Here is a 57,671-nt window from a genome sequence, read left to right on the forward strand (position 1 = left end):
CTTCGCGCCCCAGTCCGACAACAGACCGCCGAGCGGACGCGCAAAGATCGCGAGCAGACCGAAGCTGCCAGCCGCGAGACCGGCGTCGCGCAGCGACAGCTGGAAATGATCGACGTAATAGATGGCCGCGACGTTGTGGATGAACACCTCGACGCCGAAGCACGCGGCGTACGTGACGAACAGCATCCACACGCGATAGTTACGCGAGGCCGTGAGCAGGCTCGCCCAGCCGCCTTTCTTGCCGCTATCGACGGCGATGCCACGTGCGCGCAGTTCCGTGAAATTGCCTTGCGGGCAGTCCTGCGTGAAGCGCCAGTAGAGCGCGGCCATGATGGGCATCGCGATGCCCGGCAGCACGAGCGTCAGACGCCATGCGTCGCCGTTGCTCGCACCCAGCGCGACGGCGCCGGCGAGCATCAGCGGCACGAGCATCTGCGCGGCGCCTGCACCTGCATTGCCCCAGCCTGCACTCGTCGCGTTCGCCGTGCCGACCACGTTGGGCGCGAACATCACCGACGTGTGATATTGCGTGATCACGAAGCTCGCGCCGACCGCGCCGATGCCGAGCCGGCACAACAGGAACGTTGTGTAGCTGTGCGCGAGCGCCGCGCCGAGCACGGGCAGCGCGCCGACCATCATCAACGCGACGTAGACCTTGCGCGGACCGAAGCGGTCGCACATCGGACCGACGATCAGACGCACGAGAATCGTGATCGAGACGGCGGCGATGTTGATGTTCGCGACCTGATCCGCTGTGAGGTGGAACTCCTGCTTGATGAGCGGCATCAGCGGCGCGCACGCGAACCACGCGAAGAAGCAGACGAAGAACGCCATCCACGCGAAGTGGAAGGCGCGCATGGCGGGCGTGCGCCAGTTCAGCAGATCGATCGATGTGGCTTTGTCGGTCATGTTCCAGGCCTGTAAACGACTACGGCGTCCCGCGAATCGGGTGCGAGACCAGATTCAGGGGACGCCGTTGTCCAAAATTCGTCGGTGCGTGGGGATGCTGCTTTGCGGCTCGTCGTTGAGCCGCGATGTGGGGTTTATCGCAAGGTGTGTGCCATGTGGGCTATTCGTGGCGCGGAGGCTTTGCTGGATTGGGTTTGCGAGCGGTTTGCGGGTTTGACTGCGAGGTTGTCCGCTGATTCATGGTGAGGCTTGCCGGCACTTTGCTGGTGCAGCGCAGCACTGTGGGCGTGCGTGGAGGTAGCGCGGATGTGGTGCGGATTTCGTCGGTTGCGGGACAAGGGAGTGTCGCGTTGTTTGCGCTCCGCGAGCGTCGCGCGAGCCTTTGCACTGCTTGACAGATGCGTCAGCCACTGCTGCCAGTTTTCGTGTTCTGCAAACGAGGAGCACGCTATGAGCAAGGAACGAAGCGAAGAAAATCTTTCGCCGCGCGATAAGGAGATCGATGCGCAGGTCGCGGCACTGAAAGCCCGCCTGGAAATCGCCCAATCGATGCTTGAACTGCACCAGGACCGGCTGCGTGAGTAGGACAAGCTAATAAGGGCGATGAGGTAACTGGATAGTATGTGAATATCTTCAATAGAAACTCGCCAATTGTGGCAAGCCTCCAACCCCGAGTCTTGATATCACTAGTCATTGACACGTTCGGCTAGTCGAATTCAAGGACCGACATCTTGATCGGGGAGCGTCGGCTGCTCCAGCTTTACCGTTACCAGCGACTTTAACGCTGGATGATAAATCGCGAGAACGTTGAGCGCTGTGATCCCTAGCCGACGAGCTACCTCTTCGCCCAACTCGTCTCCGATGGAGGATAGTGGCCAGTCTGCAACGACTGTCGACTCTTTGAACGACTGAATGTCGGAATCCTTGACGACGAAGACGGATAGTTTTTTTTCCGCATCGTCGTAAGACACAACGAAAGAACTTTTAGGGAGTGGATGTTGCATCAATGCCCTCGACACTGGTTATAAATCCCGAATGCATTCGCCTTGCAAGATACATATGTGTATGGATCACCCGTCATTGCCGCATAAAGTTTGCACTGCTCCAGACGCGCTTCGTATTCGGCAAAACATTCCGCCTCCTGCACTTCGCTTACACCGCGCCCGGCCATCGTCAATACGTTATCACTCTCAGGCAATACATCGAGTTTGAAGGACCGCGCATCGCTGAATCGAGTCGAACCATCCGAGCCTTCTTCGTCAACGGCGAAATGGTCTGCCACGTTGTTGGCGTGTATTGGCATGCCCTCGGCGTCACTATTCTTCGAGCAAATGCCGGCTGTGAGCGCCGCCAACTCCGCCCACGCCGCCTTCAACTGCGCTTCCCGCGTAGCAGGATCGTATGGGCCTCTCAATACCGGCTCGCCGTTCAACACCAGCGGACCGGGACCGGCATTCTCGAAAGCGGCCCATTTTCCCCGGCCGAATCCGCCAGCGCTGCTGAACCCACTACCATTCGACGACCATCGCTCCGGCGCACAATCCGGGCGCATCACTCGCGGCAGAGCACGCCATTCCCGGTTGATAATGGGCACGAGTCGCCCCGTAGCAACCGCTTCCCGCAGCGCTTTTTCGATACCTTTGTTATCGATCGGCAGGTTCCAATGCGCGACATCCAGCAGATCGCGCAGAAACGAACGTACGACATCAAGTTCACGGTTACCGGTCGCCGTTCGCAGGTCCGAGCACGGCCGAAAGTAAAGATCGAAGTCGCGCTTATCCCGTTCGCGCTGTTTGCGCGCCTCTTCTTCCGCTTCGCCTCCGGCGTCGATCCGGAATGAGGACGACCCGTCGCGCGTCCAGCTATCCCGTCCGCCTAATGACGGCGACCTTCGCAGTTCCCGCGAGAGCCGCCGATACTGCCACGCGGGATGCAGCGTACATTTCCACCCATTCTCCAGCGGTACATCGAGCGTATTCCATTGCATAGATATCCGAATCAATCTCTGCAGAAAGAGACGGTATATCTAGCATGAAACTCAAGCCACTCTGTAAAACAAGGTAAAGGCGCAACGGACGCGCCGCCGCTCAATACCCCTCCCGCGCCTCCCTCAACTCCCCCGCAATGAAATCGACAAACGTCCGGATCCGCGCCGACATCTGATGCCTCTGCGAATACACCGCAAAAATATCGGCACCCGGCGTCTCATACCCGGGTAGCACCTGCACGAGCCGCCCATCCGCGAGATACTCATTGATATCCCACTCCGCGCGCATCAGAATGCCGTGCCCTTCCACTGCCCACTTCACCGCGATCTCGCCGTCATTCGTCGTCAGATTGCCGTTGATGCGCACCGCCTCTGTCTTGCGCGCGGCGCCGCGCCCTGTCGCGAGCCGCCACACGCCATACGCTTCGTCGCCCTGCCGTATGCCGATGCAGTTGTGCCTCACCAGCTCATGCGGCGTGAGCGGCATCCCATACTCGGCGATATACGAAGGCGCCGCGCATAACAACCTGCGATTCGCCGCAAGCCGTCGCGCGACGACGCGGGTATCGGGCGGCTCGCCGAAGCGGATGCAGACGTCGAAGGCGTCGTCGGTGAGCGGCGGAGGCGTAACGGACAGCTGCAACTGCACCGCGACCTGCGGATAACGGTTCACGAAACGCGAGATCGCCGGCGCAACATGGCTGCGCCCGAACCCAAGCGTCGCGTTCACCCTCAACAAACCCTTCGGGCTCTTCTTCGCGCTGCCCAGCAGTTCGGACAGCGCGTCGATCTCATCGAGTATCCGCCGCGCGTGCTCCAGGTACACCTCGCCTTCGGGCGTCAGCATCATCCGGCGCGTCGTCCGGTTCACGAGCGGCACGCCCGCGCGCTGCTCCATCTGCGTCAGACGCTTGCTCACGGCCGCGGGCGTCAAACCCAGTTCGCGCGCCGCCGCGCTCAGGCTGCCTGACGCGGCGAGCGTCGAGAAAAAGCTCAGGTCGGTCGCTTGAACGGTCTCGGTCACGGCTCGATTTGTGAATTGAAGTTAAAGATGCTTTGAGTTTAGCACCGGTTACTGCGCTCCCAGTTAGGTACAGTCAGCTCCATTCCAAATCAATTGAAGGAGCGAGACATGAACACCTATCGCATTGCGACGATCCCCGGCGACGGCATCGGCAAGGAAGTCGTGCCGGCGGGCAAGGAAGTGCTGGAAGCGCTGGCGCGTACCAGCAACAGCTTCAAATTCGAGTTCGAAAACTTCGACTGGGGCGCCGACTACTACCGCGAGCACGGCGTGATGGTGCCCGCCGACGGCCTCGACGCAATCCGCAACAAGGACGCCATCCTGTTCGGCTCGGCAGGCGACCCCGACGTGCCCGATCACGTGACGCTGTGGGGCCTGCGCCTGAAGATCTGCCAGGGCTTCGATCAATACGCGAACGTGCGGCCGACGCGCATTCTCCCCGGCATCGACGCGCCGCTGAAGCGCTGCACGCCCGAAGACCTGAACTGGGTGATCGTCCGCGAAAACTCCGAGGGCGAATATTCGGGCGTCGGTGGCCGCGTGCATCAGGGTCATCCGATCGAAGCCGCCACCGACGTCTCCATCATGACGCGCGCCGGCGTCGAACGCATCATGCGCTTCGCGTTCCGTCTCGCGCAGTCGCGCCCCCGCAAGCTGCTCACCGTCATCACGAAGAGCAACGCGCAGCGCCACGCGATGGTGATGTGGGATGAAATCGCGCTGCAGATTTCGAAGGAGTTCCCCGACGTCAAATGGGACAAGGAACTCGTCGATGCATCGACGGCACGCATGATCAACCGCCCGGCATCGCTCGACACCATCGTCGCCACCAACCTGCACGCCGACATCCTGAGCGACCTCGCGGCTGCACTGGCGGGCAGCCTCGGCATCGCGCCGACGGGCAACATCGACCCGGAGCGCCGCTATCCGTCGATGTTCGAACCGATCCACGGCTCGGCATTCGACATCATGGGCAAAGGCCTCGCGAATCCGATCGGGACGTTCTGGTCCGTCGTGATGCTGCTCGAGCATCTCGGCGAATTCGAAGCGGCGAAGCGTGTGATGAGCGCAGTCGAAACCGTCACCGCGGACCCGTCGCTGCATACGGGCGATCTCGGCGGCAAGGCGACGACGGCGCAAGTGACGGCAGCCGTCTGCGCGCTCGTCGAAAAAGTACCCGTAGCCGCATAACGCGCATGCAAATCCGTTGTCGCGCGGCTTTCGCCGCCGCGACGACGGGCGCAGCGAAAGGCGCGCCCAAAGGCTTCACGCACACAACAACAACTGACCCGCAAACGGCAGACAACGCGTGAAGCCTGAATTGTCCGGCACAGCCGGCTCAACCTCCAAGGAGGAGACACATGCAACCCGAACTCGAATCGCGAGTATCGCGCAAGCTCATGCTACGGATCATTCCGTTCGTGATGCTGCTCTACTTCGTCAGCTTTCTCGATCGTGTCAACGTCGGCTTCGCCGCCATGACGATGAACAAGGCAATCGGTCTTTCGCCGACGGCATTCGGCTTCGGCGGCGGGCTGTTCTTCATCGGCTACTTTCTGTTCGAAGTGCCGTCGAATCTCATCCTGCATCGCGTCGGCGCAAGGCTCTGGATCGCGCGCGTGATGGTGACGTGGGGCATTGTGTCGGCGGCTTCGGCATTCGTCACGGGACCGACCAGCTTCTACGTGTTGCGCTTCGTGCTGGGCGTCGCGGAAGCGGGCTTCTTTCCCGGCATCATCCTGTATCTGAGCCTGTGGTTTCCGGGCAAGCAGCGCGCGGCAGCCGCCGCATGGTTCATGGCCGCTGCGCCGATCTCGACGGCCATCGGCTCGCCGATCTCCGGCGCGATCATGCAGTTGCCGCCGATGTTCGGCCTCGCCGACTGGCAATTGCTTTACATCATCGAGGCCGTGCCCGCCGTCGTGCTCGGCTTCGTCGTGTTGAAGTTTTTGACCGACACGCCATCGAAGGCGCACTGGCTGAAGGACGACGAGCGCGAATGGTTGATCGCGAAGCTCAAGGCCGAAGCCGACGAGCGCAAAGGTCACTCGGGACATACGGCGGGCGCGCTGAGTGCGTTGCGCGATCCGCGTGTGCTGGCGCTCGCGCTGATCTACTTCGGCACGTCGGCGGGTTTGTATACGCTTGGTTTGTGGGCACCGCTCATCATCCGGCAGTACGGCTTCAGCGCGCTGCAAACCGGCCTGCTGACGGGCATTCCGAGCGTGCTGGCAGTGATCGCGATGGTGTTGTGGGCGCGGCACTCCGACCGGACTGAAGAACGCACGTGGCACGTGGTGATTCCTTGCGCGCTGGCGTGTGTCGGTTTTATCTTCGCGGGTCAGGCAGGTACTGCGCTCTTGATCGTGCTCGCACTGGTGGTCGTCAATGTCGGCATCAGCGCGGCGAAGGCGCCGCTGTGGGCGATGCCGAGCATGTTCCTCTCAGGTGCAGGCGCCGCAGCGGGGATCGCGATGATCAATTCGGTCGGCAATCTGGGCGGCTTTGTCGGTCCGTTTGCGATCGGCTGGCTCAAGAACGTGACGGGCGGATATGCAGCGGGTCTGTACGTGGTCGGCGCGACGCTGGCCGTGTCAGCGGCCGTCACGCTGATGCTGAGCCGCAAGGCCGCGCAGCAACCTGCCACGGCCTGCATGCGGCACGATCATTGATCGTTCTTAAATGAACACGGGCCGGTCCGACGGATCAACGTCACCGGCCCAGCCTTCTGATCTTCTCCTTCCCGTCGCCGAACGCCTTGCGGGCCGTCCCCGTAGCCTGTTGCAAATCGCCCTTCAGTTGCTGCGTGCGATTGCCCGTTACCTTGCCGACCACTTCGTTGACCTTGCCCTTCACCTGTTGCGCAACACCTTTGATCTGATCGCGGTTCATGTCGCTCTCCCTGTCGATTAGCGCATAGGCGCCATCGGGGTTAGTGACATGCAATTCACGCGCCAACGCTTGCTGTAGCCGTGTAGCGCGTTTCAAGCCCGGCGTGAAAGCGTTTTCATGACAACGCGCCGGTAACTTATACCAACGCATCATTCGACATCCGCCGCAACCCGCTGCGCGGCCCACGTCTCCAGTTCTTCAGCCGATATCGCCGGCGAATACAGGAATCCCTGCAACTCATCACAACCGATGCTACGCAGCGTGTTCGCTTCGTCCTCGTTTTCGACGCCCTCCGCGACCACGCGCAGACCCAGCTCATGCCCAAGCTCGATGATCGCCTTGATGACGGCCAGATCGGCCGGCGCATCGAGCATGTCGCGAACGAACGCCCTGTCGATCTTCAATCGGTCCAGCGGGAAGCGATTCAGATAACTAAGGCTCGAATAGCCCGTGCCGAAATCGTCGAGCGATAGCTTCACGCCAAGCGCGCGTATCGCGCGAATCGCTTCGAGATAGTTCTCCGCGCTATCCATCAACACCGTTTCGGTGATTTCGAGTTCCAGCCGCTGCGGCGCGACGCCATGCATCGCGAGACTGCGCCGCAACGTGTCGACGATATCCGCGTCGCGCAACTGGATCGCCGACAGATTGATCGACATGCGCAACCCGCCCATCTCGTCGTCGCGCCAGCGCGCGAGTTGCCGGCACGCTTCGTCTATCACCCATGCGCCGATCGGAATGATCAGCCGCGTCTCTTCGGCGATGGGAATGAACTGCGCGGGCGTCACCGCGCCGAGTTGAGGATGGGTCCAGCGCAGCAAACCTTCGACGCTGACAAGCGCGCCCGTTTGCGCATCGAGACACGGCTGAAAAGCCAGCCGCAGTTCGTGCCGTTCGATAGCTGTGCGCATGCAGGCTTCGAGCGCGAGCCGCTGGCGCGCGCGCTCGGCCATATCCGGCGAGAAGAACTTCACGAGGTTGCGCCCCGCTGCCTTCGCCTGATACATCGCGGCATCGGCGTTCTGCATCAGCGTTTCGATGTCCGTGCCGTCGTCGGGATAGAGCGCGACGCCCGCGCTGCACGCGACCTGCAGCGTGACGCCTCCGATCGCATGCGGCTCGCGCACGAGCGGCAGCAGACGTTCGTCGATGGTGCGCGCAACATCGGCCGCGCTGCCCGCATCCGCGAGAATCATTGTGAACTCGTCGCCGCCGAGGCGGCTCACGGTATCGCTGCTGCGCACAGCCTGCACGAGACGCCGCGAAACGGAACGCAGCAAGCCATCGCCGATATGATGGCCGAGCGAATCGTTGATGTCCTTGAAGCGGTCGAGGTCGATGAAGAGCACGGCCACGCGTTGTTGAGCCTGCTTCGCGTGTTCGAGCGCCACTCCCAGCCGTTTCGTGAAGAGCGCGCGGTTCGGCAATTCGGTCAACACGTCGTGCTCGGCGAGAAACTCGATGCGCGCCTCGCTTTTCTTACGGTCGGTGATGTCGATCAGTGTGCAGATGTAGTGCGACACGCTGCCGCGTTTGTCGCGCACCGCGCTGATCATCAGCCACGCGGGATAATCGCCGCCTTGACGCCGTCTGATCTGTGCTTCGCCGTTCCATGAACTGGAGCGGTCGACGAGCGTCGCGAGCGCCGTGATCACCGCGCCGCCATTCGCGCCAGCGACGATGAACGCGGGCGGCTGGCCCGCGATATCTTCTGCACGGTAGCCCGTCGCGCGATAGAACGACGCGTTGGCCGTCAGGAGACGCCGTTCCTGATCGAGAATCAGGATCGCTTCGGAAGAAGCCTCGAATACCTTCGCCCACAGTTCGAGCCGCTGCTCCATCAGCTTGATCTGGTTGATCGGAGTGAACGCCGTCAGCACGGCGTCGCGGCCCTGGAAGTTCAGACGCCGCGCGGACAGCATCGCCCACGTCGGTTCGGTGCTCGCTTTCCAGCGCACTTCGAATTCGTCGACGGCATCGCGATCGGACAACTGCTGGAAAAAGCGCGCGCGCACCGACGAATCGAGGCCGTACGCCCACGGGTCGGTCGTGACGCCGTTGAGCCAGTACAGCGCGGGCTGGTTCGCGTGCAGCACTTCATGACCGGGCACGGCCGTCACCATCATCGGCACGGGCGTCGATTCGACAAGCGCATGCTGCGCGGCGGCCGCGCGCGCCGTCGCCGCGAGCTCCTTCTGTACGTCGCGCTCGCGGTCGAGCTGTTCGAGCATTTCGTTGAAGCCGCGCACCAGCTGGCCGATTTCATCCTGGCTGTGCCAGCTCGCGCGCACGGTGTGATCGCCCGTTCTGCGCACCGTGTCCATCACGCGCGCAAGCTGGCGCAGTGGCCGCGAAATCTGCTGCGCGACGAAATACACCATGCCGAGAATGCTGCACAACAGAAAGAGCGCCGTGCCCAGATGCAGCCACATGCGCGAGAAGAGTCCGCGCACGCGTGCGTGCAACAGATCGTCGAGCTGATCCGCCGTGCTGCGCCACGTATCCTGCACGCTGGCTACGAGCGTCTGCTGCTGCACGTCGACGATCGACAGCAGCGTGGGATCGACCTCGCCGTTGCTGTCGACGATGATGCGCGCCGCGTGCCGGTACGATTCGACGGCCGTGAGCATGCGCGCCATCGACGGCCCGAGCGTCGAATCGAGCGCGTGATTGGCCGCGCCCGCTTCGGAAAAGTCAGAGCGCAGACCTTGCAGCACGGCATCGAGTTGCCCTTCCAGCACGAGATAGCGCGTGCGCAGTTCGTCGTGCGAGCGCACGGCGTGCACGCCTTCGTGCCCTTCGTGCCCTTCGTGCAATTGCCGGCCAATCCGGTTCACGGATTCGAGTAACGCCGGATAACGCAAGATCGACAGCGACATCGCGTAGTAGCTGTCGAGGTCAGGATCCAGAATCAGGTTCGACTGATTGCCGACGCGCGTCACGAGTTCGCGGCATGCTTCGAGCGCTTCGTTGATTTGCGCGGCAGTGGGTTGCGCTTCGTGCGCCAGCACGTCCAGCGCGGCGCGCACGCGCGTGTTCAGCCCAGCGCTTTCCAGATGCGCGCCGTAGCGCGCTTCCGTGCTGGCGAGATCCGTTTGCGCACTCTTCAGGCGCGCAACAGGCGGACGCTGTCCCGCGCCCGCCATCGCTACGTCGATCAAGGCATCACGCACTGTGCCGATATACGCGTTGCCGACGATCTCCTTGTTCGAGAAGTCGATCGAAATGTATTTCTCGTGAATCAGAATGCCGCTGATGTACACCACAGCCGTCAAATCGAGCAGATAGATCAGCAGCAGCTTGCGGCCCACGCGCAGACGCGCAAGCAGACGGAAGAATGGATTGCGCTTCATGGCATGCGCGCCACCGCGTACGACATCGAACGAGTCACACCGCACTCCCGGTCATTGGAAGGTGAATAAGAGGCCCGCGCGCCTCGATCAAGCCGCTCGCCACTACGGCATATCGGCGCATCGTATCGCGACTTTAGCGTTTGCTGAATAATCCCTTCGACGGTGCGCGAATGCTGCGCGCAGGTGCAGAAAACAAGGGGGTTTGAATTAGTTCGCACCAAGGTATCTCACGCCTCGCGCGTGTTGCCCAAGCCGCGTCGAGCATATGCAAAACGCGGTCCGTGCACTCGACGGCAGAGGTCTTCGTCAACACATGAACCGCTAAGCGCAACGCGGGATAGATATGCATCAGCCGTTCATATTCGACCATTGCATTCGCGAGTTCATGACGGCACAACGACTTTCGCGCGAACGTGAAAACGGTTTTGGCGGCATGATATGTGTTCGCATGTGAGCAGATGCACCCGGCTGCGACAAGGAGACATCATGAACGAAGCGACGCACGCGCCGCGCGACTTCATCGTTCGCACGATGAACGCCGAAGAAGTGAATCTCGCCATCGAATGGGCCGCGCATGAAGGATGGAACCCAGGCTTCCACGATGCGCACGTCTTCCGTGCCGCCGACCCGGACGGGTTCTTCATCGGTGAATTGCAAGGCGAACCGGTCGGCTCGATTTCGGCCGTCGCCTATGACGCGCATTTCGGCTTCATAGGCCTGTATATCGTGAGGCCGGAGTTTCGCGGCAAGGGACTCGGCTTGCGCATCTGGCAGCATGGCATTGCGTATCTCGGCAAGCGCAACGTTGGACTCGATGGCGTGGTCGCGCAGCAACCGAACTACAGGAAGTCGGGATTTGAGCTCGCGTACCGGAACATACGCTTTCAGGGTGTGGCCGAGGCCGACGTGACGAACCATCCTTCACTCGTCGATGCGCACCAGTTGCCTTTCGACAAGCTGGCCTCGTATGACCAGCGGTTCTTTCCCGCGCCGCGCGAAGCCTTTCTGCGCGTGTGGATCGATCAACCGGATGCCGTCGCGCTCGCAAGCGTCAGCGAAGGCCACATCAGCGGCTACGGCGTGCTTCGCCGCTGCCGCGAAGGACGCAAGATCGGACCGCTATTCGCCGACGACCCGCAAACAGCCGAAGCCCTGTTCACTGCGCTTGTCGCGCATTGCCCCGGCGAGACCGTCGCGCTCGACGTGCCCGAACTCAACACGGCCGCCATCGCGCTCGCCGAACGGCATTGCCTGACGAGCGTGTTCGAAACGGCGCGCATGTACACGAAGCGCGCGCCGGACATACCGCTTGCGCGGCTCTATGGCGTGACGTCGTTCGAACTCGGTTGATGCATCAGTGCTTCGGATCGTACCGATACACGCCGTGTCCCGTCTTGCGGCCCAAACGCCCTGCCGCCACGAGTTCGCGCAACAGCGGACACGCGCGATACTTCGAGTCGCCGAAATCCTTCAGGAACACATCCATCACCGACAGGCACACGTCCAGCCCGATCAGATCCGCGAGCGCGAGCGGCCCGATCGGATGATTCGCGCCGAGACGCATGCCCGCGTCGATCTCCTCCGCCGTCGCGATGCCGTCCGCCAGCACGAAGAACGCCTCATTGATCATCGGCACGAGAATGCGGTTCACCACGAACCCGGGCGCATTCTTCACGCTGACGGGCGTCTTGCCGAGGCGCTCGGTCAGCTCGCGCACGGTGGCCGCCGTGTCGTCGCTGGTCTGCACGCCGCGAATCACTTCGACGAGTTGCAGCAATGGCACCGGGTTGAAGAAGTGCATGCCGACGAAACGTTCCGGCTTGCCGAGCGTCGCGGCCAGCGCGGTGATCGAAATGGACGACGTGTTCGACGCGATAAACGTCTCGCTGCTCACGACCGATTCGATCTGCCGCAGAATGCGAATTTTCAGTTCGGTGTTTTCGGTTGCCGCTTCGACGACGAGGTCGACGCCTGACAGGCGTTGATAGTCGGTCGAGGTCTCGATGCGGGTGAGCGCCGCATCGCGCGCCGCCGCTTCGATCTTGCCCTTCTCGACGAGCTTCGCGAGACTCGACGTGAGCGCCCCGATGCCCTTTTCGAGCGCGGCGTCCGTCACGTCGATCAGCACGACCTTCAACCCTGCCACCGCCGATACCTGCGCGATGCCGTTGCCCATCGTGCCCGCGCCGACGATGCCGATTGTTTCGATCCTGTTTGCCATTGCTGCTCCTTTTCTCCTGATTTGCGCTGAGTCATATCGGTGCGTTGCACTGCACCATGGGCGATACGATACCTGTTTCTCGCGCGCATACGTGTGAAAAAGGGATGGCAGGCTGTCGCACGCTCCACGCGCCAGGTAGGGCCGGCGGTTATATCATCGGAAAAATTTCATTGAAGGCCCCGCCATGCACCCGGTCGAACTGAACCCGAAACGCAAGCGCGAAAACCCGCTCGTCTGGATTTTCGAACCTCTCGAACGAGACCCCGAGTATTCGCGGGAACGGTTCTTCAACTTTCAGGCGGCTTATCTCGACGGCCTGCTGTATCTCGCGGTGGCAAGCGGCAATGAACCGTGGAACGGGCTGGTGGTGTGTACATCGCATGACCGGCAAGCGGGGTTGCTCGATGACTTCCCTGCGCTCGCGCCGCATCCGGTGCTCGGTAAGTGGCTGTATGTGTCGCAGACGAATCCCGAGTTCGAAACGGTTGCGCACGAGATGGTTGCGCTTGCACGCGAGCGCGACCCGCGCATGGGCGTGCTGCCCGGCAAGCGCAAGCGGTCGCCCGATGTCGTCGAGATGAAGTCCTCGTCGCGGAAGAAAAAGGCGCAGTAGCGCTTTCCCGCGGTACGCTCCGCCCTCCTTTTGCAAAACTGAAGTTGCCGCCGAAGGCGTTGGCGGAGGTCGCGGTGCGGCAGACTGGTAGTTGCGTTTTTGCGCAGGCAAAAAAAGCGCCGAACCAACGAGCGCTTACTTCCACCCTTCGAGCCTGAGCGTCGCCCGCACCAGTCGCTGCTCTTCCTGTTCGATTTCCTGCAGGCTTTCGCGCACGCCGTCGATGTGATCCGCAGCGGCCCGATAGGCCTGCTCGGGGAGCTTGCCCGTCACCGCGTTGTAGAGCCGCGCATGCTGCCGGTCGATTCGCTTGCGATGCGGCTGCCGGTGATAAAGATTGTTCACGGACGCGAACACCGAACTCAGCAGCAGTTCCGTCAGCGAACGCAGCGTATGCACGAGCACCGGGTTATGCGACGCCTCGCAGATCGCGAGATGGAACGCGTGATCGAGGCGCGCATGCGTCGCCGGATCGGTTTCGGCATTGTGCGCGGCGAGCATTTCCTCGTAGCGGCGCGTGATCATCATGTAGTCGGCGGGCGTGCCACGTAACGCGGCCAGACGCGCCGACTCGGCTTCGAGCATGCCGCGCACTTCGAACAGGTCGTAGAGCGTGCGCGGCTGCGACGCGAGCAGATGCATCAATGGAGATTGCGGCGGCTGCGCAGTCAGGTTCGCGACGAACGAACCCTTGCCGTGCGCCGTTTCGATGATGCCCCGCGCGCGCAGCAACTTCAGCCCTTCGCGCAAAGCCGTTCTCGATACGCCGAGCTTGTCCGTCAGGCGACGCTCCGATGGCAGCGCCTGCCCCGACCTCAGCACGCCGTCGACGATCAGCCTCTCGATGCGCTCCGCGACCACATCGGCAATCTTGCGATCGGACTGTTTTGCGGGGTTTTCCGGGTCTGAAATCACTGGTATGACCACTTGTCGAACAGGTTCTGGATGCGGTCGATGATAACGCCAATTCCCATTCCACGCCTGCTTCAGCGCATCCTGCATGGTTTCGTGGAAATCAAAAAACTGGTACGACCACTTGCCGTGTCCATCGACAGCGATACACGAAACGGGAACAATCGGCGGCAACACAGATATGCGGCGCGCGATAGAGCACGTGCGCCCACGGAGACGCCCCATGAGCTACGCCTACGACGAACGGATCGACGGCCCACTTGCCTCGCATGACAAGGCCGCGCTGGTCGCCGAGCTTCAGCGTCTCGTGCCCTCGATGCAACTGTTGCACGACAACGAAGATCTGCGCCCATTCGAATGCGACGGCCTCGCCGCGTATCGCACGACGCCGATGATGGTCGCGCTGCCCGATTCGATCGAACAGGTGCAGGCGCTGCTGAGATTCGCAGCGGCGCGCAAGGTGCCCGTCATCGCACGCGGCGCGGGCACGGGTCTGTCGGGCGGCGCGCTGCCGCTCGAACAGGGCATCCTGCTCGTGATGGCGCGCTTCAACCGCATCTTGCACATCGACCCCGAGGCATCGATTGCACGCGTGCAGCCCGGCGTGCGCAATCTCGCGATCTCGCAGGCGGCTGCGATTCACGGCCTCTACTACGCGCCCGATCCGTCGTCGCAGATCGCCTGCTCGATCGGCGGCAATGTCGCCGAGAACGCGGGCGGCGTGCACTGCCTGAAATACGGCCTGACCGTGCACAACATTCTGAAGCTCGAAGTGCTGACCATCGACGGCGAGCATCTGACGATCGGCTCCGAAGCGCTCGACTCGCCCGGCTTCGATCTGCTCGCGCTGCTGACGGGCTCCGAAGGCATGCTCGGCATCGTCACGGAAGTCACAGTCAAGCTGCTGACCAAACCGCAAAGCGCGAAGGTGCTGCTCGCGAGCTTCGACGATGTCGAGAAAGCGGGCGCGGCCGTCGCGCAGATCATCGGCGCGGGCGTGATTCCGGGCGGTCTCGAAATGATGGACAACCTCGCGATCCGCGCCGCCGAAGACTTCATCCATGCGGGCTATCCCATCGATGCCGAAGCGATCCTGTTGTGCGAACTCGATGGCGCGGAGTCGGACGTGCAGGAGGACTGCGATCGCGTCGGCGCAATACTGCGCGAAGCGGGCGCGACGGGCATCCGCATTGCGAAGGATGAAGCCGAACGCCAGCGCTTCTGGGCCGGGCGCAAGAATGCGTTTCCCGCCGTGGGGCGAATCTCGCCGGATTACTACTGCATGGACGGCACGATTCCGCGCCGGGAACTCGCGCGCGTGCTGCGCGGCATTGCGGAGCTGTCGAACGAATATGGCCTGCGCGTCGCGAATGTTTTCCATGCGGGCGACGGCAACATGCATCCGCTGATTTTGTTCGACGCCAATGCGCCCGGCGAAATGGAGCGCGCCGAAACACTCGGCGCGAAGATTCTCGAACTGTGTGTCGAAGTGGGCGGCAGCATCACGGGCGAGCACGGTGTTGGACGGGAGAAGATCAATCAGATGTGCGTGCAGTTCAGCAGCGAAGAACTCACGCTGTTCCATTCGCTGAAGGCCGCTTTCGATCCCGACGGCCTGCTCAATCCGGGCAAGAACATTCCCACGCTGCATCGCTGCGCCGAACACGGCGCGATGCATATTCATCACGGCAAGCTGCCCTTTCCCGAACTGGAGCGCTTCTGATGCGACGCGAATTCGATTCGATGGACGACAGCGCGCGCCTCGTCGCGCAAGTGCAGCGCGCGATCGCGAAGCACACACCGTTGCGCATTCGCGGCAGCGACAGCAAGCGTTTTCTCGGCCGCGAGGTGCAAGGCGAGGAACTCGACACGCGCTCGCATCGCGGCATCGTCGCGTATGACCCGACCGAGCTCGTGATCACCGCGCGCGCCGGCACGCCGCTCGTTGAACTGAATGCCGTGCTCGATGACGCGGATCAGATGCTGCCGTGCGAGCCGCCTCTTTTCGATGGAAAAGGAACGCTTGGCGGTGCCGTCGCGACTGGCCTTTCAGGTCCGCGCCGGCCGTGGGCGGGATCGATGCGAGACTTCGTGCTCGGCTGCCGCGTGATTACGGGCGACGGCGATCATCTGCGCTTCGGCGGCCAGGTGATGAAAAACGTCGCCGGCTATGACATGTCGCGTCTGCTCGCGGGCAGCTTCGGTTCGCTGGGCGTATTGACGGAAGTGTCGCTGAAAGTGCTGCCGAAACCGCGCGAGCGTCGCAGCTTCGCGCTCAAGCTCGGCGCCGATGAAGCGATGCGCGAGCTGTCGGCATGGCGCAAGGCCGCCCTGCCTGTGAGCGGCGCATGTTATGTCGATGGCAGGCTGCATGTGCGGCTCGAAGGCGGAAGCGGATCGGTAAAGTCGGCCGTGGACCGGATTGGCGGCGACGAAATCGACTGTGCGTTCTGGGATGTGCTCCGCGATCATCAGCTGCCGTTTTTCGCGGACGCACGTCCGTTGTGGCGTTTGTCGCTGCCGAATGCGACGCCGTTGATGCAATTGCCCGGCGATGCGCTGCTCGACTGGGCGGGTGCGCAGCGCTGGCTCAAGAGCGATGCTGCCGCCGCTGAAATCCGGCAGCTCGCGCATGCGGCAGGCGGTCACGCGACCTGCTTCACGCCGTCGCCCGATCGCGAGCCGTTCCAGCCGCTCGCCGCGTCGCTGCTGCGCTATCAGCATCAATTGAAACGCCGCCTCGATCCGAGTGGCGTGCTGAACCCTGGCCGACTGTACGCCGATCTCTGAAGCGAGCGCGATCATGCAAACGAATCTCGACTCTCACGCGAAAGCCCTGCCCGATGCAGCGGAAGCGGAAAGCATCCTGCGCTCGTGTGTCCATTGCGGCTTCTGCAATGCGACGTGCCCGACGTATCAACTGCTCGGCAATGAACTCGACGGACCGCGTGGGCGCATCTATCTGATCAAGCAACTGCTCGAAGGCGAAGCTGTCAGCGACAAGACGCAACTGCATCTGGATCGATGTCTCACGTGTCGCAATTGCGAAACGACGTGTCCGTCGGGCGTTACGTATCACCGGCTGCTCGATATTGGGCGCGCTGAACTCGAGCGGCGTGTGGCGCGGCCTGTCGGCGAGCGGCTGACGCGCAAGGGATTGCGTACGGTGATTCCACGGCCTGCTGTGTTCGATGCGCTGCTCAAGACGGGGCGCGCTTTGCGGCCGTTGCTGCCTGCCAGCGTGCAGGTGAAGATTCCGGCGCGCGCCGCCGTACCTGCGAAGGCGCGTCCTGCGTTGCGTCATGCGCGTCGCGTGCTGATGCTCGAAGGTTGCGTGCAGACTTCGTTGTCGCCGAATACGAATGCGGCTGCGGCGCGGGTGCTCGATCGGCTTGGGATTAGTGTGATGTCTGTTCGCGAAGCGGGTTGTTGTGGTGCGACTGACTATCATCTGAATGCGCAGGATGCCGGGCTTGATCGGGCGCGGCGTAATATCGATGCATGGTGGCCTGCGATCGAAGCCGGTGCCGAAGCCGTCGTGCAGACGGCAAGCGGCTGCGGCGCGTTCGTGAAGGAATATGGGCATCTGTTGCGCAATGATCCGCTTTATGCGGCGAAGGCCGCGCGGGTAAGTGCGATGGCGCGCGATCTCGTCGAGGTGCTTGCTGTGGAGCCGCTCGATGCATTGCTGCCCGCTGATGATGCCGTCGCGATGCGTGTCGCGTTTCACTGTCCTTGTACGTTGCAGCATGCGCAGAAGCTTGGTGGTGCGGTGGAGAGTGTGCTGTCGCGGTTAGGGTTCGATCTTGCTGCTGTGCCCGATGGGCATTTATGTTGCGGCTCTGCGGGGACGTATTCGATTACGCAGCCTGAGCTTGCACAGAAGTTGCGCGATAACAAAATGGCTGCGCTTGAAAGTGGCAAGCCGGATGTCATCGCGACGGCGAATGTCGGTTGCCAGATGCATCTGGATAGCGCTGGCAAGACGCAGGTGCGTCACTGGATCGAGTTGGTCGAGGAAGCTTTGGATGCGTAAGGGTTTTGGCTACGCCATGTAGATAGGTTCTAGTCGTGCGCCTCGGCGCTTTTGCGGGCATCCGCGAGGTGGTGTTTGCTGTGTAAGCGGTTTGGTTTTTTTGCCTTCGCGCTGGCATCCGCGTTTTGCCATCGTGCTTCAGGCGTTGCCCCTGTGCGGGGCGGCACCTACTTTTCTTTGCCGCCGCAAAGAAAAGTAGGCAAAAGAAAGCGGCTAACACCGCTAATTCTTGTTCCTGCCTGAGGGCCCCCAAAGGGTCTTACGCTTCACGCGGCAATCACGTGACCCATGTTCGTTGCCAACGCTCTTGCGGTGCGCCACACCCGCTTCACGCACCCGCGCTTCACCATGCCGTGCCAGATATTCTACGGCCGCCAAGGTGGCAAACTGTGTGTAGGCCGTAGTACCTCACACACCTCACTTCGGACCGATAGCACATGCGTTCCACCCTGTAAGAGCGCTACCCTATACGACGCGACAACCTACACACAGTTTGCCACCTGGGCGGCACATACCATTCGCTGCCGCTGGCCCGAGTACGGGTATTCGAAGCGGGTGAGGCGCACATTCAAAGCGTTGGCAACGCACGCAAACAGAAAGGCTGCCGTGTGAAGCGTAAGACCCTGTAGGGGCCCTCAGGCAAACACAAGAACTGGCGGTGTTAGCCGCTTTCTTTTGCCTACTTTTCTTTGCGGCGGCAAAGAAAAGTAGGTGCCGCCCCGCACAGGGGCGACGCTTGAAGCACGAAGGCATAACGCGGATGCCAGCGAAAAGGCAAAAAACCAAACCGCTTGCACAGCAAACACCACCTCGCGAATGCCAGCGCAAGCCAAAGCAAACCACACTTCACACCCCCACGTCGCCGCGCGCGAAATCAAATTTCCAACGTTCTTCAGCGGCAAACTGTGTGTAGGCCATCGCGCCGCATAAGCACCACTTCGGATCAAAAAGCGCGGGCGCGCCGCGTTCAAATGCCCGGCGGCATCGCCGCGAGCCGTTCCGCGGATGTCCGCAGCCCGTCGAAGATGCGTTCCGCCACGCGCTCGGGGAAACCTTTCGGTAGCGCGGCGGCGACCGTTTCTATGGCGGCGGGCGTTGCGTCGATCAGTCGGCCTATCAGCGGCTCGGCGTCGGGACCGTAGAAACAACGTGACGCCATCGCGTTGAAGTTGCGGCGCTGGATGTCCTTCATCAGGTAGTGCCGGTTCTTGCCGGCTACGGCCATCGCGAGCTTTGCCTTGTGCCACGACCATTGGTTGCCGCCGTCACCTTCAACCGGCCAGATCGACATGATGTCGTACAGCGGCGTCAGCGCGTAGCGCCCGCCCGGCATCAGATGCACACTGAAGTTCTTCGCGTGGCCGTCCGGCGCGGCGAGCATCCAGAACAAAATCTGCGCGCTGAGGAATGTCTCGAGGTCGGCGTCGGGCCGCTCCGATTGACGCAGCACGCCCGCAATGTCGATCATGCCGGGGCCGCCATCCGCTTCATATCGCTGATGCGACGGCTTGCCGAGCACCTGGCAAAAGTCCTCCTGCGGTAGCCGCAAGATCCATTTCTTCGAAGGATGAAGCCGCCGGTCGAAGCGTTCGACGGCCAGCACCTTCTGTTCGCCAAAGTTCAGAATGTCGGCATTCGGCGCGGGCAAGCCGAACGCCCTGAACAACGCGAGACATAGCCACTCGTTTTCGACGGACGTCGTCCAGTCCGCCTTCTTGTTGCCAACGAGTCCGAGCGGCAACTTGAAGATGTGCGTCGTGGGCGTTGCGCCGTGTGGACGCATCCATTTCTTCTTGTGCCATAGAAATGCGGTCTTTTCCTGCGCACCCGCGAGCGAGATGCGAAAGTCGTCGTATTCGTCGTCGCGCCCCGCCCCCGGACCGCCCGAGGCAACCGTGCGCGCGAGCATCTCCGCGATCTCGTCGTCCGACATCGCCGTGCCGTCGATACGGTCGAATCCTTCCGGTTGCGCGTCCTCGGCAAGCAGTTGCGCCGCGCCCACGCAATCCCGGCCGATGGCTTCGAGCAGGTCGAAGGCGTCGGCGGTGGCCGTCCTGAAGCGGGTGGCAAGTCGCCGGCGGATCGGCTCACTGTCGGGCAGCAGATTGTCGAAGTAGTTGCGCACGCGCTCGCCGCGCAACGGCGCATCGTCGATGCCGAACGGCAGCGAGAGCGACAGCGGCCTCCCGGCAGGCGATGCCATCCAGTCGCGGTCGTACTGAAACTCCATGTCGCCGCGCGATGGAATGCGCCATGTGCCGACCCGCAGACCATTGGTCCACACCGACAGCGCGCGCGCATGAGACGGGCGGCTCATGGCTACCAGTTCTCCTGGGTCGGCGCCGCGCTGGCGGGCCGTGTCTGCACGCTCAATTCGAGGCCGTACATGGCCAGCAACGCGAAAAGTTGCTCCGATGTGATCGAGTCGGGTTTGAGCTCGATCGCGGAGAGCCGGCTTTGGCTCAAGCCCACGCGCGACGCGGCCTGGGCCTGCGAAAGCCCTTTCGCGCGCCTTGCAGTACGCAGGATCTGGCCAAGCTGGTGCGGATTGAGCAACGTGCGTTTCATCGCGGGGCGCCTATACGGGTTACCTGTTTGGCAGGTAAATGTATTTTACGCGTATGACGGGTATTTGCAAATTAGTTGTGTGGCGGGTAAGGTGCAGTGATAACAGTGATAAAAGCGTTACCGGAAGCGTATCGCGGACGTTCATGTTTTCCGCGGCACCGCCGATATACAAGTGACCGGGAAACGCATGCTTTGCGCCCGTGAAACCCACAGAGCCAAGTGATGGATCACCAATCGAATGAAGCCCGCACGACCCTGACCAGTTCAAACCAGTTCGAACTGCTCCTTTTCAGGCTCGGCACCGTGCCGGGCGACACCGCGCACGAGCTGTACGGTATCAACGTGTTCAAGGTCCGCGAAATTCTCACGATGCCGGTCATTACGCCCATCGTTGGCGCGTCCCGCTGTGTGATGGGCGCGGTCAACATTCGCGGGCAGATCATCCCGGTGGTGGACCTGCCGAAGCTTATGGGCTGCGAACCCACTCGTGGCCTGAACATCCTGCTCGTTACCGAGTTCGCCCGCACGACGCAGGGGTTCGCTGTGCAGGAAGTGGACGACATCGTGCGACTGGACTGGAATCAGGTGCTTCCGGCTGAAACGGCGGCCGGGTCGGGGCTCGTCACCAGCATCGCACGGATCGACGGCAACACGGGGGATTCGCGACTGGCTCAAGTGGTTGACGTCGAGCAGGTCTTGCGTGACGTGCTTCCAGCCCATCAGCATGAATCGGCGCCCCCGGAAACAGCCGCGTTTCAGGTGCCGCCCGGCACCCGAATCCTCGCAGCGGACGACTCGGGACTCGCGCGCACCATGATTCAGCAGGCGCTCGGCGACATCGGCGCCGAATGCATCATGGCCAAGACGGGCGAGGAAGCGTGGCAAATTCTCATCAAGCTGGCCGATGAGGCGAAGCGGAACAAAACGCGCTTGCGTGATGCTGTATCGATGGTGCTCACCGACCTGGAGATGCCCGAAGTGGATGGCTTCACGCTGACGCGGCGTATCAGGGCGGACGAACGCACACGGGATATCCCCGTCGTAATCCATTCGTCTCTTACCGGCGCGGCAAATGAAGCGCACGTGCGAAACGCGGGCGCCAACGGCTATGTGGCCAAGTTCCAGGCTGCAGAACTGGCAGAGACCATTCGGGACGCGATCGGCGCGTGATCCGACTGCTAATGGCATTGGCCGCGCGGACATTCTCTTTGGAGTGAAGTGCACGAAGAACCAACGCGTCAAATAGCTGGCCGAGACTTTGGGCGTATCATTTGTGACTGACATCGATCGACACGCTGGAGTTCATCGTGTCCCTGTCGTGACGCAGCGCAATAATCCTGTGCAGTGAGCGCGATCGCATGAACAGGGAATGGCACCCAGGGTCAATCCGAACGCCAGGAGCAGCCGATGCACGTAGCAGAAGCGGTGCCGACCACGAGCCCGCCCCTCTTCCTCGCCACGAAGGTTTATCCGCCGCGCCTGCCCGCCGGCCTGATCGACCGGCCACGGCTCGTCGCGCTGGCCGACAAGGCCGAATCCAGGCGGCTCACCGTCATCAAGGCGCCCGCGGGGTTCGGCAAGACATCGCTGGCGCTGGCGTGGCTCAATCGGCTCACTGCGAGCGGCGCCGTCGTCGCGTGGCTTTCGCTGGATGGCGATGACGACGAACCCGCGCGCTTCTTCCATCACCTGGCGCAGGCCTTGCACAACGCCTGTTCGAATGTCGGCGCGTCCGCGATCAGCCTGACAACCGAGGCGTCGCTCATGCCCGCCCAGTCGATCGGGTCGACGCTGATCAACGAACTGTTCGAGGTCGACGATGAAATCTATCTGTTCATCGACGACTATCACCTGATCGGCCAGCCTGCCATTCACGATGCGATGGCGTACTTCATCGCGAACATCCCGTCGAATACGCATGTCGTGCTCTGCACACGCACCGATCCGCCGCTGCCGCTCGCGCAGTTGAGCGCGAAGAACGAATTGATGGAAATCGACGCCACCGCGCTGCGCTTCAACATCGACGAAACCCGCAGCTTCGTCGAACACGAATGCCCAGGCGGCCGGCACGCGGCCGGCATCAAGTCGCTTTTCGCACACACGGAAGGCTGGGCGGCCGCGCTGCGCATTTCCGCGTCGGTACTCTCGCGTGACGAAGGCAAAACCCTTCAGGACATGAGCCCGCCATCCGGCACATCACGGCCGTTCGCTGCGTACCTCGAAGACATGCTCAGGCGTCTGCCCGCAGAGATGGTCGGGTTCATGCTCCGCACCTCGATACTCGATCGCCTGTGCGCGCCGCTATGCGAAGCCGTCACGGGCAGGACCGCCGGGCAGGACATGCTGGAATCGATCTCCACGCGCCAGCTACTGCTCGAACCGCTCGACATCGAAGGACACTGGTTTCGCTATCACCATCTGATGGGCGAATACCTGAGGCGGCGGCTCGCAACCCACCATCCCGACGAAGTCGCCGGCCTGCACCGGCGCGCATGCCAGTGGTACGCCGACCAGGAGCAATGGACGGACGCAGTCAGGCATGCGATCGCCGCGGGCGACACGGAATACGCCGTCTCGCTGATGGGCCATTGCGCGATGACGCTCGTCACGAAAGGCGATCTGCTCACGCTGCTCGGCTGGCAACGCCAGTTCCCGGCCCATCTGATGCGCGGGCAAGTCGGGATCACGCTCGCCATCGCATGGGGCATGGCGCTCGCGTTGCGTTTCGACGAAGCGCTGGCGATGCTCAACGACATCGAGCGTGACGCCGGCGCAGGCAATGACGAAGCCGCCCGTAACATCCGCTGGGAATGCCAGGCGATCCGCTCGGTGATCGCCGGCTTGCAGGACGATGCGCCGCGCGCGCTCGCGATCGCGCAAACGTGTCTCGAACATCCGTCAACCGATAGCTGGACCACCAACGTTGCATCCAACGTGGTGCGCTTCGGGCACTGGAAAGCAGGCAACCTCGGCGCGCTGTACGCGACGCCGTGGATTCCCTATTCGATCGAGGAAGACCAGCGCAACGTGTTCGCGTCCGTCTACCGGCTCTGCCTGCTCGGTCACGCCGAGATGCAACAGATGCACTTCGTGCTCGCCGAACGCTACTTCACCGAGTCGATCCGGCTCGCCGAGCGTCATTCGGGCCCGAAGTCGATTGCGGCCGCGCTGTGCGCGCCGATGATCGCGCAAATCTGGTACGAGCAGGGGCGGCTCGACGAAGCCGAAGCGCTGCTCGTCGATCTGATGCCGCTGATCGACCTGGCCGTTCTGCTCGACAGCACGTTTTTCGCCTATCGGGTACTCGTGCGGATCGCCATCTCACGTGCGAACTTCGAGCACGCCTACGCGCTGCTCGATCATGCGCAATCACTCGGCTATATGCGCGGCTGGGACAGGATGATCGCCGGCGTTCACGTCGAGCGCGCGCGGCTTTATCTGAGGGAAGGCAGGATCACGGAAGCCGCCGCGTGTGTCGTGCAACTGGATCAACTGGCGGACGCGCGCGCCGCCGCTTCGAAGCCGGTCTCGCCGGAGATCGACACCTTCCGGGCTATCGCAGTGGGTTCGCTGGCGATGGAACAGCGCCGGACCCACGAAGCCGTCGAGTCGATCACGGCCGCATTGCGCAGCGTCGAAAGCCGGCACAACGACTATCTCGCGCTGCGCTTGCGCACCGTGCTCGCGCTCGTGTGGATGCGTGCCAACGATCAGGCCCGCGCTGTCGAGATCTTTCGCGATGTGCTCAATACCAGTCACGACATCTACCGCTCGATCATCGACCAGGGCGCGGCAATCGGCCCGCTGCTGCAAGCGGTGCGCGACGACACGCGCTCCACGTCGACGACGAAGGAGACCGTCGCGTATCTCGACCGTCTGCTGGATGGCTGGCGCGCGCTGCAAGAGCCCGGTGCGAAACCCGCTAGCGACACGGTGCGCGAAGCGTTGAGCGCAAGGGAACGCAGCATCGTCGAACTGATTGCCCAAGGGCAGTCGAACAAGGAAATCGCACGCACGCTCGGCATCTCGCCTGAGACAGTCAAGACCTACGTGAAGAATATCTTCGTGAAGCTGAACGTCGACAAGCGAGCGCAGGCCGTTGCGCGCGCGCAGGCTTTGGGACTGGTTGCGGCGGGCTGATGCCGATGCGCGCATCTCGTCACGCGGCCAACGTGACAGCGTGAATCAGCACACCAACCATCCCGCCGACGAACGTGCCGTTGATCCGCACATATTGCAGGTCGCGGCCGATCTGCACTTCGATCTTGCGGCTGACTTCGTCCGCGTTCCAGCTTTTGACGACCTCGGTGATCAATGCGGATAACAGATGCCGATAGCGCACCACGAGTTCACGCGCCAGCGCGATCCACCACGCGTTGAGCTTGCGCTGGATCGACGGCTCGCGGCCGATGCGCCTGCCAAGCGACGCCAACCCACGCGCCAGCGTGTCGCGCACGGCAGACTGCTCACGGCCGAGATCGGCGATGACGCGCGTCCGCAGCCAGTCAAGCAGTGCGCGATAGCGGCCAGCACGCCGAAAATGACGAACACAGTCGCGCAGCAGCGACTTGCCAAAGCGGCGATGCGCCGCCGACGTCCGCAACTGTACGATCAGCGTCTGCAAGGCCTCGTCGAACTGAAGGCGCAGCGGATGGTCCGGGCTCGCCGCGACTTCATGCAGCAGCGCAAGAATGCCTTCGATGAACTTACGCACGATGTACGCATCGAGCGGCGCGGGCGTGTACCGCGATGCTTCGCTGAACTTGGCCTTGATCAGGTCAGTGTTGGACGTCAGCCACTTTTCGAGCGCCACGAGTCCATGATCCAGCAGGGGCCGATGCCGGTCGCCTTGCGTGAGTACATCGAGCGCGTCGCCCGCCACGCGGGCGATATCGAGCGTGCGTAACTGTGGCACCACGACGCGGTCGAACAACCACGCGACGTCGGCTTCATCCATGTCGTCGAGCAGTCCCGCGAGCGAGTCCGCGATCACGTCAGTGACGCCGCGGCTGTTCTCCGGCTGCGCGAGCCAGCGCGCGAGCGCCTGCGCCGCATTGTGGCCGCTCAATCTGCCGATGATCAGCTCCGGCTGCAGGAAATGCTCTTCGACAAAGCTGCCGAGGCTTTCCGCAATGCGCGGCTGGTTGTGCGGGATGATCGCGGTATGCGGCAGCCGCACACCCAACGGATGGCGAAACAACGCGACGACGGCGTACCAGTCCGCGATCGCGCCCGCCATCCCCGCCTCGGCGAACGCACGCGGCCATGCGAGCCACGCGTGATCGGCCTGCCACACGACGCACACCAGCAGCAAGACGCACATCAGCAGGAGCAGCGCCGTCGCCGTTCGCCGCATGCGATTCAGGCCGTGAACCTTGTCGTCTTCACGTGCATTGGCCGCTGCCGGCCGCGCGCCCTCACCGCCCACGAAGAAACTCAACTCGCCTCCTGCCGCAGAAACCTGCGCACGACAGGCGCGACTTCATTCGCGCGCGAGATGAGAAAGAGGTGACCATCGTCGATCACGTAAAGCGTCGCGCTGCGAATCCGCGCGGCGAGAATCCTGGCGTTGGTCAGCGGCACGATGGGGTCGTCGCTGCCGTGCATCACGAGCGTCGGCTGGCGCAACGAGCCGAGCCACGGCAGGCTGGTCCAGCCCGATGCCGCGAGCAGTTGATACAGGTAGCCGCGTCCGCGCGGCGGCTGTATGTGCCGACTGTGCGCCTTGAGCAGCGACGGATCGCGCCGGTACGCGCCGCCGTAAATGTCCGCTCCGACTTCCTGCAGATACGCAGGATCGGTATAGCGGCGCGGCCCGATCATCTTCGACAGCACCGACAGCTTGCCCGGCACCATCAGCACGCCCGGCGAAGTGGCCGCAAGGACCAACCGCCGGCAGCGTCGCGGATACAGACGCGCGAACTGCTGCGCGAGCGCGCCGCCCCACGAAACGCCGAGCACATCCACCTCGCCGTCGTGACCGAGGCGCGTCAGCAGCTTGTCGGCCAGCACCGACAACGTCGAAAAGCGGTACGGCACGACCGGCGCTGGCGAACCGCCTACGCCCGGCACGTCGAAGATGATCACGCTGACATCTTCGAGCGCGGCGACGAACGGTTCCACCAGTTCGAGATTCGCGCCGATGCCGTTGAAGATAAGCAGCGGCGGCGATGCGTCGCTGCCCTGCCACGTTGCGACACGCAACGTCTGGCCATCGAGGTCGATCGTCCGGATTTGCATGCTGCAGGCAGATTCAGGGTTTATGTGCATTGTTATCTCCCAAATGTTCGTCTGGATGCGGGTGTCGCATTCGATGCGCCGGCGTACCGCACGCGCTGTGCCGTATTACTTCTTCTTCGGTTGAAGCAGCGTCTTCAGCTCTTCGACACGCTCGGCGACACGCTTGGTCACGACAGCGACGCTGTCCGACTGCGCGCGATAAGCCGTGTCCGCGAGGTCCTGCACATCGACGAGCGCTTTGTGCAGCGTTTGCTTGACCGTATCACCCGCGCTGGTGATGGACTGTCCGCCCGGCTGCGTGAACCGCGCGACGAACGCCTGCAGTTCTCCCAGCGACGTACGAAGGATGTCCGACTGTTTTTGCGCCAACGACTGCACACCTGCCAGCGCGGTCGTGTTGGCTTCCGCGATCGCCTCGATATCCTTGCGGCGCGATTCGACCATCGCGCTGATATCGAGGCCGGGCAGCTTGAACTGTCCGAAGAGCTTCGTGTACTCGGTGAAAATGCTGTTCTTGCTGGTCGATTCCATCGTCAATACTCCATAGGGACTGCGTTAAAGAAAAGTGTGAATGTCATGCTTCCAGGACGTAGGTTCCCGGCGCCTTCACGCCTGCGGGATGCCCCACGCTGCCGACCGAAGCGGGTGCGGTACGCCGCTCGCCGGAACGCTCCGCGAGCCATTTGCTCCAGTTGCCCCACCACGAGTCTTTCTCGGCCTGGGCATTGGCAAGCCACGCATCGGCATCGGCTGGCAGTGTCGGATTGAGGAAGAACTTCGCCTTCGGATTGCCCGGCGGATTGATCAGGCTCTGGATATGCCCGGCCGAACTCAGCACGAAGCGCGTCTCGCCGCCGAATATGCGCGCCGTGTTGTACACGCCCTTCCACGGCGTGATGTGATCGGTCATGCCCGCCACCACGTAGGTGTCGCACTTCACGTCGGACAGGTCGATCGGCGCGCCGAGCACCGTCAACGCACGCGGCTTGCTGAACAGGTTGCCCGTGAAGATATCGAGCAGTTGCCCATGCATGCGCGCGGGCAAGCGGGTCGCGTCGTTGTTCCAGTAGAGGATGTCGAACGCGGGCGGCGCCTTGCCGAGCAGATAGTTGTTGACCCAGTAGTTCCAGACGAGATCGTTGGGTCGCATCCATGCGAACACGCGGCCCATTTCCTCGCCGGCCAGCACGCCTTTCGATACGCTGTTCTGCTTCGCGGCCGCAATCGCTTCCGGCGTTGCGAACAGACCCAGTTGCGAGTCCGCCGTGTTGTCGAGCACCGCGACCATCAGCGTCGCGGCATGCACGCTCTTGTCGCCGCGGCTCGCGAGGTGGCCGAGCAGCGCCGAAATGGTCATCGCACCCGAGCACGCACCGTGCAGGTTGACGTCGTCGCTGCCGGTGATCTCGCGGATCGCCGCGATCGCTTCGAGCAGCGCGGCAACGTAGGTATCGAGATCCCAGTGGCTTTGATCCGCAGTCGGGTTGCGCCAGCTCACGACGAATGTCTGGAATTCGTTCTTCACCAGATAGTCGACGATGCTCTTGCCTTCGGACAGATCGAACACGTAGAACTTGTTGATCTGCGGCGGCACGATGAGTTGCGGGCGCGCATAGACATGCTCCGTCGCCGGCGCGTACTGGATCAGTTCCAGCACTTCGTTGCGAAACACCACCGCGCCCGGCGACGTGCCGAGATTCTCGCCCACCTTGAACGCCGTCTTGTCCACCTGTGCGGGCATGCCCTGGTTTTGCAGCATATCCGTCACGAGATTGCGCACGCCGCCAAGCAGGCTCGCACCGCCCGAATCGATTACCTTCTTCAGCGCCGCCGGATTGCCGAGCAGCGTGTTGGTCGGCGAGACGGCGTCGGTGAAAAGCGACAGCACGAACTGCGCGCGCTCCTTCGTTCTGGCGTCGAGCGCAGAACGGTCGACGAAGCCCGTCAGCGCGTTGCGCCATGCGACGTAGCCCTGCATCGTCATCCGATACATCGCGTTGTCCTGCCACGCCGGATCGGTGAAGCGCTTGTCGCCTTGCGGCGGCTTGCTGTCCGCGCTGCCGCCGAGCACCGCTATCAGATCGCGCACCAGCGCCGCTTCCTGTTCGACCACAAGCGTTGGCTGACGCAGCGCCTGCGCGCCGATCTGCTGCACCGTTGCCAGAATATCGCGCGGGCGCAGCCCGACGAACGGGTTCGGTCCCAGCATGCCCTCCGCAGCCGAAGCTGCAAGGTCGTCCGGCGGGGCGCTTTGCGCTGTGCGTTGTGTTGTACTTGTTGCGATGCTCATTTCAGTCTCCGCCATCTTCTGCTCCAGTCTCCATCCGTCTTTATCCGTCTGACGTCGCTCAAGCCACCAGCATCGCCAGTGACTCGGCGATCAGCGCCGGTTTCTCCTCGCCTTCGATCTGCAGTTCGTTCATCGTCTTGATGATGATCCGTCCGCCCTCTTTCTTTTCCGCCGACATCAGCGTTACGCGGCTTCGCACGCGCGCGCCTGCCTTGACGGGCGTCATGAAGCGCACCTTGTCGAGCCCATAGTTCAGGCCCGCCGATGCGTCTGGGGGAATCAAACCGATCTCGATCGCAAGCGCCGCCAGCAGCGAAAGCGTCAGATAGCCGTGCGCGATCGTGCCGCCGAACGGGCTCTCGCGTTTCGCGCGTTCGACATCGACGTGAATCCATTGCCTGTCGCCCGTACAGGCGGCGAAGGCGTCGATGCGCGCCTGATCGACGGTGACCCAATCCGACACGCCCAGTTCGCGGCCAACGCAACTATCGATCGTCGCGATGCTGTAATCCTTGATGCTCATCGTGCTTGCTCCTTGAGAGGGATCGGGTCAGGCGAACTGCTCGCGCAACCACTTCTTGTTCGTCTTGCCGACGCTCGTCTTCTGCAGCGCGTCGACGAACCTGACGATCTGCGGCACGGCGTACTTCGAGATTTGCCCCGTCTTGCTGAAGCCCAGCACGTGTTGCTTGACGTCGTCTTCGCTGACCTGCGCGTCCTGCCTGAGCACCACGAGCGCGACGGGACGCTCGCCCCACTTCTCGTCCTTGATGCCGATCACCGCGACTTCCGCGACGCCCGGATGCAGCGAAATCAGGCTTTCGATTTCAAGCGAAGAAATCCACTCGCCGCCCGACTTGATGACATCCTTGATGCGGTCGGTGATCTGGACGTTGCCCGTGGGGTCGATGTTCGCGATGTCCTGCGTATGCAGATAGCCGCCCGCCCACAACTGCGCGGACGCTTCCGGGTTGTTCAGATAGCCCTGCGTGAGCCACGGCGTGCGAACCACGATCTCGCCGTAGGCCTTGCCGTCGCGCGGCACGTCTTCCATGTGTTCGTTGACGATGCGCAAATCGACGAGCGGCACGGGAAAGCCGGTCTTGCAGCGCAGCCGCACTTCTTCATCGAGATCGAGCGGTTCCGTGTGCAGCGGGAGTTGCGCAAGACTCAGAACCGGGCACGTCTCCGACATGCCATAGCCCACGAACACGTCGATGCCGCGATCGAGGGCGGCGCGCGCGAGTCCGTGCGGCAGCGCGCCGCCGCCGATCACGACCTTCCATTTGCCGAGATCCACATGCTTCGCTTCATCGCACGAAAGCAGCATGTGCAGGATCGTGCTGACGCAGTGCGAGAACGTCACGCCTTCGTCGCGCACCAGTTGCACGAGACGCTCGGGCACATAACGGCCCGGATAGACCTGCTTCACGCCGAGCACCGTAGCGATATAGGGCATGCCCCAGGCGTGCACGTGGAACATCGGCGTGAGCGGCATATAGACGTCGCCGCGATGAAAGCGCTGGCCCGCTACCGGGCTCGCCAGCGCGGCCATCAGCGTGATGGTGTGCAGCACCAGCTGGCGATGCGAGAAGTACACGCCCTTCGGCAAGCCCGTCGTGCCCGTCGTGTAGAACGTGGTGGCGCGGGTGTTCTCGTCGAAGTCGGGAAAGTCGTAGTGCGTCGCGCTCGCGGCGAGCATCGCCTCGTACTCCGTCGCGAACGGGATGGTGTGTTCGCAGGCGTCGCTGCCCGGTTCGTCGATCCAGACGAAAACGCGGACGGTTTCGAGCTGATCCTTGATCGCTTCGACTACAGGCAGGAAGTCGGTATGGACGAACAGGACTTCCGCGCCCGAATGGTTGATCGTGTACGCGATCTCCGCGTGCGAGAGCCGCACATTCACCGTCTGGAGCACGGCGCCCATCATCGGCACCGCAAAGTACGACTCCAGATAGCGATGGCTGTCCCAGTCCATCACGGCAACCGTGGTGCCGTGGCGCACGCCCAGATCGTGCAGGCCGTTCGCGAGCCGCGCGATGCGCTCGCGCATCGTCGTGTAGGTCATCCGCAACTGGCCGCGGTAGACGATTTCCTGGTCCGGCGCCTGAATGAACGTCGTGTGCAGCAAGTGTTTGATCAGCAGCGGATAGGCGTAGGGTGTTGGCGTCGAATCGTGCCCGGCGTCCTGCATCGTTGTCTCCTCACAAGTCGGGCGATGGGTCGGGCACACACAGGTCAGTCGAGGCCTGTCGCGCCCAGTGCATCGCGAGTGAGACCATGATCGGTTTGTTCGGAGGGAAGCAACATCCCCTGAACAGGGGAGTCCCAAGCGGCGGCCGCATGGGCAAACTGCGTCTGGAGGGAATGCAGGAAGACGGCGCGGTCAACCGCTGTCAAAAGCGAGCCGTCGGCTTACGTCGAGCCTACAGTCTGGAAGCACCGACGCTGGCCGCGCGCAGCCGTTCGATGTCGAGAATCTGGATTTCGCCGAATTTCAGGCTGATGATCTGCTGGCTTTCGAGGCTCTTGAGCAGCTGGTTCGTGGTCTGCCGCGACAGCGACACCATCGATGCAAGACTGTCCTGCGAGAGCCGGATCTTGCTCTGCACCGCGTTGAGGCCGTCATAGCCTTCGGCGATCAAGAGCAGGCGGCTGGCGATGCGTTGCGCGGCGGGCTGCAGCGCCAGCGATTCGGTGCTCTTGAACGACAGTCTCAGGCGCTGCGCCATCAATAGCGCGAAATCGCGCCAGTAGCGCGGCGTGGCATCGAGCAGGTTTTGCAGCGCGGCTTCGGGCACGTGCATGAACAGTGCGCGGCTGACAGCAATGGCGTCGTGCGGGCGCGGCAAGCCGTCGAACATCGAGATTTCGCCGACCCATGCAGTCGGGCCGAGCACCGCGAGCAGGGATTCCTTGCCGTCGATGCCGACCGTGCCGACGGACAGCGCGCCTTCGAGCACGGCATACAGGCCGTAAGAAGGATCGCCAAACCGGTACAGCAGTTGGCCTTTTTCGAGCCGCAGGAGCGTGGCGTGGCTCATCAGGTAGTCCTGCAGTTCGACGGGCAGGCCGCGAAACCAGGGCGTCGATTCGAGTTGAGGACGATAGTGAAGCAGCCTGGAATCCATGCACTTCTCGACGTGTCGGCTATGCGACAGATTTTACGCGGGATTGCCGACATCATGCGTTCACGGCTTTGGCCACCAGCGCAGTCAGACTGCGCTGTTTCCAGACGCCGCTTTTTCAGACGCACCAACCATTGAACAAGGAGTCTCGCCGTGAGCTCATCTGATGTCAGCCTGAAGCACGCAGTGTCCCCCGCCGAATGGGAAGCACGAGTCAATCTTGCGGCGGCCTACCGCCTTGTCGCGCTGTTCGGCTGGGACGATCTCGTGTTCACGCATATCTCGGCGCGCGTGCCCGGTCCCGAGCACCATTTCCTCATCAACCCGTACGGGATGATGTTCGACGAGATCACCGCGTCGTCGCTCGTCAAGATCGATCTGGACGGCCGCAAGGTGTCCGATTCGCCATACGAAGTGAATCCCGCCGGCTTCAACATCCACAGCGCAGTGCACGCAGCGCGCGAAGACGCGCTGTGCGTGATGCACACACACTCGGTCAACGGCGTCGCGGTGTCGGCGCAGGAAGCGGGCTTGCTGCCGCTGTCGCAGCAATCGCTGGTGGTGCTTGCGTCGCTCGGTTACCACAACTACGAGGGCATCGCGCTCAACGAAGGGGAAAAGCCCCGGCTCGTGCGCGACCTCGGCAGCAACGCGTATCTGATGCTGCGCAACCACGGTCTGCTGACGGTCGGCGCGACGCCTGCCGATGCGTTCGTCGCGATGTACTTCTTCGAGGCGTCGTGCATGATCCAGGTTCGCGCGCAGGCAGGCGGCGACAAGCTCCTGCCGATCGCGCAGCCGATCCTCGATGGCATCCGGAATCAGGTGACGGCAGCGACGCGCGGCGTGAGCGCCGGACAGCTCGTGTGGCCGGGACTGCTGCGGCGGCTCGACCGGAAGAACCCCGGCTATGCGGACTGACGCATAGCGATTGAAAGCACCGATGCGGGAACTGAGCGGCACGACGTCATGGGCCGTGCTTGCCGCCCAGCGCATCGGCAGAATCGGACAGCGGCTCGATCGAGACAAGGCATGGCGAAGATCTGTATCTATGGCGCGGGTTCCATTGGCTGCTACGTCGGCGGACGGCTGCTCGCCGGTGGCAGCGACGTCACTTTCATTGCGCGCGAACGCGTCGGCCGCCAGTTGCGCGAGCACGGGCTGACGCTTTCGCAGTTCGGCGATCGCCGCTGGTCGGTGCCGCCCGAGCGCATCGATGTATCGACGGACCTCACGGCGGCCGCCGCCGCGGATCTGGTGCTCGTCACCGTCAAGTCCGCGGCAACGCCGACGGTTGCGGCCGAACTGGCAGGCGTGCTGCGCCCCGGAACCGTCGTGGTGAGCTTCCAGAACGGCGTCGGCAACGCCGACATCCTGCGCGCCGCCTTGCCGAACCAGACGGTGCTCGAAGGGATGGTGCCGTTCAACGTCATCGAACGCGGACCGGGTGCCTATCATCAGGGATCGGGCGGCGAGCTGGAGGTCCGGCGCGCGCCCGGATTGCAGCCGTTCACCGGCGACTTCGCGAAGGCGGGACTGCCGCTCGAACAGCACGCCGACATGCTGCCCGTACAGTGGGCCAAGCTGCTGCTCAACCTGAACAACGCCATCAACGCGCTGTCGAACCGGCCGCTGAAAGTAGAGCTGTCGCAGCGCGCGTATCGGCGCTGCCTTGGCATGGCGCAAGAAGAAACGCTCGCGCTGCTCGCGCGCGCCGGCATTCGCCCGGCCCGTTTGACGGCTGTTCCACCCGCATGGATGCCGCGCTTTCTCGGCTTGCCCGACACGTGGTTCGCACGCCTTGCACGCGCGATGCTGACCATCGACCCGCTCGCGCGCTCGTCAATGTCCGACGATCTCGCGGCGGGACGCGCGACGGAAGTCGACTGGATCAACGGTGAAGTCGTGAAGCTCGCCCATCGTCTCGGGCTCGATGCACCCGTGAACGCGCGCCTCTGCGAACTCGTGCACGAAGCCGAGCAAAGCGATGCACGTCACGCGTGGACGGGCGACGCGCTACTGGCCGAACTGCGCGCTGCTTCGCGCGGCGCAACTGCGAGGAGCCAACGCATGCCTGCGTAGCAGGCATTGCGTTGATCGACTCACATGGCGCTCGTAACCGACACGTCCGAAGCAATGAGGACGAACCTGTGGTTCAGTGGATTGCCTCCTGCAGGGCAAGAGGCGCTCATGCGCCATTGCGAACCGGTTACGTTGCACGCCGGTGAATACCTGTTCCGGCGCGGCGACGCGCCCAATGGTTTCTTCGGGCTCAAGTGCGGCAAGCTGAAGGCCTGCACGCTGCGCGAAGACGGCAAGGAAGCGATCCTTGCCGTGATCGAGGCGGGCAACTGGTTTGGACAGACTTCCATGACCAGCCGGCAGCCGCGCCTGCGCGATGTCGTCGCGATCGAGCGATCGAGCCTGTTCGTCGTCAAGGCCCAGGCGTTCGACGAGTTGATGCAGAACCAGGCCTTCTTCCGCGCGGTTGCGGAGTTGCAGCTCATCCACATGAACTGGCTTTATCGCATGGTCGAAGACGCGACCTTGCATTCGACGCGTGCCCGCATTGCCCGCCGGCTGCTGCTGCTCGCTGCGGGCGACGTGACCATGCTGTCGCAGAGCCGCCCGGAGGTCGCGGTCTCCCACGACACGCTTGCGATGATGCTCGGCATCACGCGCCAGACGCTCTCGCTGGAACTCAAGGCAATGGCGGAGCAAGGAGCGATCGTCCTCCGGTATGGCCGGATCGAAATCTGTTCGAAGGAGATGCTGTGCTCCTTTCAGGAATGCCATTGATCGCTCCCGCCCGGGTTCACGCGGCCTAGAACGTATGCCGCAACCCGACCATGACGCCCAGTTGCGTCGTACCGTATGCCGAACTCAACGCACTGATGCCCTGGAATTGCGCACCAACCATGCCGCCGCGATACAGCGAGTAATCAGCTTCCACATACGTATCCGTGCGTTTGGACAAGTTGTAATCCGCGACCAACTGAAACTGCGTCGTGTTGCCGTCGGCGGACTGGGTTTTCCCCGTCTGGATCGTGCGCCACACGTTGGCCGAAAGATGCGTGGAATCGCCTACCAGCTGCGTAATGCCGCCGAAGAACATCTTGCGCGCGGCGAACGTGTTGAACTTGAGCGCGGTCAATTCCGGCACGCTGAACGGACCATTCGGAAAGTTGCCGACAAAGTTCGCATCCTGCCGGTTCACGGCCCAGCCGGCCATCACCGTGGTGCCGCCGAATGCATATGAACCGCCCGCCGTCCACGACTTCAAGTGCGCCGATGTGTTCACGGCATCGCGCGAATCGAGGTATCCGGCAGCCAGGCGTAACGGCGCGCCAGGCAGAAAAATCAGCGATGCACCGATCTGACTGCCCGAGCCGAACGCGCCCGCATTGCCGCCGAACGCATACGATACTTCGGCCGTCAGGTATTGCCAGCGCGCCGCGTACTTGACCATGTTGCTGGTCCAGACGCCCTGCGCCATCATGACTTCCGGACGAAACTGATAGAAGGTCGGCAACCACGGATTGGTGATGAAGGCGCTCAACACCGCGTCGGAAAGGGGATTGATCTGCCGCCCCATCGTCAGCTTGCCATAGGTGCTGGATTGCAAGCCGACGAACGCCGTATTGAAGAACGGATAAGCGGGATCGATCACCCCGCTGTTCGGAAAAAAGCGATCTTCGAGTTCGAACACCGCCTTGTTGCCGCCGCCGAGATCTTCCGTTCCTTTGAATCCGAACGCACTCTCTGTCGCGCCGCCGTTAGCGAGTCGAACGGCTGAATTGCCCTGCGGGTCCGCGTGAGTCGTGTAGCGGACGCCCGTATCGACAACACCGTAAAACGTCACCATGGATTGCGCATTCGATGGAACTGAATACAGTGTCGCTGTCGATATCACTCCCGCCACTATTCCGCTTCTCCGAGCGGTTTTGGACAGCATTCTCCTGACCTTCATCATGCCTCGTCTCCAACCATTATGATTATGTCGTACAGCAAAACATAGCAACGGATCAGACGACGATTACGTACGATCTGACCCGCTGCGCTCAGCGCCCGGCGCCATACCTATACGTTGCCCGGAAAATATCGTGGCAACTGCCAGAAAATTTACAATTGACGGAGAGCCTGCACGACACATCAACGCGCGCGACGCGCATGCTTCAGTGCGCCCCTGCCGCTGCGTCGCTGGCGCCTCCGGACTTGCCTGGTTTCGTGATCCAGATCAGCGGAATGATGACGATCATGACGATGGCGGCCCCGTAGAACACGTCGTTCAATCCCATCATTGCCGCCTGCGTTTGCACGGTATGGTCGAACAGCGCAAACGATGCCTGTTTACCGAGACCGAACAGCGAATGGTATGTATCGAGTTGCTGGTTGAAGATCGGGTTGGTCGGACTCGACTGCTGCGTCAGGATTTCATGGTGAAAAATCGTGCGGTTATTCCAGATCACGTTCGCCACCGACGTGCCGATCCCGCCGAAGAACATGCGCCCGAAAGTGGACAGCCCGGCTGCGGCGGGAACCTTCTCGGGCGGTTGGCCAGAGAGGATGATGACCGTCAGCGGTGCAAAGAACAGCGCCATCGGAATGCCTTGCAGCAGCGTAGGCAGGATGATGTATCCCTCGCTGAGATCCGTGTAGAAGAACGAGCGCATGTAGTAGACGATTGCGAAGCCGATGAACGCAAACGTGCCGATGATGCGCGCGTCGGAACGCGGCAGGAGCTTGCCCATGATCGGCGCGCCGATCACCGCAAAAATGCCCAGCGGCGCGGTCGCGAGCCCCGCATCGACTGCCCGGTAGCCGAGGTACTCCTGCATCCACTGCGGCAGCAAAACAAGCGTCCCAAAGAAGATCCCATAGGCGACGGCAATGGAAACCGTGCCGCCAAGGAAGTTGCGCTGCTTGAAGAGCGTGAGGTCGACAATCGGATTCTTGTCCGTCAATTCCCACACGATAAAAAGCGCAAGCCCGACGGCCGCGACAATCGTCAGGATGATGATCGTATTCGACGAGAACCAGTCGAGATCCTTGCCTTTATCGAGCATCACCTGCAACGCCGCCACCCAGACGACCAGCAGCAGCAGTCCCACCTTGTCCACCGGGATTTTCTTTGACGGCGTATCGCGATGCCGGTACAGCGTCCAGACCATCGCCGCCGCGAACAGCCCCACGGGGATGTTGAGGTAGAAGATCCACGACCAGCTATAGCTGTCGGTGACCCAGCCGCCGAGCGCCGGTCCCACGATGGGTCCCGTCACGACGATCATCGAGAACAGCGAGAGCGCCAATGATGACTTGTTCTTGGGCCACGAACTCAGCAGCAGCGCCTGCGACATCGGAATCAACGGGCCTGCCACAGCGCCTTGCAGTATCCGGGCGAAGAGCAGCACGGGCAACGAAGGCGCAATGCCGCACAGCCACGACGCGACCACGAACAGCAGGATCGATCCCACGAAGAGCCGCACCTGTCCAAGGCGTTGCGTCAGCCAGCCGGTCAACGGTATCGCTACCGAATTCGCCGCGGCAAAAACGGTGATGACCCACGTGCCCTCATCGACGGAGACACCGAGATTGCCGGAAATGGTGGGTATCGCGACATTCGCGATCGACGAGTCGAGCACGGTCATGAAACCTGCCAGGCCAACGACGAACGAGCCTAAGGCAAGCTTGGCTCCCGTCAGCGGGGGATGATTCGTTTGATTGGTCGTCATAGTGATCCAGACAAGGTGTTGCTGGCCTTCGTGAATACGGAGAAAGGGGCAGCGCGTGCATCGCATGCCCGGGCGCGGTGCGGGCGTGTCACTCGTTCGCGGCGATGATGTGTGCGATCGCGTCGTTCGCCTCGTCGCCGTACTTCGCGAACACGTCGGTCTTGTAGGTCGAACGGGGATCGACGGCCGTCAGCGATGCCGCGTTGGTATCCTTCACGTCGACGTTGACGTTCATCGACAGGCCCACGCGCAGCGGATTTTTCTTCAGTTCCCCGAGAGGAATTTCGATCCGCACGGGCAGCCGTTGCACGACCTTGATCCAGTTGCCCGTCGCGTTCTGCGCAGGCAACAGCGCCAGCGCCGACCCCGTACCCGGCGTGAAGCCGGCGACCTTGCCGTGATAGACGACCGACGAGCCATAGACGTCGGCCGTCAGCTCGACGGGTTGGCCAACACGAATGTGCCGAAGCTGCCATTCCTTGAAGTTCGCATCGACCCAGACCTGATTGAGCGGAACCACCGACATCAGCGGCGTCCCGGTGGAAACGCGCTGCCCGACCTGGACGCTGCGCTGCGCGACGTAGCCCGTGACGGGCGCCGGCAACGTGGTGCGTGCATAAGCGAGGTACGCATCCCGTACATGGGCGGCGCTGGCCTGCACGTCGGGGTGTGCTTCGATCGACGTGTTGGCCGTCAGCGCGCGGTTGGCGCCGAGTTGCTGCTTCGCGGCGTCGAGCGTGGCCTGCGCCGACTTGACCGCGTCGCGTGCGTGCGAAATGTCTTCTTCCGACACGGCGCCCGTCATACCCGTAGAAAGCCGGCGACGCAGATCGTCCTGTGCTTTGGTCAGATCCGATTGCCGCTGCGCGATGTCCGCGCGGTATTTGTCGTCGTTGACGTAGAGGCCATGCACGCGTCGAACGGTCTGGCCAAGGTTCGCTTCAGCCTGTTGCAGGGCAATGCGCGCATCGGCAGGATCGATCTGCACGACAGGCTCGCCCTCCTTCACGACCTGCGTGTTGTCCGCGTTGACACCGATCACGGTGCCTCCAATCTGAGGGGTGATCTGAACGACGTTGCCGTTCACGTACGCATCGTCCGTTTCGACGTGAAAGCGCGCGACCGTGTAGTAGTAGGCTCCGTACGCTGCGCCGGATGCAGCCAGCGTAGCGGCGAGCAACGCCAGCAGCAGCTTGCGCTTCCCGGCTTCCTTCGGCGGCTCGCTTACGTGTTGGGGTTGGGGTTGGGATTGAGGTGCATTCATCGTTGAACTACAGCAAGGCTCGATCGACGCCGTCCATCTTTCGATGGCGGCGGCTCGAATGGGTTAGTCGGTTGTCTTGTTCGAAGGTGTTGGAATCGGCGTGTCGGTGTTCGACGCGAGGCCGGCTTGCGTTGCGTCGAAGCCCCCGCCCATCGCCTTGATCAGGCCGATCTGCTGATCGCGGCGCGCCATCTGCAGGTTGATGACGGACTTTTCGGCTGCGAGACGGTTGTCGTCCGCGTTCAACACCTGCAATTGCTGGCTCAGTCCGGATCGGTAGCGAACCAGCGCCAGTTGATACGCCTTGGTCTGTGCGTCCAGCGCCTGCTGCGAGTCGACCAGTTGCCGATCGGTCGACTGGATCTGCGAAACCTGCGTGGCAACATCCGACAGCGCGTTGATCAATGTGTGGTTGTAATTCGCCACCTCGTAGTCGAAGTCCGCATAGCGCTCCTTCAGTTGTGATCGCAGCGCCCCGGCATCGAAAATCGGCAAATGGATTGCCGGTCCCGCCTGCATCTGACGACTCGATGCGGTGAGGAAACGTCCCCACCCAAATGCGTCGAGACCCGCCGACAGCGAAAGATTGACGTCCGGGTAGAACTCGGCCTTCGCTTCCTTCACGTCGTGCATGGCCGCAGCGACCTGCCAGTAAGCAGCCACGATATCGGGCCGTCGCGAGATGAGGTCGGCCGGAAGGTTGTCCGGCAACGCGACCACGCGGCTCGCGCCGAATGAAGGATTGGCGATCTTCAGTCCACGGTCCGGCCCCTGCCCCAGCAACGCGCCCAGCTGGTAGCGCACCGTTGTGATCTGCCCGTCGAGATCGCTGACGCTCGAGCGGCTGGTTGCCGTCTCGCCGTATGCAGTCTGCTTTTCGACGTTCGTGTCGAGGCCTGCGCCGACGCGTCCATCCGTGATCCGCCCGATGTCTTCGCGATTGCGCACTTCGCGGCTCTCGACATCGCGCAACGCGTAAAGGAGCGCGAGGCGGTTGTAGGTGCTTGCGACCGACGCAGCAAGCGTCACGCGGACCTCTTCGGCTTCCGCCTGAGCCACCTTTTCCTGAGAGACGGCCTGACGAAGCCGCTCGCGATTCTTGCCCCACAGGTCGAGGTCCCACGACGCGCTGACCAGCAGATTGTTTTCGCTTTGCGTCGAGCCCGCATAGGGTGGCGGCACGATCGCGTTGGCCGAGAAGTGTTCCCGGGTCCACGAATAGCTGCCGCTTACGTTGGGATAGAGCAAGGACTTCGCGCTGCCGACATAGGACGTCGCTTTCTCGATGCGGGCGCGCGCCTGATCGATAGTCGGGTTGTCCTTCAGCGCTTCGTCGATCAGTTTCGGCAATTGCGGATCGCCGAACTGTTGCGCCCAATCGAGTGCGGGCCATTGGCCGCCCTCGTCCGGCAAGCTCTGCTTCGTCTCATAGGTCGAAGGAGACTCGATTTTCTTGTCGCTCTTGATGCCGGCGTAGTTGACGCATCCCGCCAGACTGAATGCCGCGACTACCGCAGCGAGCAACGCAGCCGATTTGCCGGCCAACAACCCGCGTCGCTCTCCATTCGATCTGCTTTCCAATGTCCTCATGTTCAATTGCGTGATCATGCTTTGGCATCCGTTAAAAAGTGTATATGCACATGCTAGAGTTCGTTGAGACGCTCATCAATGCGCGGGAATGCATCAGTTTGTTGCCTTGTCGTTATCAGGCGTTGGGCACGTCGCGCGTGACGCGGAACAGTTCGTTCCTCAGATGCACGGCCTGCTGCTGGCCAAACACGACTTCGAAATTCGCCTGAGCAGCACGCCAATGAACAGTCGCCTGTTCGAATCTTTCGTGGCCCTTTTCGGTGAGCGTGAGCCGAAAACGTCGTTTGACCCGCTCCTCGGCGGGCGCCACCACAAGGCCATCGCGCAGCAGCGGCTTGAGGATACGTACGAGCGTCGTCCGGTCCGTCACGAGCGCGTCGGCCAGTTGAATCATTGTTGATTTCGGATGGCGATTCAGCATGCTCAGGATGCTGAACTGCGTCGGCGTAATGCCGACCTTGCAGAGATGGCGTTCGTACAGCTTCGAGATATGCCGCGCTGCCTGCCGTACGGCAAAGCAATCATCGGTTTCGGATGAGATCGGGTTCATTTCTACGGGATAGTCTGTGACACCGTGTTCTATTTATATTCGGTATCCTTAGTATTCAACATTCATCTGCCGGTTCGCTGGCAGGCTCGCTTCAGTCGCGCTCCGCCTCAATCGATCGGCATTTCAACCGTGCAGCGTTTTCAGCGCTGCGTAAATCGGTGCCGAATGATTTCGTCGCCCAGCTGAGCGCGCCGATCCATCCCGCTATGGTCCATCCAAGGATGAGATTGAGGAGCAGAACGCGGGCCGCTTCCTGCTTCAGCCTGCGACGGGCGATCATCGAAGGTGTGAAATAAACGCCCACACCGATTGCGACCAATACGTAAGACATGAATACGTGCATCTGGCACCTGTTCTGATAACGCTCGACTTCACGAAAAGCACTTGAAAGTGCATGCGCACAGAATAGCCAAACGACGTGTGGGAATCGATGCCTGTCACACCATCAAACTGTTGTTTCCAGATGCATCAATCGATGCGGACGTGGCGGGACGCGTACCGGCGCAACCGTCAGCGCGGCGCCGTACGCTCGAAAAAATCCGTCGCGTGATCGATGAACGCGCGCACCTTGGCGGGCAGGAGTGTCCGGTTGCTGTACGCCAGGCGGATCTCGATGCCAATGTCGGTGAGCTCAAAATCGGCGAGCAGACGAACGAGCGTCCCGGACGCCAGTTCGTTCTCGATGAGCGAGACGGGCACGATTCCAATGCCGAAACCCTGCAGCACCATTTCCCGGTTGAACGCCGGACTGTTCGATGACACGTCGAAACGAAGGGGAATCGTCAGTTCCTCATTATCGATCCGAAAGCCGACGCTCGGTCGTCGAAGCGACGGCGACATGGCCACGAAGAGATGCTTGGCCAGTTCCGACGGGTGCTTCGGCGTAGACGTCCGCTGCAAATACTGCGGTGTCGCGACGATGATGAATGGAATGCGCTCGAGCAACCGCACCACGGCCGTCTCGCTCGTCAACATATAAGGCACGACGATGCCAAGATCGTAGCCGTCGGCCACGAGGTCGACGGGGCGTTCGGTCAGCGTGAGGTCCAGCGTGACTTTCGGGTGTGCGCGTTTGAATTCGGCAATCAGTGGAACGAGGCGCTCCATCGTCGCGGTCGTGTGGGCGACGAGGCGCAGCACGCCGCCCGCCTCTTTTGTCTGATTGCCGACGTCCGCTTCGAGTGCATCCAGATCATCGAGAATGCGCACGCAGCCTTCATAGAATCGCTCGGCTGCCTCGGTGAGCGATACCTGGCGCGTTGTCCGGTGCAGTAGTCGGCACCCCACGCGCTCCTCCAGCGCCGAGATGGCCCGCGACACCGCCGGCCGGGCCATGCCGTGCATGTCGGCTGCCCGCGCGAAGCTTTTCAATTCGACCACTGACCGGAAAACGCGCAGGCTTTCAACGTAGTCCATGGAGAAATCTCGCTATACGTGCGGGAGCAACCGGTTTGCCGCGGTCTGTTGGACTGCTTGACTGTGCGGCTTCAGCGGGCGCCCGATTGCCTATTTGTACAGCCTGGCCGGATGGTGCACGACATCCTTGACGCGCTGCATCCATCCGCCAGGCGCAGGCGCCAGGTTTGCAGACTCCCCGTGTCCGTCCATGTCTTGACGACGCCCCGCGTCATCCGCATTGCGATGGACGGGTTGGTACTGCACAGCGAATCGCACATGCAACACGGCCGACAACGCGCGCTCGTATGCCTTCTCATTGTCGTCGACGGGCATGAGCGCCGCGAGCGCTCTTGCAAATGCCGATGCGTCTTCCATGTCCGCGCCCGTCAATACGCCACGCTGCGAGAACGCGCGCTGCACATCATCTTTCAATGCCTGGACGGCGGCACCGACTTTATCGTATGCCTGGGCGGGCGCTTCGACATGGATCTGGAGATTGGATGAGCACATCGTCGGCGTGCCCGCGAGCACATTCCTGTCGCTCTCGACGCGCGACGCGAGATGCTTGATGTAGGCGACCGCGGCTGTGGGGATGTTCTCGCGCCGCCCGCAGTAATCGTGCACCCGGGAGGCGCCCTGAATCGCGGATGCAAAAGACGTGAAATCATCGAACTGCAGATGCCTGGCGGCACAGTCGAGGACGGCGTCAGGTGACAACCCGAGTTCGTGGGCCACCGACAGACTCGTCTTCATCGCGAGCAGAAGCCGTTCGCTCCATTCGTCCTGACGGTATCCTCTCACCGAACTCTCGTTCATCGCGGCTCCCGCCTGGACGTGTCGCATGCAGCGATAGTACGCCGGAAGGCCTTTCAGCACTATTACTGCGCCTGCGCCGCGTGCGTCAGCGTTTGCCCTGGCCGCCTTCCAGCGCGAAATTCCTGAGCAAGGTCTGCCGGCTCGCCTTCAATATTTCCTCGCCGAGCCGGGGGTCCGCCCCGCCGACCGCCCGCGACAGAATGAGCGCGCCCACCATCTCGCTGTAGAACGCAATCGCCTCCCGGCGCGCTTCGTCCGCGTCCACGCTTTCGTCGCGCTGTTCGGCGACGAGCGCCGTCAACGTTTCGATCATCGTTTCGAGGCCGCTTGCAAAATTCGATTGCGCCTCAGTGCCGAGCCGGCGAACGTCCGCAGTCAGCCCGGCGACCGCACAGCCCTGTTCAATGTCGTCGCAATGCGTGCCTGACAGGTAGAAGTCCACCTGCCGCTTCAACCGGTTGCCGCCACGCGTGATGGGCGCCGCGATCGCTTCCTTCAGGTCGCGGTTGGCCTTGTCCATCGCGCTCGCCACGACTTCGGCCGCGAGAGCCTCTTTCGATTCGAAGTGGTTGTAGAACCCGCCCTGCGTAAAACCCGCGGCCTTCATCAGCGCGCTCAGGCCCACGCCGTCGATCCCATGCTCGCGGAACAGTTTCTCCGAGGCCGCAATGATGGCCTTGCGGTTCTCCACCGCCTTCTGTTTTGAGACTCCCATCGCTCGATGCTCCACGCCGTTGTCGACCCAATTATAACGCCCTTCGAAAAATACAATGGTGACCACCATTGACTTCGACCGACAAATCACCCAAACTCAATGTCAATCACCATTGTGTTTTCGGTGAATCCTTCAAACTGGACAGGAAATATTCATGACCCACACCACCGAAGCAGCCAACAAGGCCCTCGTGCTCGAAGCATTCGACACGCTTTTCAACCAGCGCGACTATGCGGCCGCCGAACGGTTCTGGTCGCCGGATTACATCCAGCACAGCGCGCATATCGAGCCGGGCCGCGATGGTCTGTTCAACCTGATCAGAACACTGCCGCCGACGTTGCGATACGAACCCGGCGTGATCGTCGCGGACGGCGACTACGTGATCGTTCATGGCCGCTTTTCCGGCAACGGACGTCCCGTCGCATGGATCGCTGCCGACATCCTGCGCATAGAAAACGGCGTGCTGGCCGAGCACTGGGACGTGTTGCAGGACGAAGCCAGTCAATCCGAATCGAAGAGCGGCCTGCCGATGTTCGCCAACAGCTTTCCGCGTTAACAGCAACCCTCACTTCACAGCGAGTCGAACATGAAACTCACAGGCAACACCATCTTCATCACAGGCGGCGGCTCGGGCATCGGCCGCGGACTGGCCGAGGCGCTGCACAAGCGCGGCAACGAGGTGATCATTTCGGGCAGGCGCGCCGAGCGTCTGCAGGCAACCATCGATGCGAATCCCGGCATGCGCGCGGTGTCGCTCGACATCAACAATCCCGCGGACGTTCAGGCCGTTGCCGCCAGGCTGATTGCCGACTATCCCGACCTCAACGTGCTGATCAACAACGCCGGCGTCATGTATCCCGATGGCGCGCAAGGTCCCGTCGACGACGACCTGATGCGCGCGACCGTCGATACGAATCTGCTTGGGCCGATCCGCATGACGTCCGCGCTGATCGAGCATCTGAAGACGCGCGACGACGCGGTCGTCGCGAACGTGACGTCGGTATTGGGCTTCGTGCCGCTTGCAATCGCGGCGGTGTACAGCGCGACCAAGGCCGCATTGCATTCGTACACGCTGTCGCAGCGCTATCTGCTTCGGGACAGCAAGGTCTCGTTCATTGAAATCGCGCCGCCGTGGGTTCGCACGGAGTTGCTGAACAGCACCGAAGAAGAACGTGCGATGCCGCTCGATACGTTCATCGAAGGCGCAATCGAGCAACTGGGCACCGATGCCAACGAAATTCTCGTGGGTCCTGCCGTGTCGATGCGCGCCAATCCGGGACCCGGCGAGCACGCGTGGGTCAACGAGTTCAACGACCTGTTTGCGGCAGGTTGATCGCAACCCGTTGCGGCCATCGGGCACTCGGGTCAGGACGCGCTGCCGCCAGGTTTCGTAGCTGGAAACAGCGACAACCTGAGCCCAACGAGCGCGTGCAGCGCGCCTTTGCGCAGCTTGTAGCCAGGCGCACCGGGATCGGCCGCGAAGTCTGCGAGGATCCGCTCGATGGCGGCATCGACGTCAACTACAAGCGTCGGTGGTAGGCGTTGCCGATCGCCCGATTCGAGGCATCGCTCATAGTACGACCGCACATCGTCGAGCACGCGATTCAACACGACCGGCAACTCCCCGGAAAACTTGCCCGAAAGTCTGCGCAGGTCGAGTGTGTTGAGCGCAACGCGCATGTCGCGCAGGCTTTCCGTCGACGGGTGCTTGTCGTCGTCGCTCGGCGCCACGCGCGGAATAAGCTGCACGAGCCGGTCGAGCATGCGCGCGTTCAGATCGCGCTGCTGACCGATCGATAACGTGGACGCGCTGAGAACGACGTCCCGCCAGCTGGACCGGGTGAGTCGCGCCGTCGCCGCATCCGTTCCGAACGGGCGGATGACGCCCGTCATCACCGAAGCGAACATCACACCGGCCAGCCCCGCGAGATTGGCATTCAGGAAGTTCAGGATGTTGGCGTCATAGGCGCTGTCGATGCCAAGAAAAGTTGCGGTCGTCAACGCTACGAGCGTCGATATCAACGCCCATTTCGGACGTGGCATCAACAAGCCGAGCGGTACAAACAGGAATGAGAAGAAGATGACCAGCACGCCGAAGTCCTGGCCACTCGGCAACACGACAAACAGATAGAACGCTGAAATGACGACACCCATCGTCGCGCACTTCAGAAAAGTAATCATCATGGGCACGGGCTCGTCGAGCGCGGCGAAAAAGCAGACACCGATAGCGCCCAGCGACACGGCCGCGGCACCGTCCTGCCAGCCCGAAGCAATCCAGATGCTCGACGAGACGAAGATGACCAGCGCGGCCGAACCGGCGGAGAACAAGGCAAGACCACGGTCGAGAAAAGCGTGACGCGTGCCGACCCGCCAATGACGAAAGCGCGGTCGCCAGCTCGCTTTTTCGTGAACGATCATGTCGCGCAAGCTCCGGCAATCGGCCCACAGATCCACCACTTGCCGCAAGCGCGACAGCGCGCTGGATAACAGTGCCGCCTGCCAGGTCGTCAATTCGTTGCGGGCCGGGTCGAGTTGCGCGATACGCATCCGCAATAGCGGCGCCCCGTGCTCTGGGTCTTCGCCAAGCGACGCGTCCATCCAGCGGCAGGTATCGCGCAGTAGTTCGTTCAGGCCAACAGGAACGCTGGGCTCCGATTTTTGCGCGGCCGCGAGTATGTCGGCGAGAGCCGAGGTGATAGGCAATATCAGTTGCATCCGGCCTTGCAGTTCCTCGCTGCGAGCGAGAATCGCTGGGCTGACGTGGTCGTAGGCCAACTGGCTCAACAGAAATTCGAAGCCGCGCACACTCGTCGCCATCTTCTGGCGGCTTCCCGAAACGAGCGCTCCCACGGCCCGGCCCGCCAGCGACTCTTTCGCGTAAAGCGTCGCGTCGCGGAACCATGAGTCGGTTCGCTCGATCAGCGTCGGCGCTAGCCGGCTCGGAAACAAAACGCTGCCGACGATGCTCGCGCAAACAATGCCAAGCGTGATCTCTTCAGTTCGCGCCACGGCCACATCGAAGATGCTCAGTGGGTTCGATAGCGCCGGTAACGCAATGACAGACAGCGAATAACTGGCGAGCAGGAAAACGTAGCTGCGGGCCGCACGCGTCGAGATCGAAATGTAGACGAACACGCCCGTCCATAACGCTATCAAAGCGCTCAACAGATAAGGCGTCTCCGCGAAAGGCGGCACGAGGGCGACGGAAGCGAGCGCGCCAAGCACGGTGCCGATCACGCGATACAGCGCCTTCGACCTTGTGGCGCCGACGAACGGGTTCGACACGATATAGACGGATGCCAGCGCCCAGTACGGCCTCGGCAGGTCGAACCAGAACGCGATATAAAGCGCGAGCATCCCTGCAAGAAAGGTCTTTAGCGAAAAAATCCAGTCGCGCAGCGAAGGGAGATTCATCGGAACAAATCGCGTGGGGGATCAGTTTCTCGCCCGGCAGATTGTCCAGGCCCGCAGTAAAACGACCCACAGTGTCCCGCGTTTCTTCGAAGTCTGCCTGGACAATCGCATATAACGCGCACGCGTCGAAGCCGCAAAGGACGCGGCCATGCGGTTCACCTTGCTCGTCTGATGCGAAGGCGCGCAATATCGGCAGCCATTGTCAACGTGCTGTTGCGTTCGAACGCTCTATCGGGAGGGTGAAGCCGAACGTCACGCCGCGGGACACATTGCGCACGGCCCAGATCCGGCCAGCGTGTGCTTCGACAATAGACCGGCAGATCGCCAGGCCCATCCCCATCCCTGTTTTCTTGGTGGTGAAGAACGGCTCGAAGATCCTCTCGAAGTCCACCTGCCCTGTGCCGCGATCCTCCACGTCGATCACCACACTATCCGCATCGCGACGCGAGCGGACTACCAGCAGCTTCGGCCGTTCCTCCGTTGCCGCTAACGCTTCGATTGCGTTGCGCACGAGGTTCATGAGCACCTGCTGAATCTGAACCGCGTCGGCGCTGATCTTCGGCACGTCTTCGTACAGTATCGTCTCGAGCGAAATCGCGTTGCGCTGGATATCGTCGGCCATCAGCGTGCATACCTGAAGGATCAGCTTGTTGATGTCGAGCTCCACCTTTTGCGGGGCTGCATGCCTGAAGAGCGCCCGGATGCGGCTTACCACGTCAGCTGCGGCATTCGCGTCGCGGACAACGTGCTCGGCCGAAAGTCTCGCTTCCTCGATCCTCGGCGGTGTGGCAGCAAGCCACCGCAAGCATGCACGCCCATGCGCCACGACGGCCTGAAGGGGCTGGTTGAGTTCATGAGCAATGGAGGCGGATAGTTCGGCGACAGCCGCGAGCCGTGACGCCTGCGCAAGCTTCTCCTGCGCGTCGCGCAAGGCCTTCGCGACCTCTGCGCTGTCATCGATATCGACATCGATACCAAAGAACTTCATCACTTGCGCACCGGCCGCTTCAGCGCTGCGTTGCTCTCGCGCCCGGCCGGGCTCTAGCCTCGACAACAGATGCGGCTCGTCCGACAACTGTCCGAGCAGCGCGATGAGATGGTGCCGCACGTTTTCGGATCGGCGCGCGCCCTCCTCGATTGCGACGGCCAGTTCCGTCCACCCCGGCTGCCGATATTGCTCGGCCAGATAAGCGTGGACGATGATCTGCGCGACGAGATCGAAGTAATCGAAGAGATACAGCGAGACGTCGACCAGAAGTTCTTTGCCAATATGCTCGTCCAGTTCTCCCAGCGCGACGTAGGTGCTCCAGATTTCCCGCAATCCGAGGCGCAACGCCTGAAGCAGGCTCTGCAGTGGCACGCGTTGAGGCTCACGTCTCTGGCTGATTTCCCGAAACACGTTCATGTGCTGCGCGGAAGGAGGTTCGCCCGACAACAGCGTCTCGAACCATACTTTGGCTGACAGCGCGACGGATTCGTGAACATCCTCTTTGGCTGCTGGCGGCAGCAACCGGTATCCGTCGAGCGGCGTCAGTGTCGCGAGCGTGCGCTCGACGACATCGGTCAGATCGGCAGCGAGGGAAACGGTTTTTTCTCGCAAGGGGTTGCTGATTTTGGGTACTTTGGCTAGCACGGCAATTTATCTGTCGGTAACGGGCGCACGATTTCGACTAACAAGCAGCGTCGGCGCAGCGGCTTCTACGGCTGCGCACCGAACGGTTCCCGCCTGATACTCTGCGATGCGATTCAATGCGGCGTGTCATGTGGCGCGAAACGGGCCGTTCCCGGCGAAGCCTCAGTGAGCCGCCCGGCGGAGATCGAAAGGTGCGCTGCCCGCACAGGGAGCGCTTCGATCCGCATCCGGTGCATCCATGGTCTCCCGGCGCAACGCGGCCCGCCATCCCCCTTATTGGGGAGATGCGCGCAATCGACGGGGGATGGCGACAAGCGTGCCCCGATAACCATGCGTGTGATTGCAAAATGCGTGTGACTGTTGAAGCGCCCGCGAACGGGCCGCACGTTTTCCTCTCGACGAAGGTCGTCCCGCCGCGACTGCCGGCGGATCTGATCGATCGTCCGCGGCTCGTGCGCTGGACCTCGGTCTTGTTGGAACACAGTAGGTTCTACGCCAGCGCCAAGTCTCGTGCGAAGATTCGAAGCGACTCCAGTTTCATGTAATGGCGGGCCAACTTCCTGCGAACTAACATCGATTCCAGGCGCTGCGAGTTGACACAATTGTTGACAGTGATGTGCGCCGGCAGGAGGTCGCCTGAGGGCCTTGCCTCCATTGGAACGGCAGCACTAAAAGACAAACTTCATCTATGTTAGCCATAGCGTCGGCGGCAGTGGACTGGTTTGCGGGCGCGGAGATACTGGCCGCGATCTCGTATTTGAACTGGCTCTGTCAGCCTGGCGAGGCATTCGTCGTCGTCACCTTTCTCGCGGCAGTTGGTTTATTCTCGGCTTTCGCGAAAAATGTATCGTCGGACGTGTTCGTGCTGGCTGCAAATGTATGCTTTGCCGTGCTGCTTCTTGCACCACTAGACGCATCCACACGAATCAGCACGCACACGATCCTCGCCGTTGCCGGGTTCCTGCCGTCGTCGCTTGCGCTCACGCTGCTTATACATCGCCTGCGCAAACTCAACGCGATCGTCATGGAAATGAAATCGGCGAACGCCGCGCCCGGTTCACGCAATAGCCCCATGACGGGCGGACACGAGCGAGGTCCGACCGACAGCGTCGACATCCGGGCATTTCTCATCGAAGAAATGCATCTCAGCACGCTTGAAGAGCTGAGCGCCTCGATTACGCATGAGATTGCTCAGCCGTTGTCGGCAATCGTATTGAATGGCAACGCGGGGCTGCGCTGGCTGCATCAGGACCACCCGCCAAAGAGCGAAGTCCAGGGTTGCATCGAGCGGATGACAAGCGACGGCTGGCGTGCGTCCGCCATCATGGTACGGATTCACGAACGCTGCCAGCGCTTGCCGCCACCACTCACGCCGACGGCAATGAACGACGTCGTCCAGGAACTCGCCCCATTCATCAGGCGTCAGATGGCCCGCTGCGGTGGAACGCTCGAACTCCGCCTCTCGCCGTCACTTCCAGATACCTTGGCGAACGCTACGAGGCTTCAGCAGGTCTTCATCAACCTGACGCAGAACGCACTACAGGCAATGGCCGCGATAGAAGACAGACCTGCTCAAATTGTCATTTCGACATGGGCCACTGAAGCCGGTGCGGTGGCGTTCTCGGTGGCGGACAACGGGCCCGGAATCGCCTGTGAAGAGATATGCTCGATATTCGAACCCTTCGTTACCACGAGAGAGCGGGCCATAGGCCTGGGTCTTTCAAGCTGCCGCTCGATCGTCGAGGCTCACAGCGGCGAAATTTCAGCCAGCAATAACCCCGACTTCGGCGCAATCTTTATTGTTACGCTGCCGCCGTTTAAATAGTGGATGACGGCTTTCCAGCGTCTGCTCTCTCGCGAACTCCAACGTACTTCGCGCAAAAAGCAGTGGCTTTTTCCGGCGCTCTCTCGAAGAGAGCTTAAATTAACCTGACAGTTTCAAGAAACATGAGCAATGACATCAAGGACGATCTTCACGTCCGCCTCTCACCGCACGATGCAGTTGTCGAAGTCGCAAAGGTTCTCTGGCACCTGCGCAGTATTCTGGCCATCATGGTCGTGCTTTTCTTCGTTTTGTCGATCGCAATGTACTACGGTGGCGGGGCCGTCAATATGGCTACGCGCGCGCAGTCATCGCTGGGCGAGACGCTTTATTTTTGCGCGGTCACTGCGCTGACCATCGGCTACGGCGACGTCGTGCCGACCACCACGCTTGGTCGGATCATCGCGGTTTTACTGGGTTTGCTCGGCGTGTTGATGACGGGAGTGACAACGGGCTCCACTGTCTACGGCATTCAGGTAGCGGCTCAACGAGCTGGCCTGCGGCCACGCTAATCCCTACGCGATCGCCTTCCGCTCCCTTGCTCTCCAGGCCCGGCTGATTCCAGATTCATGTAATAGCCGTCCTTCGGGCTGCCGCCTATCATCTGCAGCCTTACGCTTCGCACCGGGCGAATCGTTTGCGAGTATGGAAGCGATAGTGCTCGCCATCGTGCTTGCGATATTCATGCGCGAGACGGGGCCGCGCGGGCACGCGAACGCATGAGCCTGTTTTCCCGAGCACGTGCGGCCGTCAACGGGCCGCACAAGTCTCAATCAATCGGATATGCAACACCATGATTCGCATCGAAAACCTGACTGTGTTCCCGGACCGTAGAGAAGTGTTCGTCGACGGTGTTCTTGTCGAACTTGGTTGCAGAGCGATGGATGTATTGCTCGTGCTTATCGAAGCAAACGGCGCGCTGGTGACAAAGGAAACGCTCGCAGACCAGGTCTGGCCGCACACGGTGGTCGCCGAAAACAATCTTCGTGTGCACATCTGCATGATCCGCAAAATGATGGGCGAATATCGCAGGTTGCTTGTATCTGTGCCTGGGCGCGGCTACCGTCTGTTGCGACCGGTTCAGCCGGCTTATGTGATTCCAATGCTCGTCGCGCATGCCCAGTTGATGCGGTCTGCAAGATAGCCGTTTTGTGCTCTGAAGTGCAGCGGCGCGCGGCGCCGCTCAACGCGGCTTCAGTTCGACGGGCGCCGCAGCGCGATAGCCGCCGCCGAGTGCCTTGGTCAAGGCGATCTCCTGACTGAGCGTCTGCCCCCGAAGCTCCAGCAGCGCAACCTGTTCGGCGATCACCGGCTGGCGTGCCTGAAGCGCCGCGAGCCGGCTCGTCAGTCCGCGTTGATAATGCGCTTCGACGCTGTCCCTCGTGAACGCAATCGATTCGATCCGCCGCTTCTGCAGCTCCGTCTGGGCATCAAGCGCCTGCAGGCGGCTGCCCGTCTGCGCGACATCGCGCACTGCGTTCAGAACGGCCTGGTTGTACTGCTCGATCAACAGGTTGCTCCCCTCGCGCGCGCCGCCAAGGTTCGCGTTGAGCCGGCCGCCGTCGAAGATCGGCAGAGTTAGGCCCGGAATCAGATTGATCTGCTGGCTCGCATGCGTGAAAAGGTCGGCGAGGTGCAAGGCATTGAAGCCGAAGAACGCCTTGATGTCGAAGCTCGGATAGAACGCCGCCTTTGCCGCATCGATCTGGTCGAACGACGATTCGACATACCAGCGCATCGCCTGCAGATCGGGGCGCCGGGCCAGCAGTTCATACGAGAGCGCCGGCGGCAACGCGGCCTGCGAGCGCGGCAGCGCGACGGGCTCGATGGCGGGCAGGCCATCGGGGCCCGCGCCGACCAGCGCCCGCATCGATTCGCGAAACTGCTTGATCTGCGCTTGCGCCGACACGATCTGCCGCTCGACGGCCAGTTGCTGCGCTCGCGCTTCTTCGAGCAGGGTGCGCGCTTCGAGGCCGCGCGCGGCGCGTGCTTCGTGTGCCTGCACTGCGAACTCTGCGGTCTCATGCAATTCGTTTAGCAGATCGATGAGCTGATAAGTCGTTTGAATGCCGTAGTAAAGCTGCGCGACATCCGCCGAGATTTCGAGTTCGACCGCGGACGTCTCGGCGAGCCGTGCATTGCTCACGCCGAGCGATGCGGCGACCTGTGCGCGCTGCTTGCCCCAGAGGTCGACATTCAGGCTCGCACCCAGCCCGACAACGCCCTCGGTGTACCACGGCCCCGTCAGCCCTAAAGCCGGTTCATTCTCTGCGAACGGGCCAAGAAAGCCGTTTGCGGAAACGTGCTCGCGATCCAGCGACGCCAGCGCGACCACCTGTAAGCCCGTCCCCGCGCTGACCAGCTCGACATCCGATCTGGCCTGCGCGACGCGCGTGCGCGCAATCACCATCGTCGGGGCGTTGGCGAGCGCCTGATCGATCAGCGCGTCGAGTTGCGCATCGCCATAGCGTGTCCACCAGCGCGCGGCGGGCCAGCCATCGCGCGCGAGATGGATGTCGTTCGCGAGATTGATCTGATCCGGGGCAATCTCCGTATAGGGCGCACTGTCATGATGGATCAGCGCGCACCCCGACAGCGCGGACGATAGCCACGCCACGCATAACACACGTCGACGCCACCGCCCATCACGCAAAACCGATCGCTGATTCATGTTCATATGGGCTGTGATGAGGGCGCCGCAACCGACGCCCCGTCCTGTACCTCGTCGCGCCAGTCCGGCAACCCCGCGACTTGCCGCGACAGTTCGTCCGCTGCGGCGATGAGCGGCCTGTCGGCTGCTTCGACAGCTTGTGCAGCGATCTCGCTGCGTCGCGGCGCGCGGGCGTCGGGCGGGCTGGCCGCAAGCTCGTCCGCGTACCGGTTGAGTTCGGCGCGCGCCTGTTCTTGCGTCGAGCGCACGGCATCGACCGTTTGCGCGTTCGACGCTCCCGCTTGCGCGACCAGCGTACTGCGCAACGCATCGCCCGCGAGCATGATCTCGCGTGTCTGCGCGAGCACGGTTTGCGCGCGCAATGTCCATTGCGCATGTTCGGCTTCCTGCCAGCTGGGCTCGAGTGCGACACGCGCGAGCGTCGCCTCGCAATCGGCCAATACCGCCCATGCCTTCAACTGGCGCTGCGTGTACGGCAACTCGTCCCCCGCGTCGTCGCTGGGCGTGCGCAACTGTGCGGCGATCGCGCGCAACATGGTTGCGAGTCTCTGCCGCAACGCGTCGCCCTCGCCTTCCCGCCAGAACGACATCTGCACAAAGGTCGCCACACCGACGCCCAGCAGAATACCCACCATGCGGTCGCGGATTTCAGTCAGGTTCGTGGTCGGGCCGAACTGCCCGAGAACGGCGAGCGAGAACGTGAATATCACCTGGATGCCGGCGTAGCCGATCCGCTCCGAGCCCGCCGATATCCACGCCCCGAGCGCGGCGACGGGCAGCGTGATCAACAGCAGGCCGACAATATCGTCGAGATGGGGAATGACGAATACCACCATGAAGAGCGCCAGCGCACTGCCAATGGCCGCCCCGGTCAGCCGCAGTAGCGCACGCTGCGTCGATGCGCCGAGGCTCGGCAGCGCGACGATCACGCAGGTCAGCATGATCGTGTGTATGCCCTGCCAGTCGACCGCGTTGTAGAACACGTAGCAGGCCAGCACGGCGAGCAGCGTCTTCAACGAAAAGCGCAGGTACGCGGGATTGGCCCATGCGTCGGGCGCCACCATCGGCTCGGCTGCCGCCGGCTTGCCGGTCTCCGCGCCGCGCGCGGCGAGATCGGCGTACGCATGCAGCGCGCGCTGCAACTCGCCTGCGGCGGGAATCGTGTCGGCTGCATGGTGTTCTTCGGGTGTCGCGGTGCTCACGTGACGATACGGTTCGCCCGACATCACCGCTTCGTCGAGTGCCCGGACGTTCGCGCGTAACTCGGACAACATCGCACGCCGCGCTGGCGAAGGCGCCGGCCACGTATCTGGCATCTCGCTCGCGCCGCGATAGAGACGCGACACGGTCGCGATGCACGCAAGCTGCGCCGCCTGATGCTCACGATAACGCGCGTCTCGCATCATCGTGAACCGCAACAGCTTTTGCAACGTCAGCGCGCCTTGCTGCACGGCGGCCAACGTGATCGGCGTGACGTTCGGGGTGTTGTCGATCAGCTGCGTCAGGCGCATATCCAGCGCCGCAAGCTGCCGATGGATTTCCGCGTTGAGCTGCAATTGCGGTTCGGCGGGCAACAGCAGCGTATTGACCACGAGCGCCAGCGCGATCGGATAGTTGACGGCGACCCATACCCACAACACCGCGCGAATCAGCAGGTCGGCCTGATCCGTCTGGTCGACGAAGCTCTGTACATAGATCACGACGACGGCGACGATGAAAAACACCACGCCGATCTTCAGAACGCGCAGCAAATACACGCTGCTGAAAAACACCACACTCGCGACGACGATGCGCAGCAACGGATAGTCGAATGTGAATTTCAGCAGCAGGATCGACAGGCCAATGGCGAGCGTCGATCCGACCATGAACATGATGCCGACCAGCCGCGTGACCACCACGTTCGCCTGCGTGACGTAAAACATCACCAGCAGCGACAGCGGAAGCTCCGGTACTTCGAGCGCCATCGATGCGACGATCACGATTGCGCTGGTTAGCATGCAACGCAACATCACGTTGAGCCGACCAGGAAAAGGCGCAAGCTCGCGTGTCAGGAAATCGCATGCATCGCGCAGCATAACGTGCATCGGGGGCAGGTAGTCGGCGACGGCCATGGGCGCTCCTCAATGGCTTTCGCCGTCGTTGCCCGGGTGCAGCACCGCGACCGCCGACGTACCGACGCGGAACAGCTCGGGGTTCGGATCGTCCACACGGATCTTGACCGGAAACCGCTGCGACACATGAACCCAGTTAAGCGTGCGTTGAATGCGCGGCAATCCGCCCGGCAAGGCGATACCAGCTTCGTCGGACGCGATGCCATAACTGATCGAGTCGACGGCGCCCCGAAAGCGCTGGTCCGTATCGCTCATCAGATACACCGTCGCGGGCGTCCCCGTCTTGATGCCCTTGAGTTCCGTCTCACGAAAGTTCGCGACCACGTACCAGTGGCGCGTATCGATCAAGGTGAAGACAGGTTTGAGCGCGGTTGCAAACTGGCCCGTCGCCGTCTTCAACGACACAATGCGTCCGTCGAAAGGCGCTCGCACCGTCGCGTACTCGAGATTCAGCTCAGCAAGGGAGATCTCCGCCGTGACAACGGCGCGTTGCGCGACCAGCGCATCGACGCCGCTCACAGCCGCTGCCGCCTGCTGCGCCTGCAGTTGCGCGGCGCTGAGTTCGGCCTGCGTGGCGCGTTGAGCGGTGCGCGCACGGTCGACGTCTTCCGCCGACACATAACCGTGTGACAACAGCGGCTCCATGCGGTGTAGCGTATCGGACGCCTGAGCGGCTGCGGCTCGTGCGCGCTCGACGGCCGCGCGCACCGACTCCGCGTTGTACTGCTGCGCGTTGACCGTGCGCTGGGTCAATTCGATCTGCCGGTCGAGCGCAACGAGCGACGCCTTGCCCCGCGTCAGCGCATCCTGATACGGACGCGGATCGATGCGAAACAGCAGATCGCCCTGCTTCACCGCCTGGTTGTCGTGCACGGGCAATTCGACGATGCGGCCGTTCACCTCGGGTACGACGTCGATCGTATCCGCATAGACATAGGCGTCGTCGGTGCGCGGCGCGCGTTCCAGCTGGCGGATCACGAAGACCACCAATAGCAGCGTCAGCACGACCAGGATGATGGCCGGCCATGCGCGCTTCTTTGTCCGGTTGGCAGTTGTCGCCATTGCATTACCTGAAGATCAATGTTGGAACAGCATCAACCAGACAGCGAGTGAAAGAAAAGTGACAAGCGTGGGATACACCACCGCCGCAGGCCACACCAGAAGCTGGGCCCGCAAGCGTTTGACAATCAGATGGACGACGACCGTGAGCACCACGCCCGCGATCAGACAGAACAGCCAGTCCGGAAAGTACGCGCCGAGTACGCTGAGGGATGGCGAATTCGCGCACCCCGAGACGAAAACCGCGGCGATTGCCGCCGTCCCGGTTGCACGCTTTGCATGTGAGTCTTTGGCGAATGGAACGTGTTGTTTCAAGGCGTGCAGCCCCCGGGCAAAGCGTCGAATTCGCAACAATAACGCGGCAATGAAGCCGTGCGCATTACATGAATATGTAGTGTCGCCGTAATAAAGAATGATGTGAATCACGCAGCGAGCTGTGTTTCCCAAAGGCTTACTTAAACTCTGGCGCGATCACTGGATGCTATCCAGCAAGTCTAGCAACGCGTCGCCATCGACAGGCTTCCGGAAGAACCCCAATGCGCCTCTCTGCAGATAATAGTCTTCCGTATGCCCGGTCGGTTTGCCCGTGATAATGATGACGGGCGTGGCGGCGCCCGACTGAACCGTTCTATCGAGTACCTGAATGCCGTCGATGGGCCGCATTCCCAGGTCGGTGACAACGCATAAAAGGCCCGAGTAACCATCGGAGAAGAAATCCACTGC

At 62.1% G+C, this 57,671-nt stretch carries 51 protein-coding genes (2 of these 51 running past the window's edge); 18 read left to right on the forward strand and 33 right to left on the reverse strand.

The window, feature by feature from the left end:
* Positions 1–909, reverse strand: the 5' portion of a protein-coding gene (locus tag SB822_RS11270; protein WP_007737432.1) for an MFS transporter. It extends 393 nt beyond the left edge of the window; 909 of the gene's 1,302 nt are visible here — the first part of the coding sequence; it begins with the start codon at positions 907–909; its stop codon lies off the left edge, out of view.
* 450 nt (positions 910–1,359) lie between these two features.
* Between SB822_RS11270 and SB822_RS11275 the strand changes: the two genes are divergently transcribed.
* A complete protein-coding gene (locus SB822_RS11275) occupies positions 1,360–1,494 on the forward strand; it encodes a hypothetical protein (protein ID WP_279630173.1) in 135 nt (44 codons plus the stop codon).
* Positions 1,495–1,625: 131 nt separating this feature from the next.
* Here the strand turns inward: SB822_RS11275 and SB822_RS11280 are convergent, their stop codons facing one another.
* The 3 genes from SB822_RS11280 to SB822_RS11290 all read right to left on the reverse strand — a co-directional run bounded on the left by SB822_RS11280 (position 1,626) and on the right by SB822_RS11290 (position 3,920).
* Positions 1,626–1,913, reverse strand: a complete 288-nt coding sequence (locus SB822_RS11280; RefSeq protein ID WP_079502538.1) for a hypothetical protein — start codon at positions 1,911–1,913, stop codon at positions 1,626–1,628.
* Positions 1,913–2,896, reverse strand: a complete 984-nt coding sequence (locus tag SB822_RS11285) for a hypothetical protein (protein ID WP_079502537.1) — start codon at positions 2,894–2,896, stop codon at positions 1,913–1,915. The genes SB822_RS11280 and SB822_RS11285 overlap by 1 nt, the downstream gene beginning before the upstream one ends.
* A gap of 100 nt (positions 2,897–2,996) precedes the next feature.
* A complete protein-coding gene (locus SB822_RS11290) occupies positions 2,997–3,920 on the reverse strand; it encodes a LysR substrate-binding domain-containing protein (protein ID WP_007737427.1) in 924 nt (307 codons plus the stop codon).
* Positions 3,921–4,028: 108 nt separating this feature from the next.
* On the opposite strand from SB822_RS11290, the gene SB822_RS11295 reads away from it, so the two are divergent.
* Complete coding sequence (locus SB822_RS11295; protein ID WP_410854677.1) at positions 4,029–5,111, forward strand: tartrate dehydrogenase; 1,083 nt, start codon at positions 4,029–4,031, stop codon at positions 5,109–5,111.
* 170 nt (positions 5,112–5,281) lie between these two features.
* Positions 5,282–6,592 carry an MFS transporter gene (locus SB822_RS11300; RefSeq protein ID WP_007737426.1) on the forward strand — a complete coding sequence of 437 codons (1,311 nt, stop codon included), beginning with the start codon at positions 5,282–5,284 and terminating at the stop codon, positions 6,590–6,592.
* 40 nt (positions 6,593–6,632) lie between these two features.
* On the opposite strand, the gene SB822_RS11305 is transcribed toward SB822_RS11300, so the two are convergent.
* Both SB822_RS11305 and SB822_RS11310 read right to left on the reverse strand, forming a co-directional pair.
* Positions 6,633–6,812, reverse strand: coding sequence for a CsbD family protein (locus SB822_RS11305; RefSeq protein WP_079494041.1), 180 nt, complete (start codon positions 6,810–6,812; stop codon positions 6,633–6,635).
* A 149-nt stretch (positions 6,813–6,961) separates the two neighbouring features.
* Entirely contained in the window at positions 6,962–10,165 is a 3,204-nt protein-coding gene (locus SB822_RS11310; protein WP_410854678.1) for an EAL domain-containing protein, read from the reverse strand.
* 486 nt (positions 10,166–10,651) lie between these two features.
* On the opposite strand from SB822_RS11310, the gene SB822_RS11315 reads away from it, so the two are divergent.
* A complete protein-coding gene (locus SB822_RS11315; RefSeq protein WP_410854679.1) occupies positions 10,652–11,515 on the forward strand; it encodes a GNAT family N-acetyltransferase in 864 nt (287 codons plus the stop codon).
* A gap of 4 nt (positions 11,516–11,519) precedes the next feature.
* On the opposite strand, the gene SB822_RS11320 is transcribed toward SB822_RS11315, so the two are convergent.
* Positions 11,520–12,386, reverse strand: a complete 867-nt coding sequence (locus SB822_RS11320) for a 3-hydroxybutyryl-CoA dehydrogenase (RefSeq protein WP_079494047.1) — start codon at positions 12,384–12,386, stop codon at positions 11,520–11,522.
* 184 nt (positions 12,387–12,570) lie between these two features.
* On the opposite strand from SB822_RS11320, the gene SB822_RS11325 reads away from it, so the two are divergent.
* Entirely contained in the window at positions 12,571–12,999 is a 429-nt protein-coding gene (locus tag SB822_RS11325) for a hypothetical protein (protein ID WP_410854680.1), read from the forward strand.
* Between the two features lie 135 nt (positions 13,000–13,134).
* Here the strand turns inward: SB822_RS11325 and glcC are convergent, their stop codons facing one another.
* Positions 13,135–14,001: a transcriptional regulator GlcC gene (glcC, locus tag SB822_RS11330; protein WP_318268396.1), complete on the reverse strand. Its 867-nt coding sequence runs from the start codon at positions 13,999–14,001 to the stop codon at positions 13,135–13,137.
* Positions 14,002–14,134: 133 nt separating this feature from the next.
* Here glcC and glcD point away from each other — a divergent pair, with 133 nt between their 5' ends.
* Genes glcD through glcF form a run of 3 tightly spaced genes read left to right on the forward strand, consistent with a single transcriptional unit; the run spans position 14,135 to position 17,947 of the window.
* Positions 14,135–15,634 carry a glycolate oxidase subunit GlcD gene (gene glcD, locus SB822_RS11335; protein WP_410854681.1) on the forward strand — a complete coding sequence of 500 codons (1,500 nt, stop codon included), beginning with the start codon at positions 14,135–14,137 and terminating at the stop codon, positions 15,632–15,634.
* Entirely contained in the window at positions 15,634–16,701 is a 1,068-nt protein-coding gene (gene glcE / locus SB822_RS11340; protein ID WP_410854682.1) for a glycolate oxidase subunit GlcE, read from the forward strand. The genes glcD and glcE overlap by 1 nt, the downstream gene beginning before the upstream one ends.
* A 13-nt stretch (positions 16,702–16,714) precedes the next feature.
* On the forward strand, positions 16,715–17,947 hold the full coding sequence (glcF, locus tag SB822_RS11345; RefSeq protein ID WP_086919530.1) for a glycolate oxidase subunit GlcF: 1,233 nt from the start codon (positions 16,715–16,717) through the stop codon (positions 17,945–17,947).
* Between the two features lie 967 nt (positions 17,948–18,914).
* Here the strand turns inward: glcF and SB822_RS11350 are convergent.
* Together SB822_RS11350 and SB822_RS11355 are read right to left on the reverse strand one after the other, a co-directional pair.
* Positions 18,915–20,264 carry a type II toxin-antitoxin system HipA family toxin gene (locus SB822_RS11350; RefSeq protein ID WP_410854683.1) on the reverse strand — a complete coding sequence of 450 codons (1,350 nt, stop codon included), beginning with the start codon at positions 20,262–20,264 and terminating at the stop codon, positions 18,915–18,917.
* 2 nt (positions 20,265–20,266) lie between these two features.
* Positions 20,267–20,515, reverse strand: coding sequence for a helix-turn-helix domain-containing protein (locus SB822_RS11355; protein WP_410854684.1), 249 nt, complete (start codon positions 20,513–20,515; stop codon positions 20,267–20,269).
* A gap of 222 nt (positions 20,516–20,737) precedes the next feature.
* Between SB822_RS11355 and SB822_RS11360 the strand changes: the two genes are divergently transcribed.
* Positions 20,738–21,685 carry a chemotaxis protein gene (locus tag SB822_RS11360; protein WP_410854685.1) on the forward strand — a complete coding sequence of 316 codons (948 nt, stop codon included), beginning with the start codon at positions 20,738–20,740 and terminating at the stop codon, positions 21,683–21,685.
* A gap of 237 nt (positions 21,686–21,922) precedes the next feature.
* Positions 21,923–24,655 carry a LuxR C-terminal-related transcriptional regulator gene (locus SB822_RS11365; protein ID WP_410854686.1) on the forward strand — a complete coding sequence of 911 codons (2,733 nt, stop codon included), beginning with the start codon at positions 21,923–21,925 and terminating at the stop codon, positions 24,653–24,655.
* A gap of 19 nt (positions 24,656–24,674) precedes the next feature.
* Here the strand turns inward: SB822_RS11365 and SB822_RS11370 are convergent, their stop codons facing one another.
* The 7 genes from SB822_RS11370 to SB822_RS11400 form a co-directional block, all read right to left on the reverse strand.
* Positions 24,675–25,955: a DUF445 domain-containing protein gene (locus tag SB822_RS11370; RefSeq protein ID WP_410854687.1), complete on the reverse strand. Its 1,281-nt coding sequence runs from the start codon at positions 25,953–25,955 to the stop codon at positions 24,675–24,677.
* Positions 25,952–26,785 (reverse strand): poly(3-hydroxyalkanoate) depolymerase, encoded by an 834-nt coding sequence (phaZ, locus tag SB822_RS11375; RefSeq protein WP_410854688.1) that lies wholly within the window; start codon positions 26,783–26,785, stop codon positions 25,952–25,954. The genes SB822_RS11370 and phaZ overlap by 4 nt, the downstream gene beginning before the upstream one ends.
* Before the next feature lie 75 nt (positions 26,786–26,860).
* Positions 26,861–27,286 carry a TIGR01841 family phasin gene (gene phaP, locus SB822_RS11380; protein ID WP_007577396.1) on the reverse strand — a complete coding sequence of 142 codons (426 nt, stop codon included), beginning with the start codon at positions 27,284–27,286 and terminating at the stop codon, positions 26,861–26,863.
* Positions 27,287–27,329: 43 nt separating this feature from the next.
* Complete coding sequence (locus SB822_RS11385; protein WP_410854689.1) at positions 27,330–29,045, reverse strand: alpha/beta fold hydrolase; 1,716 nt, start codon at positions 29,043–29,045, stop codon at positions 27,330–27,332.
* 58 nt (positions 29,046–29,103) lie between these two features.
* Positions 29,104–29,568 carry a MaoC family dehydratase gene (locus tag SB822_RS11390; RefSeq protein WP_007577399.1) on the reverse strand — a complete coding sequence of 155 codons (465 nt, stop codon included), beginning with the start codon at positions 29,566–29,568 and terminating at the stop codon, positions 29,104–29,106.
* Between the two features lie 27 nt (positions 29,569–29,595).
* The gene (locus tag SB822_RS11395) at positions 29,596–31,239 is read right to left on the reverse strand and encodes a fatty acid--CoA ligase (RefSeq protein ID WP_007577400.1); all 1,644 of its coding nucleotides are present in this window, start codon (positions 31,237–31,239) and stop codon (positions 29,596–29,598) included.
* Positions 31,240–31,471: 232 nt separating this feature from the next.
* The gene (locus SB822_RS11400; protein WP_079494078.1) at positions 31,472–32,176 is read right to left on the reverse strand and encodes a Crp/Fnr family transcriptional regulator; all 705 of its coding nucleotides are present in this window, start codon (positions 32,174–32,176) and stop codon (positions 31,472–31,474) included.
* Positions 32,177–32,326: 150 nt separating this feature from the next.
* Between SB822_RS11400 and SB822_RS11405 the strand changes: the two genes are divergently transcribed.
* The 3 genes from SB822_RS11405 (at position 32,327) to SB822_RS11415 (ending at position 34,972) form a co-directional block, all read left to right on the forward strand.
* The gene (locus SB822_RS11405; protein ID WP_114223500.1) at positions 32,327–33,094 is read left to right on the forward strand and encodes a class II aldolase/adducin family protein; all 768 of its coding nucleotides are present in this window, start codon (positions 32,327–32,329) and stop codon (positions 33,092–33,094) included.
* Between the two features lie 111 nt (positions 33,095–33,205).
* Positions 33,206–34,255, forward strand: coding sequence for a 2-dehydropantoate 2-reductase (locus tag SB822_RS11410; RefSeq protein WP_410854690.1), 1,050 nt, complete (start codon positions 33,206–33,208; stop codon positions 34,253–34,255).
* Between the two features lie 108 nt (positions 34,256–34,363).
* On the forward strand, positions 34,364–34,972 hold the full coding sequence (locus tag SB822_RS11415; protein ID WP_410854691.1) for a Crp/Fnr family transcriptional regulator: 609 nt from the start codon (positions 34,364–34,366) through the stop codon (positions 34,970–34,972).
* 25 nt (positions 34,973–34,997) lie between these two features.
* On the opposite strand, the gene SB822_RS11420 is transcribed toward SB822_RS11415, so the two are convergent.
* The 9 genes from SB822_RS11420 to SB822_RS11460 all read right to left on the reverse strand — a co-directional run bounded on the left by SB822_RS11420 (position 34,998) and on the right by SB822_RS11460 (position 44,238).
* Complete coding sequence (locus tag SB822_RS11420) at positions 34,998–36,146, reverse strand: porin (protein ID WP_079494086.1); 1,149 nt, start codon at positions 36,144–36,146, stop codon at positions 34,998–35,000.
* A gap of 202 nt (positions 36,147–36,348) precedes the next feature.
* Positions 36,349–37,905 carry a DHA2 family efflux MFS transporter permease subunit gene (locus tag SB822_RS11425; protein WP_007577406.1) on the reverse strand — a complete coding sequence of 519 codons (1,557 nt, stop codon included), beginning with the start codon at positions 37,903–37,905 and terminating at the stop codon, positions 36,349–36,351.
* Positions 37,906–37,993: 88 nt separating this feature from the next.
* A complete protein-coding gene (locus SB822_RS11430) occupies positions 37,994–39,169 on the reverse strand; it encodes an HlyD family efflux transporter periplasmic adaptor subunit (protein WP_410854692.1) in 1,176 nt (391 codons plus the stop codon).
* A 63-nt stretch (positions 39,170–39,232) separates the two neighbouring features.
* Positions 39,233–40,759, reverse strand: a complete 1,527-nt coding sequence (locus SB822_RS11435; protein ID WP_410854709.1) for an efflux transporter outer membrane subunit — start codon at positions 40,757–40,759, stop codon at positions 39,233–39,235.
* A gap of 115 nt (positions 40,760–40,874) precedes the next feature.
* Complete coding sequence (locus SB822_RS11440; RefSeq protein WP_079494095.1) at positions 40,875–41,309, reverse strand: MarR family winged helix-turn-helix transcriptional regulator; 435 nt, start codon at positions 41,307–41,309, stop codon at positions 40,875–40,877.
* Positions 41,310–41,400: 91 nt separating this feature from the next.
* Positions 41,401–41,640: a superinfection immunity protein gene (locus SB822_RS11445; RefSeq protein ID WP_410854693.1), complete on the reverse strand. Its 240-nt coding sequence runs from the start codon at positions 41,638–41,640 to the stop codon at positions 41,401–41,403.
* A gap of 179 nt (positions 41,641–41,819) precedes the next feature.
* Positions 41,820–42,725 carry a LysR family transcriptional regulator gene (locus SB822_RS11450; RefSeq protein ID WP_114223506.1) on the reverse strand — a complete coding sequence of 302 codons (906 nt, stop codon included), beginning with the start codon at positions 42,723–42,725 and terminating at the stop codon, positions 41,820–41,822.
* A gap of 90 nt (positions 42,726–42,815) precedes the next feature.
* On the reverse strand, positions 42,816–43,523 hold the full coding sequence (locus tag SB822_RS11455) for a hypothetical protein (RefSeq protein WP_039899782.1): 708 nt from the start codon (positions 43,521–43,523) through the stop codon (positions 42,816–42,818).
* An 85-nt stretch (positions 43,524–43,608) separates the two neighbouring features.
* A complete protein-coding gene (locus SB822_RS11460; protein WP_410854694.1) occupies positions 43,609–44,238 on the reverse strand; it encodes a TetR/AcrR family transcriptional regulator in 630 nt (209 codons plus the stop codon).
* Between the two features lie 154 nt (positions 44,239–44,392).
* Between SB822_RS11460 and SB822_RS11465 the strand changes: the two genes are divergently transcribed.
* Together SB822_RS11465 and SB822_RS11470 are read left to right on the forward strand one after the other, a co-directional pair.
* The gene (locus tag SB822_RS11465) at positions 44,393–44,794 is read left to right on the forward strand and encodes a nuclear transport factor 2 family protein (RefSeq protein WP_410854695.1); all 402 of its coding nucleotides are present in this window, start codon (positions 44,393–44,395) and stop codon (positions 44,792–44,794) included.
* A gap of 30 nt (positions 44,795–44,824) precedes the next feature.
* Entirely contained in the window at positions 44,825–45,571 is a 747-nt protein-coding gene (locus SB822_RS11470; RefSeq protein ID WP_410854696.1) for an SDR family oxidoreductase, read from the forward strand.
* A 32-nt stretch (positions 45,572–45,603) separates the two neighbouring features.
* Here the strand turns inward: SB822_RS11470 and SB822_RS11475 are convergent, their stop codons facing one another.
* Both SB822_RS11475 and SB822_RS11480 read right to left on the reverse strand, forming a co-directional pair.
* The gene (locus tag SB822_RS11475) at positions 45,604–47,652 is read right to left on the reverse strand and encodes an FUSC family protein (protein WP_410854697.1); all 2,049 of its coding nucleotides are present in this window, start codon (positions 47,650–47,652) and stop codon (positions 45,604–45,606) included.
* A 202-nt stretch (positions 47,653–47,854) separates the two neighbouring features.
* The gene (locus SB822_RS11480; RefSeq protein ID WP_007577421.1) at positions 47,855–49,252 is read right to left on the reverse strand and encodes a sensor histidine kinase; all 1,398 of its coding nucleotides are present in this window, start codon (positions 49,250–49,252) and stop codon (positions 47,855–47,857) included.
* 745 nt (positions 49,253–49,997) lie between these two features.
* Between SB822_RS11480 and SB822_RS11485 the strand changes: the two genes are divergently transcribed.
* The 3 genes from SB822_RS11485 to SB822_RS11495 all read left to right on the forward strand — a co-directional run bounded on the left by SB822_RS11485 (position 49,998) and on the right by SB822_RS11495 (position 52,251).
* A complete protein-coding gene (locus SB822_RS11485) occupies positions 49,998–51,110 on the forward strand; it encodes a sensor histidine kinase (RefSeq protein WP_410854698.1) in 1,113 nt (370 codons plus the stop codon).
* A 122-nt stretch (positions 51,111–51,232) separates the two neighbouring features.
* A complete protein-coding gene (locus SB822_RS11490; RefSeq protein WP_007577424.1) occupies positions 51,233–51,619 on the forward strand; it encodes a potassium channel family protein in 387 nt (128 codons plus the stop codon).
* Positions 51,620–51,900: 281 nt separating this feature from the next.
* A complete protein-coding gene (locus SB822_RS11495; RefSeq protein ID WP_410854699.1) occupies positions 51,901–52,251 on the forward strand; it encodes a winged helix-turn-helix domain-containing protein in 351 nt (116 codons plus the stop codon).
* A 39-nt stretch (positions 52,252–52,290) separates the two neighbouring features.
* Here SB822_RS11495 and SB822_RS11500 read toward each other — a convergent pair whose 3' ends face one another.
* The 5 genes in view from SB822_RS11500 to SB822_RS11520 are tightly spaced (at most 45 nt apart) and all read right to left on the reverse strand, a layout consistent with a single transcriptional unit that may run on beyond the window.
* Complete coding sequence (locus tag SB822_RS11500) at positions 52,291–53,784, reverse strand: MdtP family multidrug efflux transporter outer membrane subunit (protein WP_410854700.1); 1,494 nt, start codon at positions 53,782–53,784, stop codon at positions 52,291–52,293.
* Positions 53,781–55,889: an FUSC family protein gene (locus tag SB822_RS11505; protein WP_410854701.1), complete on the reverse strand. Its 2,109-nt coding sequence runs from the start codon at positions 55,887–55,889 to the stop codon at positions 53,781–53,783. The genes SB822_RS11500 and SB822_RS11505 overlap by 4 nt, the downstream gene beginning before the upstream one ends.
* Before the next feature lie 9 nt (positions 55,890–55,898).
* Positions 55,899–56,951: a multidrug transporter subunit MdtN gene (mdtN, locus tag SB822_RS11510; protein WP_410854702.1), complete on the reverse strand. Its 1,053-nt coding sequence runs from the start codon at positions 56,949–56,951 to the stop codon at positions 55,899–55,901.
* A 15-nt stretch (positions 56,952–56,966) separates the two neighbouring features.
* Positions 56,967–57,374: a YtcA family lipoprotein gene (locus SB822_RS11515; RefSeq protein WP_410854703.1), complete on the reverse strand. Its 408-nt coding sequence runs from the start codon at positions 57,372–57,374 to the stop codon at positions 56,967–56,969.
* A 45-nt stretch (positions 57,375–57,419) separates the two neighbouring features.
* Positions 57,420–57,671 carry the 3' portion of a response regulator gene (locus tag SB822_RS11520; RefSeq protein ID WP_236674283.1) on the reverse strand. It continues 84 nt past the right edge of the window, so 252 of the gene's 336 nt are visible here — the last part of the coding sequence; its start codon lies off the right edge, out of view; it ends in the stop codon at positions 57,420–57,422.

The sequence above is a fragment of the Paraburkholderia sp. SIMBA_054 genome, assembly GCF_046534875.1.
Lineage (GTDB): Bacteria > Pseudomonadota > Gammaproteobacteria > Burkholderiales > Burkholderiaceae > Paraburkholderia > Paraburkholderia hospita.

Bases quoted from the DNA above. Each gene is read 5' to 3' on its own strand.
- glcE (WP_410854682.1), top strand. From the start codon at position 15,634: ATGCGACGCGAATTCGATTCGATGGACGACAGCGCGCGCCTCGTCGCG.
- SB822_RS11430 (WP_410854692.1), bottom strand. From the start codon at position 39,169: ATGAATGCACCTCAATCCCAACCCCAACCCCAACACGTAAGCGAGCCG.
- phaZ (WP_410854688.1), bottom strand. From the start codon at position 26,785: ATGCACATAAACCCTGAATCTGCCTGCAGCATGCAAATCCGGACGATC.
- SB822_RS11280 (WP_079502538.1), bottom strand. From the start codon at position 1,913: ATGCAACATCCACTCCCTAAAAGTTCTTTCGTTGTGTCTTACGACGAT.
- SB822_RS11390 (WP_007577399.1), bottom strand. From the start codon at position 29,568: ATGAGCATCAAGGATTACAGCATCGCGACGATCGATAGTTGCGTTGGC.
- SB822_RS11285 (WP_079502537.1), bottom strand. From the start codon at position 2,896: ATGCAATGGAATACGCTCGATGTACCGCTGGAGAATGGGTGGAAATGT.
- SB822_RS11400 (WP_079494078.1), bottom strand. From the start codon at position 32,176: ATGGATTCCAGGCTGCTTCACTATCGTCCTCAACTCGAATCGACGCCC.
- SB822_RS11325 (WP_410854680.1), top strand. From the start codon at position 12,571: ATGCACCCGGTCGAACTGAACCCGAAACGCAAGCGCGAAAACCCGCTC.
- SB822_RS11425 (WP_007577406.1), bottom strand. From the start codon at position 37,905: ATGACGACCAATCAAACGAATCATCCCCCGCTGACGGGAGCCAAGCTT.
- glcD (WP_410854681.1), top strand. From the start codon at position 14,135: ATGAGCTACGCCTACGACGAACGGATCGACGGCCCACTTGCCTCGCAT.
- SB822_RS11295 (WP_410854677.1), top strand. From the start codon at position 4,029: ATGAACACCTATCGCATTGCGACGATCCCCGGCGACGGCATCGGCAAG.
- SB822_RS11435 (WP_410854709.1), bottom strand. From the start codon at position 40,759: ATGAGGACATTGGAAAGCAGATCGAATGGAGAGCGACGCGGGTTGTTG.
- phaP (WP_007577396.1), bottom strand. From the start codon at position 27,286: ATGGAATCGACCAGCAAGAACAGCATTTTCACCGAGTACACGAAGCTC.
- SB822_RS11495 (WP_410854699.1), top strand. From the start codon at position 51,901: ATGATTCGCATCGAAAACCTGACTGTGTTCCCGGACCGTAGAGAAGTG.
- SB822_RS11300 (WP_007737426.1), top strand. From the start codon at position 5,282: ATGCAACCCGAACTCGAATCGCGAGTATCGCGCAAGCTCATGCTACGG.
- SB822_RS11500 (WP_410854700.1), bottom strand. From the start codon at position 53,784: ATGAACATGAATCAGCGATCGGTTTTGCGTGATGGGCGGTGGCGTCGA.
- SB822_RS11410 (WP_410854690.1), top strand. From the start codon at position 33,206: ATGGCGAAGATCTGTATCTATGGCGCGGGTTCCATTGGCTGCTACGTC.
- SB822_RS11365 (WP_410854686.1), top strand. From the start codon at position 21,923: ATGCACGTAGCAGAAGCGGTGCCGACCACGAGCCCGCCCCTCTTCCTC.
- SB822_RS11450 (WP_114223506.1), bottom strand. From the start codon at position 42,725: ATGGACTACGTTGAAAGCCTGCGCGTTTTCCGGTCAGTGGTCGAATTG.
- SB822_RS11505 (WP_410854701.1), bottom strand. From the start codon at position 55,889: ATGGCCGTCGCCGACTACCTGCCCCCGATGCACGTTATGCTGCGCGAT.
- SB822_RS11315 (WP_410854679.1), top strand. From the start codon at position 10,652: ATGAACGAAGCGACGCACGCGCCGCGCGACTTCATCGTTCGCACGATG.
- SB822_RS11475 (WP_410854697.1), bottom strand. From the start codon at position 47,652: ATGAATCTCCCTTCGCTGCGCGACTGGATTTTTTCGCTAAAGACCTTT.
- SB822_RS11440 (WP_079494095.1), bottom strand. From the start codon at position 41,309: ATGAACCCGATCTCATCCGAAACCGATGATTGCTTTGCCGTACGGCAG.
- SB822_RS11460 (WP_410854694.1), bottom strand. From the start codon at position 44,238: ATGGGAGTCTCAAAACAGAAGGCGGTGGAGAACCGCAAGGCCATCATT.
- SB822_RS11490 (WP_007577424.1), top strand. From the start codon at position 51,233: ATGAGCAATGACATCAAGGACGATCTTCACGTCCGCCTCTCACCGCAC.
- mdtN (WP_410854702.1), bottom strand. From the start codon at position 56,951: ATGGCGACAACTGCCAACCGGACAAAGAAGCGCGCATGGCCGGCCATC.
- glcF (WP_086919530.1), top strand. From the start codon at position 16,715: ATGCAAACGAATCTCGACTCTCACGCGAAAGCCCTGCCCGATGCAGCG.
- SB822_RS11305 (WP_079494041.1), bottom strand. From the start codon at position 6,812: ATGAACCGCGATCAGATCAAAGGTGTTGCGCAACAGGTGAAGGGCAAG.
- SB822_RS11395 (WP_007577400.1), bottom strand. From the start codon at position 31,239: ATGCAGGACGCCGGGCACGATTCGACGCCAACACCCTACGCCTATCCG.
- SB822_RS11275 (WP_279630173.1), top strand. From the start codon at position 1,360: ATGAGCAAGGAACGAAGCGAAGAAAATCTTTCGCCGCGCGATAAGGAG.
- SB822_RS11310 (WP_410854678.1), bottom strand. From the start codon at position 10,165: ATGAAGCGCAATCCATTCTTCCGTCTGCTTGCGCGTCTGCGCGTGGGC.
- SB822_RS11465 (WP_410854695.1), top strand. From the start codon at position 44,393: ATGACCCACACCACCGAAGCAGCCAACAAGGCCCTCGTGCTCGAAGCA.
- glcC (WP_318268396.1), bottom strand. From the start codon at position 14,001: ATGCAGGATGCGCTGAAGCAGGCGTGGAATGGGAATTGGCGTTATCAT.
- SB822_RS11445 (WP_410854693.1), bottom strand. From the start codon at position 41,640: ATGTCTTACGTATTGGTCGCAATCGGTGTGGGCGTTTATTTCACACCT.
- SB822_RS11470 (WP_410854696.1), top strand. From the start codon at position 44,825: ATGAAACTCACAGGCAACACCATCTTCATCACAGGCGGCGGCTCGGGC.
- SB822_RS11455 (WP_039899782.1), bottom strand. From the start codon at position 43,523: ATGAACGAGAGTTCGGTGAGAGGATACCGTCAGGACGAATGGAGCGAA.
- SB822_RS11350 (WP_410854683.1), bottom strand. From the start codon at position 20,264: ATGAGCCGCCCGTCTCATGCGCGCGCGCTGTCGGTGTGGACCAATGGT.
- SB822_RS11385 (WP_410854689.1), bottom strand. From the start codon at position 29,045: ATGAGCATCGCAACAAGTACAACACAACGCACAGCGCAAAGCGCCCCG.
- SB822_RS11320 (WP_079494047.1), bottom strand. From the start codon at position 12,386: ATGGCAAACAGGATCGAAACAATCGGCATCGTCGGCGCGGGCACGATG.
- SB822_RS11355 (WP_410854684.1), bottom strand. From the start codon at position 20,515: ATGAAACGCACGTTGCTCAATCCGCACCAGCTTGGCCAGATCCTGCGT.
- SB822_RS11420 (WP_079494086.1), bottom strand. From the start codon at position 36,146: ATGATGAAGGTCAGGAGAATGCTGTCCAAAACCGCTCGGAGAAGCGGA.
- SB822_RS11360 (WP_410854685.1), top strand. From the start codon at position 20,738: ATGGATCACCAATCGAATGAAGCCCGCACGACCCTGACCAGTTCAAAC.
- SB822_RS11415 (WP_410854691.1), top strand. From the start codon at position 34,364: ATGCGCCATTGCGAACCGGTTACGTTGCACGCCGGTGAATACCTGTTC.